The sequence below is a fragment of the Marinobacter sp. M-5 genome (assembly GCF_032911545.1).
Classification (GTDB): domain Bacteria; phylum Pseudomonadota; class Gammaproteobacteria; order Pseudomonadales; family Oleiphilaceae; genus Marinobacter; species Marinobacter goseongensis.
The window spans coordinates 1,497,610-1,555,280 of record NZ_JAWJEK010000001.1 but is presented as its reverse complement, the minus strand read 5'-3'; the positions used below and the strand labels follow the sequence as shown (position 1 = coordinate 1,555,280).

46 protein-coding genes and 2 pseudogenes (2 of these 48 only partly in view) are annotated in these 57,671 nt (G+C 58.4%); 6 read left to right on the top strand and 42 right to left on the bottom strand.

Annotated elements, in window-relative coordinates:
• From serS to leuC, 21 genes and pseudogenes are all read right to left on the bottom strand, one after another.
• Positions 1–394, bottom strand: partial view of a serine--tRNA ligase gene (serS, locus tag R0125_RS07090; RefSeq protein ID WP_248181130.1) — the start only. The gene continues 881 nt to the left of window position 1, outside the view; 394 of the gene's 1,275 nt are visible here — the first part of the coding sequence; it begins with the start codon at positions 392–394; the stop codon falls past the left edge of the window.
• 89 nt (positions 395–483) lie between these two features.
• A complete protein-coding gene (locus tag R0125_RS07085) occupies positions 484–1,821 on the bottom strand; it encodes a replication-associated recombination protein A (RefSeq protein WP_248181129.1) in 1,338 nt (445 codons plus the stop codon).
• Positions 1,821–2,441 (bottom strand): outer membrane lipoprotein chaperone LolA, encoded by a 621-nt coding sequence (gene lolA, locus R0125_RS07080; protein ID WP_317237970.1) that lies wholly within the window; start codon positions 2,439–2,441, stop codon positions 1,821–1,823. The genes R0125_RS07085 and lolA overlap by 1 nt, the downstream gene beginning before the upstream one ends.
• Positions 2,442–2,482: 41 nt before the next feature.
• Positions 2,483–4,060, bottom strand: a pseudogene (locus R0125_RS16610) (DNA translocase FtsK); the annotation flags it as partial.
• 297 nt (positions 4,061–4,357) lie between these two features.
• A pseudogene (locus tag R0125_RS16605) lies at positions 4,358–5,080 on the bottom strand (DNA translocase FtsK 4TM domain-containing protein); the annotation flags it as partial.
• Positions 5,081–5,105: 25 nt separating this feature from the next.
• Complete coding sequence (locus tag R0125_RS07070; protein WP_317237667.1) at positions 5,106–6,329, bottom strand: O-succinylhomoserine sulfhydrylase; 1,224 nt, start codon at positions 6,327–6,329, stop codon at positions 5,106–5,108.
• 30 nt (positions 6,330–6,359) lie between these two features.
• A complete protein-coding gene (gene purF, locus R0125_RS07065; protein WP_248181126.1) occupies positions 6,360–7,883 on the bottom strand; it encodes an amidophosphoribosyltransferase in 1,524 nt (507 codons plus the stop codon).
• A 35-nt stretch (positions 7,884–7,918) separates the two neighbouring features.
• A complete protein-coding gene (locus tag R0125_RS07060) occupies positions 7,919–8,488 on the bottom strand; it encodes a CvpA family protein (RefSeq protein WP_317237665.1) in 570 nt (189 codons plus the stop codon).
• A 93-nt stretch (positions 8,489–8,581) separates the two neighbouring features.
• A complete protein-coding gene (locus R0125_RS07055; protein WP_317237664.1) occupies positions 8,582–9,244 on the bottom strand; it encodes an SPOR domain-containing protein in 663 nt (220 codons plus the stop codon).
• A 112-nt stretch (positions 9,245–9,356) separates the two neighbouring features.
• On the bottom strand, positions 9,357–10,676 hold the full coding sequence (gene folC / locus R0125_RS07050; protein WP_317237663.1) for a bifunctional tetrahydrofolate synthase/dihydrofolate synthase: 1,320 nt from the start codon (positions 10,674–10,676) through the stop codon (positions 9,357–9,359).
• Positions 10,660–11,586 (bottom strand): acetyl-CoA carboxylase, carboxyltransferase subunit beta, encoded by a 927-nt coding sequence (gene accD, locus R0125_RS07045; RefSeq protein ID WP_248181122.1) that lies wholly within the window; start codon positions 11,584–11,586, stop codon positions 10,660–10,662. Before accD ends, folC begins: the two co-directional genes overlap by 17 nt.
• 47 nt (positions 11,587–11,633) lie before the next feature.
• Positions 11,634–12,446, bottom strand: coding sequence for a tryptophan synthase subunit alpha (gene trpA, locus R0125_RS07040; protein ID WP_248181121.1), 813 nt, complete (start codon positions 12,444–12,446; stop codon positions 11,634–11,636).
• 38 nt (positions 12,447–12,484) lie between these two features.
• Complete coding sequence (gene trpB / locus R0125_RS07035) at positions 12,485–13,699, bottom strand: tryptophan synthase subunit beta (protein ID WP_248181120.1); 1,215 nt, start codon at positions 13,697–13,699, stop codon at positions 12,485–12,487.
• Complete coding sequence (locus R0125_RS07030; RefSeq protein WP_248181119.1) at positions 13,686–14,315, bottom strand: phosphoribosylanthranilate isomerase; 630 nt, start codon at positions 14,313–14,315, stop codon at positions 13,686–13,688. The genes trpB and R0125_RS07030 overlap by 14 nt, the downstream gene beginning before the upstream one ends.
• A gap of 10 nt (positions 14,316–14,325) precedes the next feature.
• Positions 14,326–15,219, bottom strand: a complete 894-nt coding sequence (truA, locus tag R0125_RS07025) for a tRNA pseudouridine(38-40) synthase TruA (protein WP_248181118.1) — start codon at positions 15,217–15,219, stop codon at positions 14,326–14,328.
• A gap of 103 nt (positions 15,220–15,322) precedes the next feature.
• Positions 15,323–18,547 (bottom strand): FimV/HubP family polar landmark protein, encoded by a 3,225-nt coding sequence (locus R0125_RS07020; RefSeq protein WP_317237662.1) that lies wholly within the window; start codon positions 18,545–18,547, stop codon positions 15,323–15,325.
• 148 nt (positions 18,548–18,695) lie between these two features.
• Complete coding sequence (locus tag R0125_RS07015) at positions 18,696–18,836, bottom strand: hypothetical protein (protein WP_317237661.1); 141 nt, start codon at positions 18,834–18,836, stop codon at positions 18,696–18,698.
• A 23-nt stretch (positions 18,837–18,859) separates the two neighbouring features.
• Entirely contained in the window at positions 18,860–19,975 is a 1,116-nt protein-coding gene (asd, locus tag R0125_RS07010) for an aspartate-semialdehyde dehydrogenase (RefSeq protein WP_317237659.1), read from the bottom strand.
• A 128-nt stretch (positions 19,976–20,103) separates the two neighbouring features.
• Positions 20,104–21,177, bottom strand: a complete 1,074-nt coding sequence (leuB, locus tag R0125_RS07005; RefSeq protein ID WP_248181114.1) for a 3-isopropylmalate dehydrogenase — start codon at positions 21,175–21,177, stop codon at positions 20,104–20,106.
• A gap of 34 nt (positions 21,178–21,211) precedes the next feature.
• Positions 21,212–21,859: a 3-isopropylmalate dehydratase small subunit gene (leuD, locus tag R0125_RS07000; protein WP_248181113.1), complete on the bottom strand. Its 648-nt coding sequence runs from the start codon at positions 21,857–21,859 to the stop codon at positions 21,212–21,214.
• 16 nt (positions 21,860–21,875) lie between these two features.
• The gene (gene leuC, locus R0125_RS06995; protein WP_248181112.1) at positions 21,876–23,294 is read right to left on the bottom strand and encodes a 3-isopropylmalate dehydratase large subunit; all 1,419 of its coding nucleotides are present in this window, start codon (positions 23,292–23,294) and stop codon (positions 21,876–21,878) included.
• 177 nt (positions 23,295–23,471) lie between these two features.
• On the opposite strand from leuC, the gene R0125_RS06990 reads away from it, so the two are divergent.
• Positions 23,472–24,350, top strand: coding sequence for a LysR family transcriptional regulator (locus R0125_RS06990; protein ID WP_317237657.1), 879 nt, complete (start codon positions 23,472–23,474; stop codon positions 24,348–24,350).
• Between the two features lie 3 nt (positions 24,351–24,353).
• On the opposite strand, the gene R0125_RS06985 is transcribed toward R0125_RS06990, so the two are convergent.
• The 10 genes from R0125_RS06985 to R0125_RS06940 all read right to left on the bottom strand — a co-directional run bounded on the left by R0125_RS06985 (position 24,354) and on the right by R0125_RS06940 (position 35,358).
• Positions 24,354–25,517 carry an MFS transporter gene (locus tag R0125_RS06985; RefSeq protein WP_317237656.1) on the bottom strand — a complete coding sequence of 388 codons (1,164 nt, stop codon included), beginning with the start codon at positions 25,515–25,517 and terminating at the stop codon, positions 24,354–24,356.
• Between the two features lie 17 nt (positions 25,518–25,534).
• Positions 25,535–26,629 carry a chorismate synthase gene (aroC, locus tag R0125_RS06980; protein WP_248181109.1) on the bottom strand — a complete coding sequence of 365 codons (1,095 nt, stop codon included), beginning with the start codon at positions 26,627–26,629 and terminating at the stop codon, positions 25,535–25,537.
• Between the two features lie 36 nt (positions 26,630–26,665).
• The gene (gene prmB / locus R0125_RS06975; protein ID WP_317237655.1) at positions 26,666–27,568 is read right to left on the bottom strand and encodes a 50S ribosomal protein L3 N(5)-glutamine methyltransferase; all 903 of its coding nucleotides are present in this window, start codon (positions 27,566–27,568) and stop codon (positions 26,666–26,668) included.
• 90 nt (positions 27,569–27,658) lie between these two features.
• Complete coding sequence (locus R0125_RS06970) at positions 27,659–28,807, bottom strand: patatin-like phospholipase family protein (protein WP_317237969.1); 1,149 nt, start codon at positions 28,805–28,807, stop codon at positions 27,659–27,661.
• Between the two features lie 74 nt (positions 28,808–28,881).
• Positions 28,882–29,796: a DUF4892 domain-containing protein gene (locus tag R0125_RS06965; protein ID WP_317237654.1), complete on the bottom strand. Its 915-nt coding sequence runs from the start codon at positions 29,794–29,796 to the stop codon at positions 28,882–28,884.
• Positions 29,786–30,706 carry an alpha/beta hydrolase gene (locus R0125_RS06960; protein WP_317237653.1) on the bottom strand — a complete coding sequence of 307 codons (921 nt, stop codon included), beginning with the start codon at positions 30,704–30,706 and terminating at the stop codon, positions 29,786–29,788. Before R0125_RS06960 ends, R0125_RS06965 begins: the two co-directional genes overlap by 11 nt.
• Before the next feature lie 23 nt (positions 30,707–30,729).
• Complete coding sequence (locus R0125_RS06955; RefSeq protein ID WP_008171779.1) at positions 30,730–31,080, bottom strand: PilZ domain-containing protein; 351 nt, start codon at positions 31,078–31,080, stop codon at positions 30,730–30,732.
• Positions 31,081–31,202: 122 nt separating this feature from the next.
• Positions 31,203–32,216, bottom strand: a complete 1,014-nt coding sequence (holB, locus tag R0125_RS06950) for a DNA polymerase III subunit delta' (protein WP_317237650.1) — start codon at positions 32,214–32,216, stop codon at positions 31,203–31,205.
• 17 nt (positions 32,217–32,233) lie between these two features.
• Entirely contained in the window at positions 32,234–34,330 is a 2,097-nt protein-coding gene (locus tag R0125_RS06945; RefSeq protein WP_317237649.1) for a DUF3488 and transglutaminase-like domain-containing protein, read from the bottom strand.
• A complete protein-coding gene (locus R0125_RS06940; RefSeq protein ID WP_248181104.1) occupies positions 34,330–35,358 on the bottom strand; it encodes a DUF58 domain-containing protein in 1,029 nt (342 codons plus the stop codon). Before R0125_RS06940 ends, R0125_RS06945 begins: the two co-directional genes overlap by 1 nt.
• A gap of 203 nt (positions 35,359–35,561) precedes the next feature.
• Between R0125_RS06940 and R0125_RS06935 the strand changes: the two genes are divergently transcribed.
• The gene (locus R0125_RS06935) at positions 35,562–36,191 is read left to right on the top strand and encodes a hypothetical protein (protein WP_317237647.1); all 630 of its coding nucleotides are present in this window, start codon (positions 35,562–35,564) and stop codon (positions 36,189–36,191) included.
• A gap of 135 nt (positions 36,192–36,326) precedes the next feature.
• On the opposite strand, the gene R0125_RS06930 is transcribed toward R0125_RS06935, so the two are convergent.
• Entirely contained in the window at positions 36,327–37,205 is an 879-nt protein-coding gene (locus R0125_RS06930) for a DUF6160 family protein (protein WP_248181102.1), read from the bottom strand.
• 170 nt (positions 37,206–37,375) lie between these two features.
• Positions 37,376–37,984, bottom strand: a complete 609-nt coding sequence (locus R0125_RS06925) for a hypothetical protein (RefSeq protein ID WP_317237645.1) — start codon at positions 37,982–37,984, stop codon at positions 37,376–37,378.
• Between the two features lie 381 nt (positions 37,985–38,365).
• Here R0125_RS06925 and pabB point away from each other — a divergent pair, with 381 nt between their 5' ends.
• Complete coding sequence (gene pabB / locus R0125_RS06920) at positions 38,366–39,526, top strand: aminodeoxychorismate synthase component I (RefSeq protein ID WP_317237644.1); 1,161 nt, start codon at positions 38,366–38,368, stop codon at positions 39,524–39,526.
• A gap of 6 nt (positions 39,527–39,532) precedes the next feature.
• Here pabB and thrH read toward each other — a convergent pair whose 3' ends face one another.
• Positions 39,533–40,150 (bottom strand): bifunctional phosphoserine phosphatase/homoserine phosphotransferase ThrH, encoded by a 618-nt coding sequence (gene thrH / locus R0125_RS06915; protein ID WP_317237643.1) that lies wholly within the window; start codon positions 40,148–40,150, stop codon positions 39,533–39,535.
• A gap of 197 nt (positions 40,151–40,347) precedes the next feature.
• Here thrH and R0125_RS06910 point away from each other — a divergent pair, with 197 nt between their 5' ends.
• Entirely contained in the window at positions 40,348–41,076 is a 729-nt protein-coding gene (locus tag R0125_RS06910; RefSeq protein ID WP_248181098.1) for a phosphoadenylyl-sulfate reductase, read from the top strand.
• On the opposite strand, the gene cysB is transcribed toward R0125_RS06910, so the two are convergent.
• Entirely contained in the window at positions 41,070–42,047 is a 978-nt protein-coding gene (gene cysB / locus R0125_RS06905; RefSeq protein WP_248181097.1) for an HTH-type transcriptional regulator CysB, read from the bottom strand. The two genes, R0125_RS06910 and cysB, sit on opposite strands and share 7 nt — an antisense overlap.
• Positions 42,048–42,307: 260 nt before the next feature.
• On the opposite strand from cysB, the gene R0125_RS06900 reads away from it, so the two are divergent.
• A complete protein-coding gene (locus tag R0125_RS06900) occupies positions 42,308–45,034 on the top strand; it encodes a LuxR C-terminal-related transcriptional regulator (protein WP_317237642.1) in 2,727 nt (908 codons plus the stop codon).
• Positions 45,035–45,301: 267 nt separating this feature from the next.
• On the opposite strand, the gene dinG is transcribed toward R0125_RS06900, so the two are convergent.
• The 5 genes from dinG to R0125_RS06875 all read right to left on the bottom strand — a co-directional run bounded on the left by dinG (position 45,302) and on the right by R0125_RS06875 (position 52,311).
• On the bottom strand, positions 45,302–47,494 hold the full coding sequence (gene dinG / locus R0125_RS06895; RefSeq protein WP_317237641.1) for an ATP-dependent DNA helicase DinG: 2,193 nt from the start codon (positions 47,492–47,494) through the stop codon (positions 45,302–45,304).
• Entirely contained in the window at positions 47,494–48,165 is a 672-nt protein-coding gene (locus R0125_RS06890; protein ID WP_317237640.1) for a general secretion pathway protein GspB, read from the bottom strand. Before R0125_RS06890 ends, dinG begins: the two co-directional genes overlap by 1 nt.
• On the bottom strand, positions 48,165–49,928 hold the full coding sequence (locus R0125_RS06885) for an ExeA family protein (protein WP_317237639.1): 1,764 nt from the start codon (positions 49,926–49,928) through the stop codon (positions 48,165–48,167). The genes R0125_RS06890 and R0125_RS06885 overlap by 1 nt, the downstream gene beginning before the upstream one ends.
• A 104-nt stretch (positions 49,929–50,032) precedes the next feature.
• Complete coding sequence (locus tag R0125_RS06880; RefSeq protein ID WP_317237638.1) at positions 50,033–51,520, bottom strand: DUF3336 domain-containing protein; 1,488 nt, start codon at positions 51,518–51,520, stop codon at positions 50,033–50,035.
• Between the two features lie 5 nt (positions 51,521–51,525).
• Positions 51,526–52,311 carry a VacJ family lipoprotein gene (locus R0125_RS06875; protein ID WP_410797569.1) on the bottom strand — a complete coding sequence of 262 codons (786 nt, stop codon included), beginning with the start codon at positions 52,309–52,311 and terminating at the stop codon, positions 51,526–51,528.
• 92 nt (positions 52,312–52,403) lie between these two features.
• Here R0125_RS06875 and R0125_RS06870 point away from each other — a divergent pair, with 92 nt between their 5' ends.
• A complete protein-coding gene (locus R0125_RS06870) occupies positions 52,404–52,811 on the top strand; it encodes an acyl-CoA thioesterase (protein ID WP_248181091.1) in 408 nt (135 codons plus the stop codon).
• Between the two features lie 9 nt (positions 52,812–52,820).
• Here R0125_RS06870 and R0125_RS06865 read toward each other — a convergent pair whose 3' ends face one another.
• Positions 52,821–53,942, bottom strand: coding sequence for a beta-ketoacyl-ACP synthase III (locus R0125_RS06865; protein WP_248181090.1), 1,122 nt, complete (start codon positions 53,940–53,942; stop codon positions 52,821–52,823).
• Between the two features lie 101 nt (positions 53,943–54,043).
• Positions 54,044–57,671: the 3' portion of an ATP-dependent RNA helicase HrpA gene (hrpA, locus tag R0125_RS06860; protein ID WP_317237637.1), read on the bottom strand. It continues 299 nt past the right edge of the window; the window shows 3,628 of its 3,927 coding nt (coding positions 300–3,927); its start codon lies off the right edge, out of view; it ends in the stop codon at positions 54,044–54,046.

Genomic DNA, 57,671 nt, shown 5'->3' with positions numbered 1-57,671 from the left:
AGGTCTTCGGCGTGCCCCAGGTGCGCACCTCAACGTTGTCATCCTCACTTTCGCCGGCCGGAACATCCTCATCAGGCACGTTCGGAATTCCTGCGAGGAATCCGTTGAGTTCTTCCTGCAGAGTGCGCAGTTCCTCTTCCGCCTCGGATTTCTGTGCTTTCAGGCTCTCGACTTCGTCCCGCAGCGGCTGAATGTCTTCACCCGCCGCCTTGGCCTTACCAATCGATTTGGACCGCTTGTTCTGCTCGCTTTGCAGTGTTTCCGTACGAACCTGGAGGGCACGTCGACGCTCCTCAAGCTGTTCGAAGGTGGCAGTATCAAGAACATAATTCTTGATGGCCAGCCGACGGGCGATCTCTTCAGTCTGGGTACGGACACGTTTGGGATCGAGCATGATTATCCTGAATCTTCCGGTTAACGATGTGTGTGGAGTAACTGGCCATTATACCTGCGCTGACGCTGCTGGCTACCGTGCGGGCCGGCTCAGGAATAGCGTTTTCGGGGGCTTTGCGCGTTCAGAACATCCAGACGCTGGCGCTTTTCGGCCAGCTTGATTTCCAGCCCTCGATTAACCGGCTCATAGTAACGACGCCGGTGAACGGCCTCAGGCAGATAGGATTCCCCGGCGGCAAAGGCGTCCGGTTCATCGTGGGCGTAGCGGTACTCGTCACCGTGACCAAGACTTTTCATCAGCTTGGTCGGTGCGTTACGAAGGTGCACGGGCACCTCGTAGTCGGGATCGCTGCGGATATCCGCCATACATTGATTGAATGCGTTGTAGACGCCGTTGCTTTTCGGCGCGAGCGCCAGATAGGTCACCGCCTGTGCCAGGGCCAGTTCCCCTTCCGGGGAGCCCAGCCGCTCCTGGGCGGCCCAGGCGTCCATTGATAACTGCAGTGCCCGGGGGTCGGCGTTGCCAATATCCTCACTGGCAATTCTCACCAGGCGACGGGCGACATACAGCGGGTCGCAACCACCGTCGAGCATTCGGCACAGCCAGTACAGCGATCCATCTGGGTCCGAACCACGAACGGATTTATGCAGGGCGGAAATCTGGTCGTAAAAGACATCTCCGCCTTTGTCAAAACGTCGCAGGCTGGTTTGCAACACCTGCTCAAGGTGCCCGTTGGTGATCCGGAGTCGGCCCTGACCATCGTCTTCGGCCAGATCCGTTGCCACCTCAAGAATGTTCAGGGCCTTGCGGGCGTCACCGCCCGAGGCCGATGCCATCATCGTCAACACCGCGTCGTCAACGTCCACCGCCGCGTTCAGGCCCTCCGGCGCCTCGAGCGCCCGGCGCAGCAAACGCATCACATCCTGCGCTTCAAGGTTCTTGAGCACATAGACACGGGTTCGCGACAACAACGCGCTGTTCAGCTCAAAGGAAGGGTTTTCGGTGGTTGCGCCGACAAATATGAAGGTTCCGTCTTCAATGTGGGGCAGAAAGGCGTCTTGCTGACCTTTGTTGAAGCGATGGACCTCATCGACAAACAACAGCGTGTCCCGACCTTCCATGGTTTTGCGGTTCTTTGCCCGCTCAACGATCTCACGAATGTCTTTGACGCCACTGAGCACAGCGGAAACGGTTTCAAAACTCAGATCGCTGAGGTTGGCCAGCAGCTGCGCAAAGGTGGTTTTGCCGACACCGGGCGGCCCCCAAAGAATCATCGAATGCAGTTGCCCCTGCTCGACCGCCCTGCGGAGCGGTCTTCCCGCACCCACCAGGTGAGCCTGCCCGACGTAATCCTCCAGGGTTCGCGGTCGCATACGCGCCGCCAGAGGGCGAAAACCCTCCTTTTCCTGGAAGAGGCTGTCCTGCATCAGGCTCCGTCCCGGATCACATCCACCTCGTCCGGATAGTCGAGGGTGAACACCTTGTCGGCAATGGCACTGTTGAGCTGAATATCGTCGAAGCTCAGCACACTGATCTGAGAGAGGGAGTCCTGCATGCGCATTTCCTGCAATTCTCCCTTGTAAAAGGTTAGCCGCAGCGACACAAACAGCGAATCTGCATCGCGGGGCTCCAGGGTAAACTCCCGGGTATGCTCGCCCTTGACGCTGGCAGAGACCTTGTAGGTGTCATTCAGATTGCCCACTTCGCCGCTGAGCAACAGCGCGGGGGTGGTTTGGACCTGCTTATCCAGGTTGTGGACCGTGACCTGTTCAAGATCCGGATCATACACCTCTACGGTGGTGCCGTTGCTGACGATAAACTGTGAGTGGGGCTGGTTTGTCTCCCAGTAAAACAGACCTGGGCGCTTGGCCTTGAGTGCCCCGCGGGATTCCTGCACGCGGTTGCCATTTTCATTCACCACAATCTGGATAAAGTCGGCCTGATAGGACTCATAGCTTTCCAGCGTCCTGGCCAGTTCGGCTGCATCTTTCTCACTGTCAGCCTGAGCAGCAACGGGTGACAGCATGGCCACCAGCAGCAACGGCATCCAGAAAGCACGGGCAATGTGTTTCATCGTCATAACAACTCCTAATCTCTCGGTGGCGGCGGTGCCAGCACTTCCCGGGCGCCGTTGTGCCCCGCAGCGCTGACCACGCCTGATGCTTCCATGGCATCAACCAGGTTTGCCGCCCGGTTGTACCCGATCTTGAATTTTCGCTGAACAGAGGAAATGGAAACCCGACGACCTTCCGTCACGAAAGCGACGGCCTCATCGTAAAGCGCGTCTCCCTCATTGTCGCCGCCTTCCGACAGGCTTGGTACGCCGGGCAGACTTTCGCCCTCGGCACCGTTCAGCACGTCGTCGATGTACACTGGCTCGCCTCTGGCTTTCCAGGCGCTGACAACCCGGTGAACTTCGTCGTCATCCACAAAGGCGCCGTGCACCCGCACAGGGAGGCCGGAGCCCGGGGGCAAATACAGCATGTCGCCATGCCCCAGTAGCTGTTCCGCCCCACCCTGATCAAGCACGGTGCGGGAGTCAATCTTGGAAGACACCTGAAACGACATCCGCGTGGGGATGTTGGCCTTGATCAGACCGGTAATAACGTCCACCGAGGGTCGCTGAGTCGCCAGAATCAGATGGATACCCGCTGCCCGCGCTTTCTGCGCGATACGGGCGATAAGCTCCTCCACCTTCTTACCGACAATCATCATCATGTCGGCGAATTCGTCGATCACCACCACGATGAACGGCAGGGTATCCAGTTCCGGGCGCTCCTGCTCGTCATTGGCCAGGTATTCGTCAGGTTTCCAAAGCGGGTCGAGAATGGGCTCGCCCGCTGCAGCAGCATCCCGGATCTTGCGGTTGTAGCCGGCAATGTTTCTCACACCCAGATTGGCCATCAACCGATAGCGGCGCTCCATCTCCGCAACGCACCAACGCAGGGCGTTAGCGGCTTCTTTCATATCCGTTACCACCGGTGCCAGCAGGTGGGGAATGCCGTCATAGATGCTCAGCTCCAGCATCTTCGGGTCCACCATGATGAAGCGAACTTCTTCCGGCGTGGCCTTCAGCAGCATGCTGAGCAGCATCGCGTTGACACCCACGGACTTACCGGAACCGGTAGTGCCCGCCACCAGCAGGTGAGGCATCTTGGCAAGATTGGCCACCATCGGGTTACCGCCAATGTCGTTCCCCAGGGCGAGGGTCAACGGTGATGACGAATCCTCGAAAACCCGCGCGCTCAACACTTCACTGAGCCGAACGATTTCGCGCTCTTCATTGGGAATCTCGATACCCACGACGGATTTGCCTGGAATCACCTCCACAACGCGGACACTCAGCACCGCGAGTGAGCGGGCCAGATCCTTCGCCAGATTCGAGATCTTGCTGACCTTGACGCCCGGGGCCGGCTTGATTTCGAAACGGGTGATCACCGGGCCGGGGTTGACCTCGACCACTTCGACCGACACACCAAAGTCCGCCAGTTTTTCCTCAAGCAAGCGGGACATGTGCTCGAGGGCCTCCTCGGAGTAGCCTTTTTCCTTATGCTCTTCGGGCGGGTCCAGCAACGAAATAGGCGGAATCGGGCTCTCGACATCTTCCAGCAGAGACGGCTGGCTACCCTTCCCTTTCGAGTCGGCTTTGGCCTGTTCGTCTCGCTTGAACGGCGAAATCTTCAGTGCCCTGGATACCGCGCCACCCGTTACCGGCGCCGTCTTCGCCACGCCATTCATTGACGCCTTATCAGCGGCATCGGCATGGTCGTCACGGGAACTGAAGCTCTCCAGGCGCGCAGGCTCGACATCCTGGGTCTCGGCAAGGCCGTCGATGGCAGGTTCCCGCCGTTGCTGAGACGGTGCGGCTTCCTTGGCCGGTTTACTTTTCGGCTTTTTCGGGCCCAGGCCGGGTATTTTCTGCCACCAGCGCAGACCCGCAGCAGCACGCACTTTGGGTACTTCCACGCGATCCTTGACCACCGGCGGCTCCGGCGGTGTTCCTTTGGCGGCCACCTCAGGCTTTGCCGGCTTTTTGGCCCTGCCCTGGGCACTGAACACGCGCTTCAGCCAGGCACCGAACCGAAGGGTAACCAGGCCAAGCTGGTCCATCAGCCAAAACCATGAGAGCCCGGTGGTGACCGTCAGCGCGAACAGGAAAATAGCAATCAGTAGCAGCGTGGTAGCGGGCAGATTGAAAAAACGCACCATGGCTTCGGACACGGCCGATCCAAGCACACCGCCGGACGACACCCCGAGGCCGAACACCGAGTACAGCGACAGAAGACTGGTGGCAGACAGGAGAATAAGAAGAAACCCGCCAAAACGCATGGCCAGCAGCGGCCAATGCAGATCAATGGCGTCATTGCGGCGGCGGATGAGCATCAGCGCGTAACCGGCAATCATCACCGGAAACAGGAAGGCCACATGGCCGAAGAAATCCATCAACAGGCTCGCAATCCAGGCGCCGGTGCGGCCCGCGTGATTCTGCACGCTGGTATCGTGGCCAATGCTCGCCCACCCCGGATCAGACGGGCTGAAGGTGACCAGAGCCATTGCCAGGTAAATACACAGGGCAATCAGCGCAATCACGGCGCCCTCGCGGGTGCCCTGAGCCGCGAGGCGACGGAATCGCTGCTGCTTTTCGGTCAGTTGGGGTGCCTTTTGTGCTTTTGCCGACTCTGCCATGAATGCCCAGACGTTTCCGTGACGGTTATTTTTCCAGAGCGCTGAAACCGCGCTGAAGATCGATTTTCAGGTCTTCGACGGCTTCAATACCGACCGATATCCTGACCAGGTTTTCGGTGATACCGGCCTGAGCCTTGTCTTCCGGCGACAATCGGCCGTGGGTTGTGGTCGCCGGATGGGTGATGGTGGTCTTCACGTCGCCCAGGTTCGCGGTGATTGAAATCATTCGGGTGGCGTCAATGAATGCCCACGCCTCTTCCCGGCCCCCTTTGACCCTGAACGAGAGAACGCCGCCAAAGCCCGATTGTTGCTCCCGCGCCAACGCATGCTGAGGATGACTCTCGAGTCCCGCATAGAACACTTCCGCCACAGCAGGCTGCGCCTCCAGCCACTGCGCCAACTCTAACGCATTGTCGCAATGGGCTCGCATACGGATTGGTAAGGTTTCCAACCCCTTGAGAAACACCCAGGCATTGAAGGGGCTCATGGTCGGGCCTGCCGAGCGCAAAAACCCATAGACTTCATCCATCAGATTCGCTGGCCCCACAACAACGCCGCCCACACAGCGGCCCTGGCCATCCAGATACTTGGTTGCCGAATGAATGATGATGTCTGCTCCATGTTCAAGCGGGCGCTGCAATACCGGGGTGCAGAAGCAGTTATCCACCACAAAGAGGGCATCGTTGGCATGGGCCAGTGCAGCCAGCGCGGCCATGTCGGCCACTTCACACAGCGGATTCGAGGGTGTTTCGATGAACAGCATCCGGGTTTCCGGGCGGATCTCACGCTCCCACTGCGCCTGATCAGTCAGACTGACAAAGCTGGTTTCTACACCAAACTTGGCCATGTACCTCTGAAACAGCACGTTGGTGGTGCCGAACACGCCCCGGGAACACACCACATGGTCACCGGACTTCAACAGGGCCATGCAGGTACTGAGGATAGCGGCCATGCCCGAAGAGGTGGCCACGGCCTTTTCCCCTCCCTCCATAGCCGCAATACGGGCTTCGAACGCCTGCACAGTAGGATTTGTAAACCGCGAATAGATGTTGCCCGGCTCTTCACCGCCAAAGCGGGCCGCGGCCTGGGCGGCACTGCCGTAGACGAAACTTGACGTCGGAAAAATCGCGTCACTGTGCTCAAGCTGACCGGTCCGGATCTGACCGGCACGCACCGCCAGGGTGTCCACCGACATGCCCTCGAGGTCCGACTCCGGAATCCAGACATGCTCGTCGCGGCAAAAGGTCATGATACGCTCCTGAAACTGGCGGTCTGCCGGTTAATCTTCATCGTTATAAAGGTCAATGATGCCGTTGTCTGCGGAGTCCACGTTACCGCCTTCAAACCGGTTTTCATCGTTCCGCATGGCTTCGAGGCGGGTAAGATAGGCCTCGTCCACATCGCCGGTGATGTAGTTTCCGGTGAACACGGAACACTCCCAGCCCTCGATGTCCGGATTGACATCGCTGACGCAGGTCACCAGATCGTTCAGGTCCTGGTACAGCAGCCAGTCCGCGCCGATCAGGTCACGGATTTCCTCCACCGTGCGATCATGAGCAATCAACTCACTGGCTGACGGCATATCGATGCCGTAGACGTTCGGGAAGCGAACCGGGGGCGCGGCAGAGGCGAAATAGACCTTGCGGGCGCCCGCGTCACGGGCCATCTGCACAATCTCCTGACAGGTGGTGCCACGCACGATCGAGTCGTCTACGAGCATCACATTCTTGCCACGGAACTCCAGATCAATAGGGTTGAGCTTCTGGCGAACGGATTTCTTCCGCATTTTCTGACCCGGCATAATGAAGGTGCGGCCGATGTAGCGGTTCTTGATGAACCCCTCACGGAATTTCACCCCCAACAAGTGGGCCATCTGCATCGCCGACGTCCGGCTGGTGTCCGGAATCGGCATGACCACGTCAATGTCGTGGTCTGACCACTCCCTCAGTACTTTGTCAGCCAGGGTCTCGCCCATTCGCAACCGTGCCTTGTAAACAGACACTTTGTCTATGATGGAGTCCGGACGGGCAAAATACACGTGCTCAAAGATACACGGGTACAGGTGCGGTTCCTCGGAACATTGCTCGGTGTAGAGCGTGCCGTCGGTTTCGATGTACACCGCCTCACCCGGCGCTATATCACGCACCAGGGTAAACCCGGCGGCACTCAGGGCCACACTCTCAGAGGCAATCATGTACTCTTTGCCTTCGTCGGTTTCACGGACGCCGTAGCAGGCGGGGCGAATGCCGTTAGGATCACGGAACCCGACAATGCCGTAGCCGGTGATCATGGCGATGACCGCATAGGCACCGCGGCAGCGCTGGTGTACAGCACGCACCGCTGAGAAAATGTCGTCCTTGGTGGGATCCAGTTTGCCCAGTTTCTGCAGTTCGTGGGCGAACACGTTCAACAACACTTCGGAATCGGAATTGGTGTTGATGTGGCGCAGATCAGTGCGGAACAGGTCCTTGCTCAGATCATCGGCATTGGTCAGGTTGCCGTTGTGCGCCAGGGTGATGCCGTAGGGACTGTTGACGTAGAACGGCTGTGCCTCTGCCGAACTGGAACTGCCTGCAGTCGGATAACGCACGTGACCGATGCCCACATTGCCCACCAGACGACGCATGTGACGGGTACGAAAAACATCCCGCACCAGGCCGTTGTCCTTGCGCAGATAGAAACGGTCATCCTGAAAGGTAACAATGCCCGCCGCATCCTGGCCCCGGTGCTGTAAAACGGTCAGCGCATCGTAAAGCGACTGATTCACGTTGGAAGTACTGACTACGCCGACAATGCCACACATGGATACGGTTATCTCCGAAGCGTTAAAACTGAATGTTAGCGGGACACGGAATCGGGTTCCATGCCTTCTTCCTGCTGGGGATCCGACGACCCGGCAGCGTTGTCTGCCGCCGGTCCCAGAAACCGGGCGAACTCGTCCCCGAGCGTGCGTCTGGACCAGTCTTCGACGACGGCCAGCCGGTTGATCATCACCGAACTCTGCCACCAGGTATCCTGGGCAAGCGGCGTGTAACGGGTAAAGGCGATGCCTACGATCACGACCACCACCCCGCGTAGCAGACCGAAACCCATGCCCAGCACACGGTCCGTGGCAGAAAGGCCGGTAGCCCGGACAAGATGCCCGATCATATTATTGATGATGGCGCCCACAATCAGGGTGCCAAAGAACAGAATGGCAAACGCCGCGATCAGGCGCACCATGGGCGTTTCTACGGTGTTTTCCAGCAAAGCCTGCATCTGGGGGTGAAAGGTGCGCGCGATAATAAACGCACCAATCCAGGTGACCAGAGACAGGGCTTCCCTGACGAACCCCCGCTTGAGGCTGATAAGAGTGGATACGGTGATAAGGGCGATGATGACCCAGTCAATCCAGATCAGCGCTTCCATGAAAAACCCGGTGGCGAAATTGAAGCGCGAATTCTAACAGGAAACGCACCCGCACCAAACTGCCGGTTTGTACCAATCGGATTGGATGTCGAACTATTTGCCGCCAGTGGTCACCAGGCTATTGAGACCGAACTCCCGGTCCAGGGCTTTCTTGGCGCGCTCAGCCTCGGCCTTTTCGGCGAAAGGCCCGCTGAATACCCGCGTCAGGGTGGCATCGCCACGCTGAATTTTCTGAAGATGCGAGCTGTAGCCGACTTCGCGAACCTTGTTACGCAAGTTGAGGGCATTGTCGCCGCTGCCAAAACTGCCCAGCTGCACGACCCAAGCGCCGTCCAGTGATCCGGTGAATTCCGCCGGTTCGGCGGCAGACCCACTGGCTTCATCCGCCTGAGTGTCCAGCAGATCTTCCGCGGGGGCCCCGGAATCCGGCGAGTTGGCCACAGCCTGATCCAAGGGTTCAGGTTGTACGGGCTCCGCAGCCCTGCGATCAGAGGCCGTATTTTCCGGCTCAACCGGCTCCGGGCGGACCGGCTGGGTGCTCGCTTCGGTATCAGCGGGCTCCTCCAGACGGTACGCGGGCGCATCGGACATGACCGGGTCCGGTGCATCCACTTCCGGGAATGGCGGCTCTTCAGGGATCTTGATGGAGCTCGAGGTGCGTTCCGAATGAGGCTCATCAAACAGCATGGGCACAAAAATCACTGCGAGTGACACCAGCACCAGCGCACCGATGATTCTCTGCTTCAGTCCGTCCACGTTCTGATTTCCCCTGTTCTGTTCGCATGTGGCCATGGAAAGTGGCAAGCAAGGCAGATACTAACCGCCCGCTCCGGAGAACTCAAAGCTTCGTCGGGGGCATGACCAAACTTTAAGGCTGTCGGCCTCTTCCGGCGACACCCAGACATTGCCGCGCTTCAGCCACGGTGAAGAACGACCCGAACACTATCACCAGGTCTTGAGCCCCGGCATCCTCCAGGGCGGCGCTCAGCGCCAGGCTAACGGTACCAAACTCCCTCGACTTCAGGGGCACCGGTACCTCACGTATCCGCTGTACCAGTGCGTCACTGCCCAAGCCCCGGTGGCAGCTGAGCCCACCCAGATACCATTCGTCGACAACACCTGACATAGCCGCGACGACGCCCTCAACATCCTTGTCAGCGAGGGCCGCGTACACCGCCCTGACGCGGCCAATTTCCGGTTGGGCCAACCCAACGCGATCAGCCAGCCAGCGTGCCGCATGGGGGTTGTGCCCAACATCCACATACAGTGCAGGCGCCTGCCCCAGACGTTCGAAACGCCCCGGTACCCGAACCCTGGCGATGGACTGGGCAATGGTGTCCGGGCCGACCCCGGGCTCAAGCTCATGGAAAGCTACGGCGGCTGCGGCAACACTGTGCAGAGGCAGCGGCACACTGTCGGCGATTTGTAATGCTGCGCCGTCACTGAACTCCAGACGATGGCCATGCTCCTCAGGCACCAGTCGATAATTTTCTCCGAGCCGTTGCAGGCGCACCTTCTGCGCCGCGACCTGCTGGAGCACCGAGCGTGGCGGATCAATATCGGCGTACACTGCGGCGATACCCGGCCTGAGAATCCCGGCTTTCTCAAACCCGATCACTTCCCGGTTGTCACCGAGAAACGCAACATGATCAATGTCGACGGACGTGATGACAGCCAGATCAGCGTCAAGCACGTTGACCGCATCCAGACGACCACCCAACCCCACTTCCAGAATCCAGTCCTGTACGCCCGCTTTTGCCAGAATCAGAAAAGCGGCCAGGGTGCCGAATTCAAAATAGGTCAGAGTTACATTTTTGCGGGCGACTTCCACGTCGCAAAAAGCGTCAATCAGCTCAGCGTCGCTGACATCGGTGCCGTTGATGCGCACCCGTTCGCTGTAATGCTGGAGGTGTGGTGATGTGTAGGCCCCCACCGTGCGGCCCGCATCCAGCAACATTGCTTCAAGGCAGGCTACGGTGCTTCCCTTGCCGTTGGTACCACCCACGGTGACAACCCGCGCTGGCGGTTTGCGAGGAAACAGACGGCGTAACACCATCAGCACCCGCTCGAGGCCCATGTCTATTTCGGAAGGATGGATGGATTCAAGGTAGGACAGCCACTGATCCAGTGTGGCTCCGGCACCCGGCGCTTGCGGGTGCCGGTCAGAACCTTCAGCTTTGTGGGACATCGCTTTCCGGTCTTTCCGTCACTTCAAATTCGATCGGTGCTTCCGTGGCCGGCTTGTCTTGCCCGGTGAACTTGGCCAGCACATGAGCAATGCGCTCACGCATCTGGTGGCGATGCAGGATCATGTCGATGGCACCGTGTTCCAGCAAGAATTCACTGCGCTGGAAACCTTCCGGAAGTTTCTCGCGGACGGTCTGTTCAATAACTCTGGGGCCGGCGAAGCCGATGAGGGCATTGGGTTCAGCAATATTCAGGTCACCCAGCATGGCCAGGCTAGCAGAGACCCCACCAAAGACGGGATCCGTCATTACTGAAATATACGGGATACCCTCCTGCTTCATGCGCTCAAGCACCGCCGCCGTCTTGGACATCTGCATCAGCGACAGAATCGCTTCCTGCATCCGGGCGCCCCCGCTTGCAGCGAAGCACACCAGCGGGATTCGCTCCTCCAGACACACATTGGCGGCCTGCACGAATTTCTCACCGACCACCTGGCCCATCGACCCGCCAAGGAAATTAAACTCGAAGGCACAAGCCACCAAAGGCAAACCCAGGGTTGTCCCCCTCATAACGACCAATGCGTCTTTTTCACCGGTGGCCTTCTGGGCCTGTGACAGGCGGTCCTTGTAACGCTTGCTGTCTTTGAACTTCAATCGATCCCAGGGCTCAAGGTCCGCGGCGATTTCCTGTCGACCTTCCTCGTCAAGGAAAATAGCCAGGCGACGGCGGGCATCCACCCGCAGGTGGTGATTGCACTTTGGGCAGACATCAAGATTTTTTTCAAGCTCGGGTTTGTACAGAAACGCGCCGCACTTGGGGCATTTCTTCCACAAGCCTTCAGGTACACCAGTACGCTGTTTGGATTCCGAACGAATCTTGCTCGGCATGATTTTGTCCAGCCAGTTACTCATGATCTCATCCTATCCTTTGATGCCTGCCCGCCGGGCCATCCTGAGTCTCAGGAGGCCAGACCGTCCAGTGCTTCACGCATTGGGTGGAGCAAATCTGTCAGCGCCCGCTTGAGCTGATCAGAATCTGCCTGATTTCGGGCTATTGTATCGACCAGCACGCTGCCAACAATTACACCATCGGATACCCGGCCAATGGCCGCTGCGGTTTCGGCGTCTCGAATACCGAAACCTACACCTACCGGAAGTGCCGTGATCTCATGAATATGTGCAACTTTGGCAGCAACTTCATCCACGTTTATCTTGCCAGCTCCCGTAATGCCTTTAAATGAAACATAGTACACATAGCCGGAAGAGTGCTCGCTAATTGAGCGAATTCGTTCATCCGTTGTGGTCGGCGCCAGCAAAAAAATCGCATCGAGGTCGCGCGCGGTGAACAATGGCGCCACTTCGTCTGCTTCCTCAGGGGGCAGATCCACCGTAAGAATGCCGTCCACTCCGGCGTCTGCGGCCGCGTCAGCAAAGGTCTCGTAGCCCATGGCCTCCATCGGGTTCAGGTACCCCATCAGCACCACTGGCGTGGTGTCGTTGCTGGTTCTGAACTGCTTGATCATGGCAATCACCTGACGCAGCGACGTGCCGTGGACAAGCGCCCGCTCACACGCCTGCTGAATAATGGGTCCATCCGCCATGGGATCGGAGAACGGCACGCCCAACTCGATGATATCGGCACCGGCGTCCACCAGAGTGTGCATCAGCTCAACGGTCAGATCCGGGTGAGGATCACCTGCAGTGATGTAGGGAATCAGGGCCTTCCGGCCCTGCCCTTTCAGGGTTTTCAGAACGCCTTCAATTCGACTCATGCCTGCTCCTGTTTATTATGCTTCCTGATTGCCAATCATCAGGCTTCAATGCCATCGAGCTGCGCGATGGTGTGAATGTCCTTGTCACCGCGGCCAGAAATATTGATGACGATCATCTGGTCCTTATCCATGGTCGGCGCCAGCTTCATCGCGTAGGCCACCGCATGGGCGGTTTCCAGCGCCGGCATGATGCCCTCGACGCGGGTAAGCTTACGGAACCCGTCCAGAGCCTCATCATCGGTGACCGACACATAGTGCGCCCGCCCGATGTCTTTCAGCCAGCTGTGCTCCGGGCCAACCCCCGGGTAATCCAGGCCCGCGCTCACCGAATGGGTGCTGGCAATCTGGCCATTCTCGTCTTCCATCAGGTAGGTGCGGTTGCCATGGAGCACGCCCGGGCGACCGGCACACAACGGAGCCGCATGTTGGCCGGAATCGATACCCAGCCCGCCAGCCTCAACACCGTACATCTGCACAGATTCATCGGTGAGGAACGGATAGAACATTCCGATCGCGTTCGAGCCACCGCCAACACAAGCGACCAGGGCGTCTGGCAGCTTGCCTGCCTGCGCCATTGCCTGAGCCCGGGTCTCGCGCCCAATTACCGATTGGAAGTCACGGACCAGCAACGGATAGGGATGAGGCCCGGCCACCGTGCCGATGATATAGAAGGTCTCATCCACGTTCGAGACCCAGTCCCGCATGGCATCGTTCATCGCGTCCTTGAGGGTTTTAGTGCCACTCTGGACCGCGTGCACCTGGGCACCCAGAAGCTTCATGCGATAGACGTTCAGGGACTGACGCTTGACGTCCTCCGCGCCCATGAACACATGACACTCCAGACCGAGACGGGCACATACGGTGGCGGTTGCCACTCCGTGCTGGCCAGCCCCGGTTTCCGCAATCACCCGTTTCTTGCCAAGAAAGCTCGCCAACAGCGCCTGCCCGATGGTGTTGTTCACCTTGTGAGCGCCGGTGTGGTTGAGATCTTCCCGCTTGAGCCAGATCTGCGCCCCGCCGGTTTCGCGGGTAAGCCGCTCCGCGAAATACAGCGGGCTGGGACGACCAACATAATGGGCCAGATCTTCATCGAAGGCTTTCTGGAAATCCGGATCCTTTTTCAGGCGCAGGTATTCCTTTTCCAGCGTCATCAGCGAATCCATCAGGGTTTCCGATACAAACCGGCCGCCGTAGGCACCAAAGTGGCCCCGTGCATCCGGAAGTGCGCTCAGCATTTCTTCAGTCAGTTTCATCGACACGGTGAACCTCGTTTATAAAGTCGGAAATTTTTGCGCGGTCTTTCACGCCCTTGCTGCTTTCTACACCACCACTGACATCTACTGCCCAGGGCCTCACCTGCTCGACGGCGCTGGCAACGTTATCAGAAGCCAGGCCACCGGCCAATATCAGGGGCATTGGTCTGTTATCGGGTATCAGTGACCAGTTAAAACGTTTTCCGGTACCGCCGTATCGCTCGGGATCCCACGCATCCACGAGCAACCCGCCGGCACCCCTGAACTGCTCGAAAGCGGCCTCGATATCCGCCTGCTGCCGAACCCTCACCGCCTTGATCCAGCGCCGATCAAAACTGGCGCAGAATTCGGCCGTCTCGTCACCGTGAAACTGGAGCAAGTCCAGCGGGACCGTCGCCAGCACCTGCTCGACCAACGCCCGCGACGGGTTCACAAAAAGGCCGGTGGTGCCGACAAACGCCGGAGTGGCCGCCACCAAAGCCGCTGCCGTCGCCGGGCTGACGTTGCGGGGGCTCGGCTCATAAAACACAAAGCCCAGGGAATCGGCGCCAGCTTGTGCAGCCGCCTGCACGTCATCCCGGCGGGTGATTCCACAGATTTTGATTCGGGTTCTCATAAGCCTGGAGTCAGTTCGGTCGGTGAGTCCATGTTGGCAGCCTGGGTGCGTTCTCGTCATGCTGGAACCAGGGGCGAACGAACCCCGGGCCACACAGCGCGGACGGAATTGCAAAACGTTCGGGGTACCCCACATCCACCAGGTACAACCCGAAAGGGGGTGCCGTTACACCCGCCGCCTTTCGATCTCTGGTTTCAAGTATCTCACGAATCCAGGTCACAGGTCGCGCACCACTGCCAACGGCCATCAGGGCGCCGGCAATGTTCCTGACCATATGGTGCAGGAACGCGTTTGCCTGCACATCAATTACGACAAAATCCCCATTTCGGGTTACCGAGATCCGCTCCATGAAGCGGTTGGGAGAGCGGGATTGACAGCCGGCCGCACGAAACGAAGAAAAATCATGCTCACCACTGAGGGCCTGTGCGGCCTCATGCATGCGTTCCGAGTCCAGTGGCCTATAGGTCCAGCTCACCTGCCCACGCTGGATGCCCGGCCTCACAGGACTGTTGTAAATCACATATCGGTAGCGGCGATACGTTGCGGAAAAGCGCGCATGAAAATCTCCGACTCCATGCCCGGCCCAGTGCACCGCAATATCATCCGGCAACGCCGTGTTGATCCCCATCACCCACGAACGCAGATTGCGCACAGAGGGTGTGTCGAAATGCACGATCTGGTAGCTGGCATGAACGGCAGCATCGGTCCGGCCGGCACAAACCAGATCGACCGGATGGTCCGCCACACGAGCAACGGCACGATTCAGCTCGGCTTCAACGGAACGCACGCCCGACTTCTGGAGCTGCCAGCCATGAAACGACCGGCCATCGTATTCCAATGCCAGAGCAACGCGACCGTCGCCAATGGCATTGTCCGTGGTAAGCGCTTGGGGGTTCAGGAACAAGAGATAATCCGACTGACCATGGGTATAAAACAAAACGCCGGCTCTGGCCGGGAATGAACCCGGGAGCCGGCGCGATGAACACACTGAACCTGATTATAACGAATCAGGAGAGATTTTTAAGAAGATCCTGAGCTTCGGTCTTCTGCTCGTCATTACCTTCAAGTGCTACTTCCTCGAGAATGTCACGGGCGCCATCGACATCACCCATCTCGATGTAAGCCCTGGCAAGGTCCAGCTTGGTGGCTGCCTCATCCGTGCCCGCAAGGAAGTCGAAGTCGTCGTCATCGCCGAGTTCTGACTCGTCGATCTCATCCACAACACTGCGACGCGCGCTCTTGTCGACAGCATCGGATGCCAGCGGCGGCTCTGCGTCTTCCCCGGCCTCAGGGCCGTCGACGTCAAGGTCTGACAACTCTTCATCAAGGCCCTCGACACCCTCCAGGTTCTCGGCTTCCGCCGACAGCTCTTCTGGCGACTCGCTGCTTTTATCCACCAGGTTATCCTCCAGGTCCAGCTCTTCATCAAGAGAAACCCCCGGCTCGGACGTTTCCGGATTGGCCGAATCACTCGAGTCCGCAAACTCTTCCATCAGGGCGAGATCTTCTTCGGACACGTCGAGTTCAAGATCGTCCAATGAAGACTCCTCACTGCCGGAAGACTCAGTTTCCTCACCCGCGACTTTATCGAGTTCTGCGTCCAGCTCGTCCAGGAAAGATTCGTCCAGATCTCCCACGTCCTCGCCTGCATCAGACGGCGTTACCGCGTCTTCGGATTCTTCGGCACCGCGGTCATTGGTCAGATCGGATTCTGTATCCCGGCTGTCGGATTCGGTATCCAGACTTTCGAACTCGTCCAGATCCAGCTCTCCCGAATCATTATCCGCGTCGCTGGTGGCCGGCTCGGGTTTGGCGTCGAAATCCGACGAGTCAAAATCAAAGCTGAGGTCGTCCTCGTCCACTGCCTCACCGGTGGCATCGGCGGCGTGGTCACCCGCGATTCGAGTTTCCCCGGTCGTGAGCGCGTCATCCTCGACGGTCTCGTTCTCGTCACCAGATTCCAGGCTCGACAGATCGTATTCGATCATGTCACTGTCAGCCGCCTCTTCTCCGGGCCTGGAGTCTTCCAACGCCTCGTCGCTGAGATCAAAATCAGCGAAATCGGTATCGAGCTCCCCGAACTCCTCGGCCGAGGTCTCTTCAGGCCTGGTTTCAAACTGATCCGAAAGCGCCTCATCCATCAGATGGCCTTCCTGCTCAGCGGGTGCATCCGTAGATGGCTTGTCGTCACTGGGGAAGGAATCGGACCGAAGCTGGGATTCCAGGTCATCAATACTGGGCATCGCCTCGGCTTCTTCCAGACGATCGCGCAGCGCAGTCGCTTCTTCGGTAGCCTGTTCGTCGTTCAGGGCTTCGATTTCGCGGAACTGCTTTTCAAAAGACTCGCGATCCTGCGTGTCGGCGTAGACGCCCAGCAGTTTCAGCCGGAAATCAGTACGGCTTGGCTCTCGGGAAATGGCGGATTCCAGAGTTTCGGCCGCCTTGTCCATCTGCCCGTAGGCGATGTAGGTTTCAGCCTCGGCCATCGGCTCGTCTGCGCCAACGTCAACGGTATCTTCATCATCAAGTGTCAGGTCGAACGAGTCTGTGCTGTCGTCAACCTCACCGTTCAACTGCTCATAGAATGCCTTTTCCCGATTCGCGTTGCGGCGAGCCAGAAGCAGCAACAGCAGCAACAGGATTACCAGGCCGCCACCCAGAGCAAGCTGATACAGAGAATTGCCGGTGATCGCATCGATGATGTTGCCCGGGAACCCTTTTTCCGGCTGCTGAGCCGGAACCGCGGGCTGCTCTTCGGCCTCGGGCTGCTCGGCAGGTTCAGCGGCCTGTTCCGGCGCCTCGATGTCATCAGCAACCAGGGCGCTCTCTGCTTCGCTGACGGATTCGCTGCCTTCGACGGCAACAGGCGGCTCCTCGACATCGGTCTCGTTACCCTCACTGTCGGCCATGGCCTCATCAGCACTGGGCTGCTCTTCGCCAGTCGTCGCGCCGTCCTGGCCTGACTCGTCCGGTGATGCATCGGCTTCAGGTGCGATCGCATCCCCATCACCTTGAGGGGCCTGGTCGTCTTCCATAGCGGATTCGCCACCGGTCATCGCTGCTTCCGGCGAATCGTCACCCGCAGTGGGCATGTCTGCCTCGGGCGTTTCGTCGGCGCCCATCTGCTGCATCTCTGCGAGCTGGCTGTCTTTCAGCTCCAGCAGGCGCTGAAGAGTTTCCACCTGATCCTGCAGATCGTCGACACGGCTGTTCAACTCATCATTTTCACGCCGCGCACTCTCCAGTTCTTCCATCGCAACGGCAGAGCCGGCATCAACGCCACCGGCTGTCTGGCCATCGCCACCGGCGGAGCCGCCATCTTCGGACGAGCGAGAGCCGGAGTCGTCTTCAGCGATGAGACGCAACTCGTCACCGGAGGGAGCCTGCGCGGCTGCCTCTGCAGGAGCAGAAGCGGATTCGGTTGCGTCAACGGCGGGCCGGGGACTGGAGAAGGCTTCATTCTGAGCCGCCACCAGGCGGGTAGCCTCGGCAGCGCTGCGACTGCGCATCTGGTCCATGTCCGGAAGACGCAACACTTCGCCCCGTTTGAGGCGGTTGATGTTGCCATCGATGAACGCACCCGGATTCAGATCCTGGATGGCCAGCATGGCCTGTTGCATCGAGACACTGTCATCCGGACGCACATTGGCCGCAATTTTCCAGAGTGTGTCGGAAGAATTGGTGGGACCGAACGTTCTTGCAGCGGAACCGGACGAAGCACGGGTGTCGCCATCCCGGCCGGAGGCGCCAAAAGGCTCCTGACGCTGGGTTGTCGAGGTCTCGGTTCGCGTCGCAGGTGCAGACACTCGCTCTTCGATGCCGGACTCTTCCGCGTAGACGGGCGGATCAACCAATACCGAGTATTCGCGCATCAACCTGCCACTCGGCCAGGTCACCTCCAGCAGAAAATTGAGGTATGGCTCCCGCAAGGGTTCCCGCGACGTCACGTTGACGATCAGACCGCCATCACGGCTGGTCGTCACCTCGAATTGAAGCTTGGTAAGGAATGTGTTCCGGTCGATACCGACCCGTTGATAGTCGTTCTCAGAGGCGATATTGACGAACACATCGCCGGGATCGACCCCCTGGCTTTTACGCAGATTGATATCCGCGTCCAGAGGCTCATTGAGATAGGACTGCAATTCAATTTCACCCAGCCCCAGGGCCTGTGCGACTCCCGAACCGAGCCCTCCCGCCAGAGCCAGGGCAACCGCCAGCTTGCGTACCTTCATGCTTATTCCTTTCCAGTCTCCGTTATTCGTTACTGCTTTTTCAAACAGAATCGGACGAGGTTGGATGACTTCCGTCTGGATAATTCTCGTTATTATGTCAGCTTATTAAGCTTCAGTTGGGCAAGTATTGTTGATAAAACCCCTTTTATCAATCGATCAGCAGCAATCCTTGCACCATTTTTTTATCAATCGCGCGGAACTGCTTAGCGTTCTTGAAAATAACAGGGGCGGGGGCTGAAATCAGCCTCCGCCCCCTTGCCGGTTTGCCGAAACCGGACACAGTTGGCATTTAACGCCCCCGTGTAACAATTTTTAACGCTCCTGAAGGATCCGGAGCATGCGGCGCAGCGGTTCAGCAGCACCCCACAGTAGTTGATCGCCTACGGTGAACGCGGAAATGTATTCCGGCCCCATGGACAGCTTTCGAATACGGCCGATGGGCACGCTCAATGTACCGGTCACCTTCGCCGGGGTCAGCTCTTCAATGGTCGCATCGCGTTCATTGGGAATGACTTTGACCCAATCATTGGCTTTGGCGAGGATCGATTCGATCTCTGCGACCGGCAGATCCTTCTTCAGCTTGATGGTCAATGCCTGGCTGTGGGAGCGCATGGCGCCTATCCGCACGCAGATGCCGTCAATCGGGATCGGATGATCGGAGCGACCGAGGATCTTGTTGGTCTCGACCCCGGCTTTCCACTCTTCCTTGCTCATACCGTTATCGAGTTGTTTGTCGATAAACGGAATCAGGCTCCCCGCCAGGGGGACCTGGAAGTGCTCGGTCGGGAAATCCGCAGAACGCATGGTGTCGGTAACCTTGCGGTCGATTTCGAGGATGGCGGACGACGGATTATCCAGTTCGCTCTGGACACTCTTGTTGAGCTCACCCATCTGATTCAACAGTTCACGCATGTTCTGCGCGCCGGAACCGGAGGCCGCCTGATAGGTCATGGGAGATACCCACTCGATCAGATCCTGCTCCAGCAAACCGCCTAGCGCCAGCATCATCAGACTCACGGTGCAGTTGCCGCCGACATAATCCTTCACGCCTTTGTCCAGCGCGGCATCAATCACATTGCGATTGACCGGGTCCAGAACAATGACGGAGTGATCCACCATCCGCAGTGTGGAGGCGGCATCAATCCAGTAGCCTTGCCAATCTGCGTCGCGCAGCTTCTGGTAGACCTCGCCGGTGTAGTCGCCACCCTGACAGGTCACGATCACGTCCATGGTTTTGAGAATGTCGATGTCGAACGCGTTCTGGAGAGGCGGAACGCCTTCTTTGCCCACATCGGGAGCCGGCTTACCCGCCTGGGACGTGGTAAAAAAGACCGGTTCGATATCGGCAAAATCGTTTTCTTTACGCATGCGCTGCATGAGGACTGAGCCCACCATGCCACGCCAACCTACAAGTCCAACTCGCTTCATGTGCGACCTTTGAACCTCATTTTATGCCCGCCCTCTGCAGTTATCGCTGGCAGGGACAGGATGGATGATCCCGCGGTAACCGCATCCTGTTACCGTCGGGTCTCAGATTCGCATTACCGGAGCTGTTATCAGAGTGCCGCCAGAACCGCCTCACCCATTTCACGGGTGGACACTTTGCGGGCGCCCTCGGACATGATGTCCGCAGTGCGCAACCCCTGATCCAGTACCTTGCTGACGGCCGCTTCTATGGCATCTGCCGCTTTCTCTTCGCCGAGGCTGTACCTCAGCATCATCGCCGCACTGAGAATGGTCGCCAGCGGATTAGCGATACCCTGCCCGGCGATGTCCGGCGCGGAACCGTGACACGGCTCATACATGCCCTGTTTGTCCGAGTTCAGCGACGCAGACGGCAACATGCCAATCGAACCGGTGAGCATCGCCGCTTCGTCGGAAAGAATATCACCAAACATGTTGCCAGTCACAATCACATCGAACTGCTTGGGGGCGCGAACCAGCTGCATGGCGGCGTTGTCCACATACATATGGGACAGTTCCACGTCCGGGTACTCGCGGCGCAGATCGTTCATCACTTCCCGCCAGAGTACGGTCACTTCAAGCACATTCGCCTTGTCGACCGAGCAGAGTTTCTTGCCACGCTGCTGGGCCGCCTCGAAAGCCACCCGGCCAATCCGGCGGATCTCGGATTCGGTATAGGCATAGGTGTTGTAACCCTGGCGCTCACCACTCTCCAGTTCCCGCACGCCGCGCGGCTGGCCGAAGTAAATACCGCCGGTGAGCTCGCGCACAATCATAATATCCAGCCCTGACACCACCTCCGGTTTCAGCGAGGATGCTGACGCCAGTTGCGGGTACAGAATGGCCGGCCGCAGATTGGCAAACAACTCCAGATTTGAGCGCAGGCCCAGCAACCCCTTTTCCGGGCGCTTTGCCATGGGCAGACTGTCCCACTGGGGGCCGCCGACCGCGCCGAGGAGGATCGCGTCCGCCTTGCGGGCCTTTTCCAGCGTCTCATCCGGCAGGGGGCTGTCGGTTTCGTCAATGGCTGCACCACCTACAAGACCGCCCTCGAAGATCAGGCCAAGATCAAACGTTTCATTGATTTTGTGGAGCACTTTCTCGGCTTCAGCGACGATTTCAGGACCAATACCATCACCGGGCAGCATCAGAATTGTTCTGGACATAGCCGTTCCTTGCAGATTCAGTAAATTGTCAGATTCAGTGACCAGCGCCGAATAACCAGGGAGCGGTTTTGCGACGGCTGTCTTCATAGGATTTGATCAGGTCCGCATCCTCCAGCGTGACACCGATGTCGTCCAGCCCGTTCAGCAGGCAATGGCGACGAAAATCGTCCACGTCGAACCCGAAGGATTCACCGGAGGGCGTGGTTACCGTCTTTGCCTCAAGATCCACCGCCAGCTGATAACCCTCTTCGACTTCAGCTTCACGGAATAACTGATCAACCACTTTTACATCAAGAACAATGGGTAACAAGCCATTCTTGAAGCAATTATTGTAGAAGATGTCGGCAAAACTCGGCGCGATGATCACCCGAAAGCCGTAATCGTCCAGGGCCCAGGGGGCGTGCTCCCGGCTGGAACCACATCCGAAATTGCTACGGGCCAGCAGCACACTGGCGTTCTTGTAGCGGTCCTGATTCAGTACAAAATCCGGATTCACCGGACGCTGGGAGCAATCCTGATCAGGTTTGCCCTCATCCAGGTAGCGCAGCTCATCAAACAGGTTCGGGCCGAATCCGGTGCGCTTGATGGACTTCAGAAATTGCTTGGGAATGATCATGTCCGTGTCCACGTTGGAACGGTCCATGGGAGCAACGAGGCCCCGGTGTTGCGTAAAAGCGCGCATGGTTCTCTCCTGTGGCTCAGTGGGTCAGTTCACGAACATCAACAAAATGGCCGGATACCGCGGCGGCTGCCGCCATAGCGGGGCTGACCAGATGGGTGCGACCGCCAAAGCCCTGACGGCCTTCGAAGTTGCGATTTGAGGTGGACGCGCAATGCTCACCCTGCCCCAGCTTGTCGGCGTTCATGGCCAGACACATGGAACAGCCCGGGTCACGCCACTCCAGACCCGCTTCGATAAAGATCCTGTCGAGCCCTTCCTGTTCTGCCTGAGCCTTGACCAGCCCGGAACCCGGCACCACCATCGCCTGCTTCAGCGATGGGGACACTTTACGACCTTTCACCACGGCCGCTGCCTCACGGAGATCTTCGATACGGCTGTTGGTGCAGGATCCAATAAACACCCGATCCAGCTTGATATCGGTGATCGCCTGATTGGGCGCCAGGCCCATGTATTTCAGGGCACGAACGATGCCCTCGCGCTTGATCGGATCGGTTTCCTTCGCCGGGTCGGGCACATGGCCGTCAATGCCGGCGACCATTTCCGGAGACGTACCCCAGCTGACCTGTGGCTGGATATCGGCACCGTTCAGTTCGACCACTTTGTCGAACGCGGCGTCGTCATCGCTGTGCAGCGTGCGCCAGTAATCAACGGCGGCATCCCAGGCTTCCCCTGTGGGTGAGAACGGACGATCCCTGACATACGCGATGGTGGTGTCATCCACGGCCACCATGCCAACCCGCGCTCCCGCCTCAATGGACATGTTGCAGATAGTCATGCGGCCTTCCATGCTCAGGCCCTGGATGGCTTCACCACCAAACTCGATGGCATAGCCGGTTCCGCCAGCGGTACCGATTTTGCCGATAATGGCCAGCACCACGTCCTTGCCGGTGACGCCGGCGCCAAGCTTGCCGGACACTTTTACCAGCATGTTCTTCATTTTCTGCTGCACCAGACACTGGGTGGCCAGAACGTGTTCGACCTCGCTGGTGCCAATGCCGTGGGCCAGACACCCGAAGGCGCCGTGAGTCGAGGTGTGGGAGTCGCCGCAGACAATGCTCATACCCGGCAGTGTCGCGCCCTGCTCCGGCCCGATCACGTGAACGATGCCCTGGCGCTGATCCAGAATCTTGAATTCAAGAATGCCGAATTCGTCGCAGTTCCTGTCCAGTGTTTCCACCTGAATACGGGACACCGGGTCGACAATGCCGTCGATGCCCCGGGCGCGGTCAGTGGTGGGCACGTTGTGGTCCGGTGTGGCGAGATTGGCATCAAGACGCCACGGTTTACGACCCGCAATGCGCAAACCCTCGAAGGCCTGGGGCGACGTTACTTCGTGAAGCAGTTGCCGGTCGATGTAGATCAGCGCCGAGCCGTCATCACGCTGTTTGACGAGATGGTCGTTCCACAATTTGTCGTATAAGGTCTTGCCCGCCATGATTTTCTCTCACTCTCTGGGGGTTGCTGTGTACCGCGTATCTGGGAACAGTTTACCGCCTTTGCATGAATAACCTCAATTCATGTTTTTTATTCTTTGCATTCCTTTTTGGCATACCTTATTTTGGGATCACAGCACTGCCTGACCAACCACGCAGAACATCACCGGAGCGGAGCCATGGATGCCAACTTACTCAAAGCGTTCCTGACCATCGTCGATCAGGGTTCATTCTCCGAGGCTGCCGAGATCCTGCACCTGACCCAGCCTGCAATTTCCAAGCGCCTGGCAACCCTGGAAAACCAGTTGAGCTCGCCGCTGATAGACCGCAGCCACCGCCAGATCCGCCTGACAAGCGCGGGTGCCCGCTTGTTGCCCCACGCCCGCAAAATTCTGGACGAGATTCATAACGCCCGGGTGGCGCTGTCGCCAGACTCTGCAACGGTCGAGGGGGAACTGCACATCATCGCCAGTCACCATATCGGGCTTCACCACTTGCCTAACTGGTTACGGCGCTTCACCCGTGACTTTCCCGGGGTATCGCTAAGCCTGCAGTTCATGGAGTCCGACGCGGCCTACGAGCAGATGCGCAAGCGTAACGCGGAGCTTGCTTTTGTCACTCTGAGTGACAGCATGGCGGGCCATTACTCGGTGTATGAGCAGTGGTCGGATCCGATGGCGTTTGTTGCGGGTCCGGAGCATGCCCTGGCTGACCTTGACGCACCCACGCTCGCTGACCTGGCCAGGCATTCGGCGTTGCTGCCTGATACCACAACGGCCACTTACCGGGTGGTCAGCCGCTTGTTTCTGGAAGCCAACCTGCCTCTGCACCCGCAGATGCCCACCAATTACCTTGAGACCATCAAGATGATGACCAGCGTAGGCCTGGGCTGGAGCGTACTGCCACTGAGCATGGTGGACGAGAGCGTGCGACGGCTGGATCTCGGCTTTCCGGTCACGCGGGTGTTGGGCGCCGTCGGGTTGTCGGGACGCCAGCTTTCGGGTGCTGCGCGGGCTCTTATTGAGGTTGTGCGGGCACAGGAGCACCCGCTTCCATAGCCGTCACGGCGGGCTGGTGTCACCGTCTGACGGCGGTGGCCGCAACCCGCGCCAGGTGATCACAATTGCAACAAGCATGGCGGCCGCGCCGCCCCAGAAGGCTGCTGAGGTGCTGAACCCTTCCACCAGAAAGCCGGACATCCAGGCACCCAGCGCTCCGCCGGCGCCAAACGTTAACCCGCTGTACAGTGCCTGACCCTGGCCGTGGTGATGCTGGCCAAAAAACCCCTGCACATACTGAACCGAAATGGCATGCAACGCGCCGTAGGATGCCGCATGCAACAGCTGGGCAAACACCAGCACAGCAACCACATCGGTGAGCTCAGCGATCAGTACCCAGCGAATCATGGTCAATGTCAGGGCCCCTATGGCGATCTGACGGACCGATAGGCGGCGTGTCAGACGGTGCATGACCAGGAACAGCCCGATCTCCGCCAACACACCCAGCGACCACAGCAGGCCGATCGCCAGCTTGCCGTAGCCGTGCTGCTCAAGATGAATACTGAAGAAGGTGTAGTAGGCCCCGTGGGACACCTGAAGCAGAAAATTCATCAGGAAGAACGCCACCACCGCAGGATGCGTAAGAATGGCTTTCAGGCTTCCCCTCGGCGCCGGGGGTTTGCGCTCACCACGCTCGGACGGCACCAGAAATGCCGAGATCGCAATGCCCGCAAACACCGGCAGCAACAACCAGGGCAAACCCTCAATGGGCATCCATTCCAGAATGCCACCCACCAGTGCAACCGCTCCGATAAATCCGACAGAACCCCAAAGCCTTACCTTGCCATACCGGTCCTTTTGCTTCCCCAGCGCTCTGAGGGTAATCACCTCGTACAGCGGCAGGATGGCATTCCAGAAAAAGGTAAAGGCCAGCATGACCAGCAGCAGGCCATAAAAACCGGGCTCCAGAAACACCCCAGCGAAAAAAAGTGAACCGGTGATCGCTCCGAAACGCACCAATCGAACCCGTTGACCGGTGCGGTCACCAAGCCAGCCCCAGACGCTGGGCGCAACAATCTTGGTGAGCTGAATGGTGGCCATCAGGGTGGCAATCTGAAGGTAGGAAAAGCCCTGCCCTTCAAGATAGAGGGACCAGTAAGGAAGGAGCCCTCCGAGGAGGGCAAAGAACCAGAAATAGAGGTTGGAAAGCCGCCAGTGAATAGACAATGGTCTCTCTGCGCCCGTCAGAGCTGGCCGAGTACCGGCGTGGGTACCACGACATCACCGTTCTGACCACGATGCCGAAGGTAATGATCCATCAATACGATGGCCATCATCGCCTCGGCAATCGGCGTCGCCCGGATACCCACACACGGATCGTGGCGCCCGGTGGTGATCACCTCTACCGGATTGCCGTGCACATCAATGCTGCGACCAGGTATCCGCAGGCTCGACGTCGGCTTCAGCGCGATGCTGGCAACGATGGGCTGACCGGAGGAAATACCGCCCAGAACGCCACCCGCGCTGTTCGACAGAAAACCCTCGGGCGTCATCTCATCCCGGTGCTCGGTGCCTTTTTGCTCGATACAGTCGAACCCGGCCCCGATCTCCACACCCTTGACGGCGTTGATGCTCATCAGGGCGTGGGCGAGATCGGCATCAAGGCGATCAAAAATCGGTTCACCCAGGCCCGGCGGTACGCCTTCGGCAACCACATTGATGCGGGCTCCGATGGAATCGCCTTCCTTGCGGAGCGCATCCATGTAGGCTTCCATTTCCGGGACCTTGTCCGCGTCCGGGCAAAAGAACGGATTCTGATGCACCTGATCCCAATCAAACTTTTCGGCTTTGATCGGCCCAAGCTGTGACAGATAACCCCGAACCGTAATACCCAGGCGCTGCTCTAAAAACTTTCTGGCCACCGCGCCTGCGGCCACCCGCATTGCCGTTTCCCGGGCCGAGGAGCGGCCGCCACCCCGGTAGTCACGAACGCCATACTTGTGGGCGTAGGTGTAATCGGCGTGAGCCGGACGGAACTGCTCGGAGATTTTCGAATAGTCCTTGGAGCGTTGATCGGTATTCTCGATCACCAGGCCGATAGGCGTGCCCGTGGTTTTACCTTCGAACACCCCGGAAAGAATCCTGACCTCATCCGCCTCGCGGCGTTGCGTGGTGTGACGGGAGGTGCCGGGCTTGCGGCGGTCGAGATCCCGCTGCATATCGGCTTCGGAAAGCTCCAGGCCCGGAGGGCAGCCATCAATGATGCAACCCAGCGCGGCCCCGTGGCTCTCACCAAAAGAGGTAACCGTAAACAATTTTCCGAATGTGTTTCCCGACATGATTCAGTATCTTATCCAGGTTTTATAAAAAGATTCTCAGGAATTGCTCTGCCATTGACGCAGCTCATCCCCGTAGATCAGGAAGACCCCGTCACCACCGTTTTCAAATTCCAGCCAGGTAAACGGCAAATCCGGGTACGCCTGCTCAAAGGCTACCCAGCTATTGCCCACCTCAACGATCAACAGGCCGCCCGGGTTCAGATGGTCCGCGGCATGGGCAATGATCCGGTGAGCAATATCCAGACCGTCGCTGCCCGCTGCAAGACCCAGTTCCGGCTCATGACGGTACTCGGCCGGCATGCTGGCAAGATCCTCGGCGTCGACATAGGGCGGATTGCTCAAGATAACATCGTACCGACCTTCAACGCCGTCGAAGACGTCCGCTTTTACCGTGCGGACCCGATCCTGGAGACCATGAAACTCGATGTTGCTGGCGGCCACGTCCAGTGCATCCGCTGAAATATCCGCCAGGTCCACCTCCGCCTCGTCAAAAACGGTTGCCGCACCAATGCCGATACAGCCACTGCCAGTGCACAGATCCAGCACACGCTGCACCGGCGCCTCACCCAACCAGGGCTGCAAACCGCGCTCGATCAGCTCACCGATGGGAGACCGTGGCACCAGAACCCGTTCGTCCACGTGAAAGGGCATGCCCATGAACCAGGCCTCACCCAGCAGATAGGCCATGGGCACCCGCTCTTCGATACGCCGCTGCATACGACGGAGGATCAACTCCCGCTCTGCCAGTATCAGCCGGGCGTCCAGAAACAGCGTGTTGTTTTCCAGCGGCAGGTTCAGTGTGCGCATCACCAGCTGAACGGCTTCATCCCAGACGTTATCGGTGCCATGGCCGAAATACAGAGGCGATGCGGAAAACGTCGTGGAAACATACCGGAGGTAATCCCGCACGGTGTAAAGCTCGTCAATGGGGTTGGTCACAATGTTCGGGTTCCTGCCAAAGTGCGTGAGTGCAAAAGTGGCCGGTATTATACGCAGTTTGTTCGCCACACTGCAGCCCCACCGGCTGAGTCAGAGTGCCAACGGTCCCGAGCTGGTGCGGCTCTCCTCGTAACGATCCAGCGCTGCCGCCATGCGCTCGCGGCCGAGCTGAATCAGTTCCGGCGCTTTATGATAGTCGTAGGCACGGCAGGCGTTTTTCGGAACGTTAACCAGCAGATCCGGGGGATAACCCGCGATCTTGTATTGCACCAGGGCGCTCTGCATGGTTTCGATGGTGAGGTTCATCACATCAAACTTGCCAATGCCCAGCTTGTCCCAGTCAATCGTTTCATGGGCCTGCTCGGCCTCTTCCGCTGCCTTGCTGACGGCCACACTGTGTTTGTCATGCTGGCGTTTCTCGGACTGATTTTTCTCCACCGCCTTGCTGATTTTGTCCTCAGCGCTGTCGTCGCTGGGCAGGCCGCTCTTCTTGCCGGTGAGGGTCTTCAAGGCATCCCAGTCAAACCAGCGTGACGCCTTGTCTCGCAATACGTCGACCCATTCATCCGCGTCACCGGCGTCACCGAAGGCGGCATCCGGAATCCGTCTGCGTCGATCATCCTCACCGCTGAGGTTCACAGCAACGACCATATCGGCATGAGAAGAAATGGTGGGAATGATCGGCAATGGGTTCAGCAGCGCACCGTCTACCAGCACACGTCCGTTGAGGACCAGCGGCGTCACTACGCCGGGAATCGCCACTGATGCACGAATCGCCTGATCAAGCGGCCCTTCCTGAAACCAGATTTCCTTGTGCGCCAGCAGGTCGGTTGCCACCGCCGTAAAGGCGATGGGCAAATCCTCTATCCTGGTATCACCCAGCATGTCCCGCACCACGGAGAAAATCTTCTCGCCGCGGATAGCGCCCACTGAGTTGAAGGTCACATCCAGCAACCTCAACACATCGAACTGCCCGAGACCAGTGACCCAATCCTTGTAGTCTTTCATTTTCCCCGACGCGTACATGCCACCGATCAACGCACCCATCGAGCAACCGGAAATAGCAATGATGTCGTAACCCCGCTCCTGCAGGATTTCAATAGCGCCGATATGAGCATAGCCACGCGCCCCGCCGCTACCAAGCGTCAGCGCGACGGTTTTCCCTTTTCCGGGCAATGTGGGCTTGCGCGCCAAACTGGACGCCGCTTCCGCAGCAGACAGGTCCGAGCTCTCCACCATGGCTGAGGCGCCGTCGCTGACTCCGCCTTGCCCGGAATTGCGAGGCCCGGGCGATTGATTGTCGTTTGAGTTACTCACTGGTCTGGCCCCGTGATTACCACGATTTCAATGCGGTCGCCCTGCCGCTCAGGTAATGGAATGATGACCGCAGGTCCGACGTTGATCAGTGTTTGTCGCGCCCGGGACACGCCGGTTTTGTCGAGCACTTGCGACAGCGACTCCAACGCCTCTCCCGCACGCGCCAGGGCGTCATCCAGATCTTCATCAGCACCCAGGGTTGCATACCCGGTCAATGTCGCCCTGGCGCCTTTCTCGTCCATCCAGTTGCTCAGCATACGACGGTCGCTGGCGCTCCAGTCAAACCGATAGGTTATACCGCCCTGCCAAGGCACGATGATCGGGCCGCGCACTCGGGCATTGGCGGAATTCAGGCCGGGTATCGCAGCACCCTCACCCGCTTCCAGATGCTCAATCCAGACATATTCACGCTGGTTACCACGGGTAACGGTGTACACCAGGGTCAGCCAGGTCTTACCAGACGGGTCCGTCACTGCCGCAACCAGGTAATCCTGATCGGCGTCACGACCATACAGAGTCGCCTGGTCGAAGATCTGGTTTGCCCACACGTTGCTGCGCCCGCAACTGCGGCCGCTGCACTCAAACAATACCTGAGCCCCTCGGGCCTGAAGCACTCTCTGGTAATGCTCACGGGCCTCTCTCCGGCTGGAGTCCCGGGAGATCTCGTGAAGCTGGCCGACGCCGCGAACCGGAATTCGTGCCATTTTATCGGAACGAATCTGGTTGTTCACTTCTCGCACCGGACTGAACAGGACCAGGTGTCCCGATGACACGACCGGCACTTCCGCCTCAAGAGAAGATTGGGCAAAGGCCTCGGGGATACTTGCAGGATCGGGCTCGACCGCCAATGCAAGTAAAGGAAACAGAAGCAGCACGGCGCCGGCCAAACGGATAGCGATGTTACGAGTCATGGTTAATAAAAGCCCTGATTGCGTGATTGACCGGTTCAACGTCGCCATCAAGATGGCAATGGTGCCCACCGGCGACGGTGATGGTCTCAAGGTGGGGAATGGCGTCCAGGCGGGGTTGCCAGCCTTCACGCTGGGCCAGCAAACCGTGTTCTGCACGAATGAACAAGGCGCGAGTCGTCAGTTTGGCCAGAGAGGCCAGCACCTGGGTTTCTTCCAGCATGATCGGTGACGGATGACGCAGCCTTGGATCCGTGCCCCACACGTAACCACCGTCAACGGCTTTCATGTTTCTGGGGATCAGGGTCATGGCCGCCTCGGTGGAGAGCGGACTCAGACCGCCCTCCCTGGCCTTGCCGGCGGTGCGGGTGTCCGGGTAAACCACCGGTTTTCCGGAGCCGGCCAGCCGCTTTTTGATGGCTTTGCGCAGTTGGGGAATGGTGTCGGCGGATGGCCGGCTGATCGGCCCCAGGCTGTCGATCATCACCAGGCTCCGCACGTGTTCCGGGAATGCGGCGGCATAGAGGACGCAGACTATCCCACCCAGTGAGTGACCAACCAGATCGACCCGACCTTCAGGCCCTTCGGCAAAATGTTGCGCGATCAGCTCTGCGAGGTCGGCGACATAATCCATCAGCAGATAGCTCTGCCCGGACGGGCGATGCCCGGAATGACCATGACCCGCCATGTCGATACCAAATACATTCCGGGATTCAGCCAGGGAAGGTGCCAGTCGGTCAAAGGTCAGACAGTTGTCCAGCCAGCCATGAAGCATCAGCACGGGGCAGGCACCTGCCGTGGGGTATTTCGCTGGCCAATGCAGCCCCGCCAGCTCAATATCCTGCAGTGGCCAGGTCACCTCTTCACAAGGCGCAGTGTCAGTGTCTTCGGGATTCAGAGCAGTGTCAGTCATCAAGGATGGGTAGTGGCTTCCAGTTACATGGTGTGGGTAGGTCGGTCAGAACTCAGCGAACCGGCCAGATAGGATTCTATTTTGGTTCTGGCGGTTTCGTCATCACCATTGAACTGTACGCCAATACCGGCTGCCCGGTTTCCTTGGGCACCTTTCGGGGTGATCCAGATAACCTTGCCAGCCACCGGAATTTTTTCCGGCTCATCCATCAGGTTCAACAACAGGAACACCTCGTCACCGAGTTGATACTGTTTCTGCGTCGGTATAAACAGCCCGCCCTGCCGGATATAGGGCATATAAGCGGCGTAAAGCACCGCCTTGTCTTTGATAGTGAGGGTCAGAATGCCACTTCGTGCGCCGAAACCGGGCCCCATAATTCACACCTTCTGTCTGGCTATGTATCTGTTTGTTGTTGGGAATTTGTCGAATTCCGCAATATTTCCCAATGATAGCAGCAGTGACTGTAATACGCTCTTTCTGTTGTGCCTCCGCACGGTCAGGCGGGCACGCGCCTCTTGACGGGCATCAGCCCTTGCCAGGCAATCAGAAGGCGCCCGGCCTCCAGCTCAGGATTCACGTTATATACCGCCGCGGAACGGGCTTCATGAATCTGGTCCAGTAACTGATGGGCCCGCCATGGCGGATTGTTTCTGGCAAGGTATCCCAGCATGTCCGCCGCGTCCGAATCCAGGGCGTGTCCGCCGGCGCCCAGCCTCGCCAGATCGGCGGCCCAACGCTCAAAAAGCCATAGCGCCGCATCCAGGCCCAGCGTTTTGAAGGGTTTTGCGGCCTCACCAACGGTCATCTGGCCCTTCATGAATTGCCGGAAACACTCCAGAGCCTGGTCACGCTGCGCGAGAAAGTCGCTGTTGAGATATTCCAGTGCAAGTCTGGGCGCATTGGCGGCCATGGCCAGGGCTTTGACGCACTCTGCCGCAGCAGGGCGAGAATCTTCCTCCAGTTCCATGACCCGAGACGTCAGCCAGCGGGCCGCGTCGTCTTCCCCGGGAGTGGGAATCAGCATGGACTGACACCGGGAGCGGATGGTAGGCAGCACCGGGCGCCCGCTCTCCTGCAACAGGATCAGCACCACATCAGCCGAGGGCTCTTCCAGCGTTTTGAGCAGGGCGTTGGCCGAGTTGATGTTGAGTTGATCGGCGCGGTCAACAATGGCGATTTTACGGTGGCCGACCTGCGGTGAGGCTACGGCAAAGGACGACAAGGCCCGAATCTGGTCGATCTTGATCATCCGCGATTTTTCCGGTGTGTAAACCCGTATATCAGGATGGGTGCCCGCCGCCACCAGTTCGCATTGCTTGCAGCGACCACAGGGGCGGGCCAGGATGCCTCCACCTTTTTCCGGTTGATCGCAAATCAACAAAGACGCCAGGGCATCGGCGAACAGGCGCTTACCCACACCCCGCTCACCGTTGACCAACAGGGCGTGCGGCAGCCGATTCTCATCAAATCGCTTCTGCAGGCTGGCCCAGGCCCCGTTCAGCCAGGGCATTGATAAACTGTCTATATTCAACCTTCTGACCTTGCTGGCGTTTTTCGTGCTGTATTGGCTTGCCCGGAATCACGCTGAAGCTGCCGGCGCATCGTCGACAGCAAACGCCTCATGGCATTCCGGGAATCACGTTGGGCCACAGATTCGCTGCCATAGTAATGCTTGTTGACCAGCCGGGCAAAAGATCGCGCCGTGTTGCTGGCGGCGGGCCTTGCCGCGCCGATTCGTTGTGCCAGCTGAACGGGCGTCTCCCCCTGCCGCACCGGGATACCGCTGCGCTCGCACAACCGGTGCCACTGTCTGATCAGGCGGACCATGGGATCGCGCGACCCGCTGCCACGAACCTGCCAGGCGGACACCAGCCCGGCAATTAATAGCGCCAGCCCGACGATGCCGGCCGTGGCGTAACCAAGTTCCTTGAGCCCCATGCCGCCTGGCAGACGGGACATCAGATCCATCTGTGACTGCCCCTGATAACCTACCACCCAGCGCTGCCACTGGTAGTTGATCCGGTCAACCTGGAGGGAAGCCCACTGCAGGACGGCAATATCACCGTAGCGCTGAGGGGACGCCCATTCATTTTCCAGAAACGACCCTTCGTCGGCCACAGCATCCCGCAAGCCCAGCTCAATTCGGTCCGGAGCGATGGCGGCGGTAGGGTCGACCCGCACCCAACCCTGCCCCTGAAGCCATACCTCCACCCATGCATGGGCATCATACTGGCGCACGATCAGATACTCGTCATCGGCACCGGGATCTCCCCCCTGATAACCGACAACCACCCGTGACGGAATTCCGGCGGCACGGAACACGAAGGTGGCGGCGCCGGCATAATGAGCACAGAACCCGCGCTTCTCGTCGAACAGTAAGGTATCGACGCCATCGTTCGGCATGGCCGGCGGGCGCAAGGTGTAAAAGTATTCCTGCTCACGGAACTTTGACATCAGCGCATTGACCACCTCGCGATCACTCGCCGCGGTCGCTCGCAGATCCTCCGCCAAATCGCGGGCGCGGGGGTTCCCCTCTGACGGTAGTTGCAGATAACGCCTGACGTTGTCAGGTTCGGCCGTGTCCGTCCGTGTGACCTCGGCGGCCGCTAATTCCATCCGATAACGGACCGATGAATCTGCCGGCCGGCGGAAGCGGAACAACGAGTCATCAGCGCTGAGCACGTTGTCAGAAACGGCAACAGAGTTTTCCAGTGCGAACGCCCAGGTCTGGTCCGTGGGTTCCAGCAGCACATCGTATTGACCACGCTCCAGCTCACCCGCACCGCCGTCAACAGCAACGCGGCCGGGTCGGCGGAACGGCTCTTCACGGCCCTGGCGCCAGGTTTCTCCATCCAGGTAATCCAGGATCAAGCCGCGCCAGTAACGATCACGGTAGGCCGGGAGCTCCTCCCCGAAGGTGGCGCGAAAGGCACGCTCACTGCTTTGCGCCAGATTCGATATGTCCCCGGGGCGCATGGTGTCGCTGATGCCCGTGCGCGCCTGTCCAGACACCATCGGGACGCTCCACAGCGGCGCCATGCGTGGAAAGAACACAAACAGGAGAATCACAATGGGCAGGGTTTTCAGGAGCATCATGCCCAAACGGCGCCAACCGGACGCCATGGTGTCAGGGAGATCCGGCGCATTGAGTACCTGCAGGCCTACCAGCAGCAGGCCGACGGCAAAGAGATTAAGCACCGCCCAGTAGATTTGCTGGTGAAACAGGAAATTCACTGTTGCGAGGTACACAAGAATGAAGAACAGAACGTAAAAGTCGCGCCTGGAACGGGTCTCGAGCCACTTGAGTCCGACCGCCAGCACAAAGAACGAGGCCGCCGTATCAACGGTAAAGCGACCCTGGACGGTGCCGACGTAAACCGTGATAACCACCAGCATGATCCCCGTTTTCAACCATTTACCGGGGAGTCGGACACGACCGCTCTGTGCCATATAGCGCCAGCCCGCAAGCACAACACAGGTGACCACCAGCCAGATGGGTAACCGATCCCATTGAGGCACCAGTAACACCGCAAAGCTGGCTATCAACCAGAGCAGCGCCCGCGTCGGCAATGCCGGCGCATTGCCGTGAATTCCGCTGGTGGCAGCCAAGCCTGACAAAGCCATTATCCGGATTCTCCCACTGCAAATTCCTGCGTGGTTCCGGTTTGCCGGGTGCCGAAGGGCGCGGAGGAATCATCCCGCGGCTTTTCAATGCCGAGCACCGCCAGACTTTTCAGGCACCGGGCGACATGCGCCGGTCCGGTATCCGGCTCGATCATCTGTCCTGGCAGGTTCAGGCCAAACGGCGCTCCGCTCCGCCCCCGCTCCAGCACCTGAGCCGTGAGATAACTCAGGCGCAAATCCATGTCCACGCCCGGAAAAGCATGAAAATCCAGCCAATGGGGACTGCCCTGCTCACCTTCCCAATCTGCGATCACCATCTGCCCGGAACGGGCGTAACGTTTCCAGAGCACACGCTGACTCGGGTCGCCTTCGCGCCACGGGCGCATGTCCGCATGATCGTTACCCTCTACCGAGCGCGCGCTGGACTGGTCGTCACCGTCAGTTACCGTGCTGGGCGCTTCCGGCGCCGGCACCGGCCGCGGGTAGACAATGGCGCAGGACACCGGCCTGACCCAAGACCAGGCTTTGAGAAGTCCGAACGGAAACCGGGTCTCGACACGAATACGATCCGGCCGGAAATAACCACGCTGATGACAGGCCAGTGCGATCGTCATGTCGGCGGCCTGCCGGGCGGGGACGTGTTGCTGGTCCAGTGTGTGACCGTCGGAACACAGAGAAATGGCGACCGCATCGTGTTTCCCGGAAACAGCCCGGAAATGAAAAGGTAAAGAATCACCGGCGAACCCCTCCCCGGTCTTCACCAGTGTCAGCTCGAGGCCAGCGAGATTGCGGTGGGTCTGATGCATGGCGGCCACCATGATGGCACCCAGCAGGAACGTCAGCAGATAAATCAGGCTGTTCTGGTAGTTAATGCCGGTAATGAGCATGATCAGCAACAACACACCAAACACCACGCCGGCACCGGTTGGCAGAATAAAAATATTGCGCTGGCTGAATACCTGTTTATCGGTACGGGGAATCCTGCGGTTCACCCACCGCTGCCACCGAACTCGTAATGCCTGAAACATAGAGCATCCTTGAATCGTGTTACCCCTCGCTGACAGGGTTTTCATAACAATACTGACAATACACAGGATGTGATCACATTACCGCCACAAAGCCCTTGAATTTGTGTCGGGCAATCCGAATACTGATTATTAAGGGAGCAGACTGATCGAAGTATCCTCAGAAGCGCCTCATTTTCGTGGATCACAAGCCAAGAGGCTACACCATGACACGCCGAACTTCCCTCTCAATCGCCATCATCAGCACAGCCGGTGCCGCGCTGTTCAGCAGCAGTCTGCTGGCCGGTGTTCAGACCATGACCTCTGACGAAATGGTCGAGACCTACGTCAAGGATTCTGCCGTGATCGTGGTGCCCAAGGATCAGCGTAAAAGCGAGGCTGATCGCCAGCGCATCATTCGGTCGTTGACCATCTCACCCGGCGAGCCGGTCCTGACGGAAGCCGAGGAGGAAGCCTACCGGGAGGCAATGCAACGTTACCAGCACGAGGGCACGTCGGATGCGCTGGAAAGCGCAGAGGAAGAATTCCTGCGCCGTGCACTGCTGCTACCCCAGGAAGAATTGGCCCGGGCGCGCCCACCGGCAGACTTCACACCCCCGATTCAGCCGATCATTTTTGGCCAGCAGGCGCAGATCCCCGACGAGCCGTTCACCCAAACATTCCTGAACGATCAACTCGGTGTCGGGTTTGATGGCCAGAATCTGAACTTTTCCATAGGTAACCCTCCTGGGATTGACCGGATCGAAGTCCCGCAGGCCATTAACGAAGGGCCCGTGACCCTGACGCCGCGGCCCGGCGGCGGATTTGATCTGTCCATTGCGGTCCCGGATCGTTAACTGGGCACTTTACTTTAACGGGACGCAAAAAAACGGCACTGGAAAGTGCCGTTTTTTTTGCCTGGACGGTACTCATCCAGAAACAAAAACGCCCCGCCTAAGCGGGGCGTTCAACACCATAGGTGTCAGGTCAGCTTAGTGACCGTAAACAGCCAGCTTGGTGTCGGTGATCGCCAGGTTGTCGATGGCGAACGAACCGATGGAAGTTCCACCGATTTCAACAGCACCGATGGACATGTCCATGTAGACGTTGTTCACGTCGATACGCAGCACGTCGGTGGCAGTTGATGCGCCCAGACCAGCACCCTTGTAGACGTCCAAGTTCACGTTAGCGAAACCAGCTAGAACCTGTGCTTCCTTGGAAGTCGGATCCAAACCGAATTCGCCGTCAGCATCAGCTGTCATTACCGAGCCATCACCATCGTAGTCGAAGTTACCGCCTGCACCGGAGATGGTCATGTCACGCACGCCGATACCCAGGAATTCAACGTCGAAATCCATATCCTGCACGTCAAATGCAGCTACGATGTTAAGGTGGTCAGTAGCGGTATCCACACGGATATCCAGTTGAGCAAGGTTACCGTAGCCGCTCATGTTAGAGATCAGCGTGGTGCTGTCTGAACCGGTAGTACCAGCCAGAAGCTCCATGGACCCAACCTTCAAACCCCAGTCGATCGGATTACCATCGAGAGTCGCTACGTGAATTACAGCGTCGCCGTCGTCTGCAACATCGATGTCAATTTTCAGCTGGTCCAGCAGGTCATTGTAACCCGCAGCTGCACCGTCAGTAGTTACACCGGCACCACCAAGGATGATGTCGTTGACCGCGAACGAGCCTTCATCAGTGTACTTGAACTGTCCGATGCTGACTTTGGTTTCGAGCTCAATGGTCACACCGGCCTGACCGGTAATGTTGCCCATTGCGCTGTCATCCATGGCTTTCAGGTCAGCGTGAGCTGCAAAAGGAGCAGCGGCTACAGCCGTTGCGAGTGCGATTTTCTTCAGGCCTTTCATATTTATCTCCTTATAAACTCATGTTGTTATTATCTGAGTTTGTATTTTTCGTGGAGTCCCTTACCCCACGAGGCCATTTAAGATTGTTTTACAGTCCTAGTCCGTGACTGCATTCACACTTCTTAACGCATTGCTTACAACCTGAAACAAACGGGATTCACATCTCATCTTCAGATTTGATTCGTGGGCGCCTGCCCTCGATCGTCATAGAACATCTCAAAGGGCTTTTCTTTTGTAACAGATTGAGAATAAAAAACTTTTCCATCTTCGATGGTGTAGGGGATGATCTTGTTCCCGGCAATACCGAGCCGGTGCTCATGTTCGATAACCAAAGCCTCAGCTTTCTCGCCCTCTTTAACCTTGCCGGTGTACAGAATGACGGCAGCATTGATCTTACCTCGTCGGGCGATCGACTTCAGCGCGGCCCGATACATCAGAATTCGCACACTTGCGGGCGTCTGGCCGGTCTGGCCGTCAATGTTGATCCGCTTGATGGTCTCGCCATCGTTCAGCAGCATCCAGGCGGCTGGCATAGTGCTATCGTTTTCCTGCAATCCTACTGTGTACTCTTGCGTCGCCTTTTCCGTCAACCTGACCAGCTGTTCCTGCCCGACAATTGCGTATCGTGCCAATTCCTCACTGGAAAGCTTGCCATCTGACAGAACACTGTTTTCAGGTATTTGCACTTCGATCTGTTCCTCCTCAGCGGCAACTGATAGGGGCAGAAAATTCACAGCGGCGAGTGCAACACCGAAAATGAAACGATTCATCTTTTGCATGACAGGTGTCCTTTTTATTTTGATCTGATTTCCACATTTGAAACCTATAACTCGGGTAAAATACCTTGGCGTATCAACCCACCGATCTGAGCAGAACATACTGCTTTATTATTAGATCAGTGCGGCTTTACGCCTCACAATGCCCGTTTTGTGGCCTGTGTATCATCTTCTATATTTCACGGGGAAATTTTGAGCCTATCTGTTTCCAGACTACTTACCCGAGAGGAGTACCAGAGACTTCAGGCGCAAGCGTCTGGGGCACCGGATTTCGCCTACATAGGCAGTACCGGTGAGGGAAATGCACGGGGTCTGCTTTGTGGCTTCTCCGCCCTTGCCTGCGAATCCATAACGGTCAACAGCAAATCGTCGGACCGGGCCAGATTGTCCGGACTCGCCGACGAGATGGAACAGGTGGTCGAAAAATACGCACTCGACTCGTCAATAGCGGCGGACTTTCTGAGCGGTGGCTGGATCGGTTTCCTGAGCTACGAACTCGGTTATGTCAGAGAAAAACGCCTGGCGCCCCTGTGCCCGAATGTCGATACTCCCCTCTTGCATGCGGGCTTCTATCTCTGGACTGCCAGCCACAACCGCACAAGTGGGACGTATTATCTGTGGATTCACCCGGCATGTGAGCAACGTACCCTTGAAACGCTGGCTCGCTGGTTGCAGTCCGATCTTGCCCCCGGGCCCGCCGACTGGACAATGATCCGGCCTTTTGCCCCGCGGCAATCCGCACGGGACTACCGCGATAGCGTCAGCGCCATTCGAGACTACATCAGCGCAGGTGACTGCTATCAGGTGAACCTGTCCCAGGAATTCAGCGGAGAGTTCCGCGGCAATCCCTGGCACGCGTTCCAGGCGCTGGCCGCTGAAAACCCGACACCCTACAGCGCGTTTATCCGGGCCGGCGGGCAGAGCATTCTGTCGGTGTCTCCGGAGCGGTTTCTGGAAATTCGCGGCAAAACGATCCTGACCAGCCCCATCAAGGGCACCCGACCACGCGGCGATACGTCCGCACAGGATGTGGCCTACTCGAACGAACTGCAGGCATCGGAGAAAGACCGCGCCGAGAATCTGATGATTGTGGATCTGTTGCGGAATGATCTGGGCGTCAGCGCCGAGGCAGGCAGCGTGTCCGTGGACGCCTTGTTTTCACTGGAGTCTTACCGCAACGTTCATCACCTGGTGAGTCACATCCGTGCCACGCTTCGGGAAGACGTGTCGCCGATGCAAGCATTGATCGATGCGTTTCCCGGAGGGTCGATCACCGGTGCCCCGAAGATCCGCGCGATGGAGATCATCCGTGAGCTGGAGCCGCACTGGCGCGGGCCGTACTGCGGATCGGTATTTTACCGGGGATTGAACGGCATACTGGACAGCAACATCGCCATTCGTACGCTGCTGTGTGACGACGCGGGTACCATCCGATGCTGGGGAGGCGGAGGGGTGGTCGCGGATTCCGATCCGCAGGCTGAGTATGAGGAGACGCTGACCAAAGTGCGTCCCCTCATGGCTTTTCTGGAGCAGTTCAACACTTGAGACCGATCAGGTCTCGCTGTGCACCGCACTTGCTTTCAGAAACTCCTGCCTGAGTTCCTCAAACGTATGCACCGCCGGAAACTGCGGGAATTCATCGATCACGTTCTGCGGTGCGTGGAACAGAATGCCCGCTTCAGCCTGACCCAGCATGGTGGTGTCGTTGTAGGAATCACCGGCCGCAATGACCCGGTAATTGAGCAGCTGGAACGCCCGCACCGACTGGCGCTTCGGGTCCCGCTGACGCAAGAGGTAATTGGTGATCTGCCCATTCTCCGCCACTTCCAGCTTATGGCACAGCAGCGCCGGATAGCCCAGCTTCTTCATCAGCGGCATGGCAAACTCGTAGAAGGTGTCTGACAGAATGACCACCTGAAACCGCTCTCGCAGCCAGTCGAGGAATTCCCTGGCACCGGGCAGCGGGTCCAGCTCTCCGATCACTTCCTGAATCTGTGGCAGGCCATAACCATGCTCGTCCAACAGGCGAAGACGCTGTTTCATCAGCACGTCGTAGTCGGGAATGTCGCGGGTGGTTGCCCTCAGTTCCTCAATGCCGGTTTTTTCTGCAAACGCGATCCAGATTTCCGGGATCAGTACGCCTTCGAGGTCAAGACACGCGAGTTCCACAGTGTTCTCCTGCTAATCAAGTCAGTAGTTACAGCGCCGATGAGCAGCGCGGCGGGTAGTCGGCACGTATGATAAGAAAATACGCCGCCGAATGCATCGTGCATCTTGCCCGCTATAAGGTTATACAACCAGATTCCTTCAGGCCAGCAGCGGTTAATGGTAGATTTATCACACATTTATCACGGACAACCCTTCTCATGACTGATATTGCATCGTTACAACAGGAACTGGACGGCCAAAGCCCGCGCGCCATCCTGAAAGCGGCCCTGGCCAGATTCGATAACATTGCGATCTCGTTCAGTGGTGCCGAGGACGTAGCACTGATTGAAATGGCCCACAAGCTGACAGACAACCTGCAGGTTTTCACTCTCGACACCGGTCGGCTGCACCCGGAAACCTACGAGTTTGTCGAGAAAGTGCGTCAGCATTACGGCATTGAGATAGAGGTGCTGTTTCCGGATGCCACGGAGGTACAGGAGCTGGTGAACGGTAAGGGGCTGTTCAGCTTCTATAAAGATGGCCACGGTGAGTGCTGTGGCATCCGCAAGGTCAATCCGCTGAGGCGCAAGCTGGCCACGGTGGATGCCTGGATCACTGGCCAGCGCAAGGACCAGAGCCCGGGTACCCGCAACGAGGTGCCGGTGGCGCAGATCGACAGCGCCTTTTCCAGCGATACCCATCAGTTGATCAAATTCAACCCACTCGCTGACTGGACCTCAAAAGAAGTCTGGGATTACATCCGGATGTCTGAGGTTCCCTACAATGCCCTGCACGAAAAGGGGTTTGTCAGCATTGGTTGCCAGCCCTGCACCCGGCCAATCTTGCCGGGCCAGCATGAGCGGGAAGGACGCTGGTGGTGGGAAGAGGCCACACAGAAAGAGTGTGGCCTGCACGCAGGTAACCTGATCGCGAGTGACAATCAGTAAGTCGGCAGATTCACGTCCTTGAACAGCTCTTCGATTTCTGAGCGACTGCCCTGATGCGCGACCGCCTCATCGACACTGTCCTTGGTGAGATGAGGCGCGAAGCGCTGAATAAAGTCGTACATATAACCCCGCAGGAAGGTGCCCTTGCGGAATCCGATGCGGGTTACACTGGGACGGAACAGCTTGCGGGCATCCAGCGCGACCAGATCGGTATCCACTTTTTCATCAAAGGCCATGCTGGCGATGATGCCAACACCCAGGCCCAGGCGGACGTAAGTTTTGATGACATCGGCGTCCGCCGCCGTAAACACCACTTTCGGGGTCAGTCCCTGTGACTGAAACGCCTCATCCAGCTTTGAGCGGCCGGTAAACCCGAACACATAGGTCACCAACGGGTATTTGGCGAGTTCCGGCAGCGTCAACTCGGAGAGCGCTGCCAGCGGGTGATTCCGCGGCACGATAACGCTGCGATTCCACCGGTAGCACGGCATCATGATCAGGTCGTTGAACAGCTCCATGGCTTCTGTGGCAATGGCAAAATCTACTGCGCCATTAGCCGCCATCTCCGAAATCTGCATGGGTGTGCCCTGGTGCATGTGCAGAGATACGTCAGGGTAGGCTTCGATGAACCCGCTGATCACCGGTGGCAGCGCATAGCGGGCCTGGGTGTGCGTGGTGGCAATACTCAGATCGCCCTTCCGCTGATTGCTGAATTCCTGAGCAATCTTCTTGATACCCTCGACCCGTCGGAGAATCTCTCCGGCCTCTCGAATGATGATCTCACCCCCGGGCGTAATGCGGGTGAGGTGCTTGCCGCTGCGCGCAAATACCTCAAGACCCAGTTCGTCCTCGAGCAAACGGATCTGTTTGGAGATCCCCGGCTGTGAAGTGAAAAGGCTCTGGGCGGTTGCCGATACATTGAGATCGTGGTGTGCCACTTCCCAGATATAGCGCAACTGTTGTAATTTCATCGACCCTGTCGCTCCCCTGAACGCCCGCAAATGTCGGGCCGCTTGTGCTCTGTTCCTGCGGCCCTGCCGTAAGGAACAGAATACGTATAACAATAATATTTTTCATTCTTTTTGAGTATACAAAACCTGTCTCAGTCAGTTTAGACCAAAAATCGAATAACGCCGCATCGCTAATGACGTTTTTGCAGCTCTCTCCCTTGACTTCAGTGTGACAAAGCACACAATCCGGTATCGACACTTCAAGCGCATTCAGGGAAAAGATGCTTCTCACCACCAAGTTCCTCAGACCCACCTCAGACCCCCGTGCCGTAAGGCGCGAGCGGTTATACGGTCTGTTGCAACCGGGGGCTCCCAAGCGTCTCAACCTTGTGGTCGCGCCGGCCGGTTTTGGCAAAACCACCCTGGCCAGCCAGTGGTGCGCTCAACTCGGGTCTTCTACCGCCTGGCTGTCCCTCGATGAGCATGACAACGAACCCAGGCGTTTTTGGCAATACATGACCGGTGCCTTCGAACACAGCGGACTGGCAGGCATGGACACCTGTCGTCAACAACTCAGTCACTGCTCGCTTCAAGAACTTGAGGGCCCGATCACGGCCCTGATCAACGCCCTGTCCAGCGACGGTGCCAACTGGTCACTGGTTCTGGATGACTTCCATTTCATCCGAAACCCGGAAATCCAGCGCCAGCTGGCGTATTTCGTGGATTACCTCCCGCCCGGGGTCACCCTGACTCTCACCTCGCGAACCGAAGCCTCCCTGCCGCTCGCGCGTTGGCGGGTCCGACGCTGGATTGAAGACGTGCACCCTGCTCTGCTCGCCTTCTCCGAGGACGAGTGCCGACGTTTCTTCCGGGAGACGATGGAGATGGAGGTGTCCGAACATGACATCCGTCATATTCTTCAAAAGACCGAGGGCTGGGTGGCTGCCATGCAGCTCTCCGCGCTGACAGGCGCGACGGATGCCAGCGGCTCGCCCACCGCCTCCGCCATCTCTGTGGATGTCGACGAGCGCAGCATTAACGATTACGTGCTTACCGAGGTGCTGGAGCAGCAGCCACAGGCAATCCGGGATTTTCTGACCAGCACCGCCTGCTGTCCGCGCTTGTGCGCATCGCTGTGTGATCGCGTACGCGACACATCAAACAGTCAGACGATGCTTGAGCAGTTGCTGCGCCAGAACCTATTCCTGATCCCTCTGGACACCCGAAATCACTGGTTCCGATACCATGACCTGTTCCGGGATGCCCTGTTGAAAAGGGCGTGGGCGCGCGATCCGGAATCGGCCCGCCTACATTGGCAGCGGGCCGTGCAGTGGCTGATGACCCACGATCACGTTCAGGAGGGCATAGCCCAGATCGTTCGGCAACAGGACTGGACCTGGCTGGCACAGGTTCTTGCTGAACACGGCAACAACCTGATTCATGGCGGGTATCACCTGCCCGTGCTGCAATGGCTGGATGCCTTACCCGTGGCTACCGTGGACGACAGCCCCCAATTGCAGATGCTGCGAATCTGGTCGCTGTTCTTTGCCAACCGGGTGGACGTGTTGGAACCCTTGTTGTCAGACCTGGAAGACATGCTCGACCGCCGGGTGGCGGACTCCCACCCGGATGCGGAGGGTGCGCTGGGCCTGCAGAGTGAAATCTCACTGATTCGCTCCTACCTGGCGCGCACCCGTAGTGACGAAAAAAGCGCGTCAGATCTTACCCAACAGGTGCTTCGGGATATCGACCACACCCGTATTCCGCTGAAATCGGTAACCTACTACGGTGTGGGTCTCGATTATTACGGCAAGGGGGATCTGGCATCGGCCCAGGAAGCGCTTCGTTCAGCGGTAAGATACGGCGAGCTCGAACGCAAACCCAGCACAGTCCTCTCCAGTGGCGGATTGCTGGCGTGGATCCAGTACAACCGCGGAGATATCGATGAGGCGCTGGAAACCTGCACATCGGTTCGCCGCTGGGTCGACCAGCATTATTCTGATCCGTCCCAGCCCAGGCTGATATCCTGCTGGCAGAACAGCGCACTGACCGAGATCTACCGGGAACGCAACGAACCCGAGCTGGCGGCATCGCACCTTGCGCCGCTGCTGGACCACGTCACCAACGGCACCGAGCCTGGCCAGCATGTCATCATTCAGTATGTTCGCGGCCACCTGGCATTCAGCGAGGGGCGCCATGAGGACGCCATATCGGCCCTCGAGGATGCAGTATCGGTAGCTCGGCGACGCCGCGATCACATCGTGTTCGAGCCACCGGCGTGTTCGGCCCTCTTGTCTCGCTGTTACCTTGCCTCGGGGCACCCTGAACAGGCCATGCAATGGGTTGATTCGGTGAAAGGCGAGGCATTTTCCAACCCCCTTAATTTCGAGCAGAACCAGATCAGCACCGCCCGAGTTCTCGTGGCGTCACATCGCGCTGACGAGGCAATTGCACTGCTCACCCCGATGCGCGCAGGCGCAGAGAGGGATCAGCATTTCCGTCATCTGGTGGAAATCCTTACCGTGCATGCGGAGGCCCTGTACTGCGCAAACAGGACAGAGGAAGCGGATGAGATACTGACACTGGCTGTAAAGAAAGGGGCGGAGGCGGGCTTCATGCGGATCTTTGCCGAGGAAAGTGCGGCCATTCGCCAGCGATTGCTGGACCTCCCGGCGCTGCATGCGCCGTCAAGTTGGAACGGCCGTGTGCTCGACATGCTCCGGAATCTGGACCCGGTTGCCCCTGAACGGGCCGAAGTCGCAGAACAACGCCCGCACGTAAAGCCGCCCGAATCAGGCAATGACGCCCTTGCCGAACCCCTGAGCCAACGGGAATTGGAAGTTCTCGAATTGATTAACCAAGGGCTTGCCAACAAGGAGATTGCCACGCGGATGACTGTCGCCCCGGCGACGGTAAAGGCTCACATCCGCAATCTGTACGGCAAACTTGGGGTCAGTCGCCGCACGGAGGCACTGGCAAGAGCGCGGGAACTGGGATTGCTGGATTGACGCCGTCATCTGGCGGCATCACGTTGTGATGCACGTCACAGTTTTCCCGGAGTAATCCGCCCCACTACGCCCTTTGGACGATCCGGGTACGCCCCGCCTTCTTCTATGATGATCCCCATGGTGAGGCGAGCCCTCACCGGGAATTCTGAAACTTCAGGCCTTCAGACTTCTTGTTCCGCGTTGTTTCGACGCCCGGGTTCTAAACGAACCCCCTTTGACAAGAGCCGCTCCTCATCGAGTGGCTCTTTTTTTATGGGCAGGGAACGGTCAGTGCTCGATGATCCTGCGGAACGGCGGTAGCGCGTCCAACAGCAGTTGGCCGTACCGGCGTGCAATAATGCGGCGGTCAAGAATGGTCACCCGTCCGGTGTCCTGCTCGGTGCGCAGCAGTCGGCCCACGGCCTGCACCAGCTTGATGGAGGCGTCCGGTACGGTGATTTCCATGAACGGATTGCCACCCCGCTGAGTCACCCACTCGGCGAGGCTGGCCTCAATGGGATCATCCGGCACCGAAAATGGCAGGCGTGTGATTACCACGTGGCCGAGGTACTTGCCGGGCAAGTCGATTCCCTCGGCAAAACTCGCGACGCCAAACAACACGCTGGGTCGCCCCTCATCGACGCGGGCACAGTGCTGGCGCAGCACTTCGCCTTTGGCCATGTCGTCCTGGGTGACAATCAGGTCCGGGTATTCCGGCGCCAGCGCATCCCGCACAAGTTGCATTTGCCGGCGGGAGGTGAATAGCACCAGCGTGGCCTTCTCCCCGGCCCACAAGTCCGGCAATCGTGACACCAACGCGTCCGTGAACGCATCATCGGTGGGCATGGCGGTCATCGCCGGCACTTCCACCGTGGCCATTTCGGCATAGCGGAAAGAACTGGGCACCACCAGGAAGCGGCTGGCCTCCGGTAGACCCGCCCTCGCCTGAAGGCGGTCGAATCGTCCCAGCGCTGTCAGAGTGGCGCTGGTCAACACCGCGCCGTAGGCCCGCGACCACAAACGGGAATACAACAGGTTGTCTGCCAGTACCGGGCTGCTATAGAGGGTGATATCTTCAGCATGATCCCAGCGCTGGCGCACAGCCCAGCGGGCCGCTGGTGGGCTTTTCAGCTTTGGCCTGGGCTTTGACGGCGCCTCCTCGCCAGACGCGCCCTCCTCGGCTTTCACTGCCGTGGGCTCACACCAGGCTGCCCAGAGTCTCAGTTGCTCTTCCGAACGCGCGTGAAAGGATCCGATCACCGGGTACCAGGACTCCGCCGTCTCCCGATCCACCTCATGCTCTTTACGCTCATCAAAGGCTTTCTGCAGCTCGTCCGCCAACACGCCCAGCTGACGAACCAGGTTGGCGGTTACCAGGCGCGCGTTTGCGGCCAAATCCGCCAGTGCTTCCGGCAACTCACCTTCCGGATAGCGCCACTGGGCAGAACGACGTTCCTCACTGAATTCCCAGCCGGTATTCTGCTCGGCTTCGTCGTAGGCCTCTGTCAGCGCCACGTCCACCTCCCGGGAGGCATGGCTGACACGATCAATGGTCTTGGCCGCCAGCGTCGTCGGCGACAGGTAGGGTTGCATCTTACCCAGGGCCTGCGAAAGCTGCTTGAGCCACTGGCGCGTGGCATTCAGCGGAACCGACGCGGCGAAGTGGTTGAGGGCCTTGTCGGGCAAATGATGGGCTTCGTCAAAAATGAACAGGGCATTCTCCGGCTCCGGCAGAATGGCGCCGCCGCCCAATGCCAGATCCGCCAGCACCAGATCGTGATTGGCCACCACGATATCAGCATCGTCCAGGTCTTTACGGGCGTCGAAGAACGCACAGCTGTCAAAGTAGCTGCAATGCCGGTTGGTGCATTGGCGGTGATCGGTTGTGACCTGGCGCCAGACGTCATCGGGAATCTGGTCAGGCCAGTGGTCCCGATCACCATCCCAGGTGCGGGACCCGTAGCTGGCCAGCATTTCCTCAAAGAAGGCACGGGTGCCCGGCTCTTCATGCCCAGGGCCGTCCAGCAGAAACAGCGGCATGGTATCGCTGTCGCCGTTACCCTCATCGTGCAGTCTTGCCTCCAGCCGCGACATGCAAAGGTAGCGTCCGCGGCCCTTCGCCAGGGTCCAGGAGAAGTCCATTTTACTGTGTTTCTTGAGATCCGGCAGATCCTTATGAACGATCTGGTCCTGCAACGCGACCGTGGCGGTCGAGATGACCAGGGTCTTACCCAGCGCCTTGGCAACCGGAATGGCCGCAATCAGGTAAGCGAGGGTCTTCCCGGTACCGGTACCGGCCTCCACCACACAGGCCGACGGCGGAGAGGTTCGCTGGCCATCATTTTCCGTGATATCGCCCATATACCGCGCGATTTCCGCAATCATCAGGCGTTGACCGTAACGGGCACGAATATCCTTGCCTGCCAGCACGTCCCGGTAACTTTGCTGAATCTGCTGCTTTGTGTCGTCAGCGAGGGCCATCAGCGGGGGCTCATCCAGTCACGTACCACACCCACGCGAAAACGGCGGCCTTCCTTGCTGAGTTCCACCCCCTCTTCGGTGATGCGCTCAACGCGAATGCCGGAAAAGCTGTCGCCTACCCGCATGTACTGGTTGTTGATCATTACCCGTCTCGCCGACGGCTCTGAGGCGTAGATGTGACTGTTGAACTTCAAATCGGGAATGCTTCTCTGAAAGGGCACGGGTAGTTCAACAAGATGCGGTACACGGCCCTCCGGGATTTGCTCGGATTCAGCGGGGAACGCCACCGGCAACCTGCGGTCCGGTACAATAATCGTAGGCGCCAGCCGCGGCTCCGGCTCCCCGGTCTCAGCGAGTTCAGGCTCACCCACCGGGGGCACATCGGGCAGGTTAACCGCAGACATTTCCTGAGTTTCCGTGGTTTCCTGAGTTTCTGGCACATCCCGTATCTCCGGCGCAGCAGACGTGCGAATCTTCTCCGCCATCACTGGCCAGAAAATGAAGGCCAGAACCACGGCATTGATGATCAGGGCAATCGTGATCCAGACAGCAGGCGGGACCGATTTCTTTCGCGGTTTATGAATGATCTGAACCTGCTGGCCCAGGTCAGGGACCTTGCCCTGACGACGCTCGCTTTCGGATTTTCTGAGGGCGTCGAGAATGTAGGACATCAGTTCCCTCCACCCGATGCGCCGTCGCTGAGCCGCGGGAGGTCTGCGTCCAGATCATTATTAATCTGAATGAGGGTCATGGGCCCGGCAATGCCATCCACCGTCAAGCCTTTCTTGCTCTGAAACCACCTTATCTGCTCGGTAAGGTCCATCCGATTGATCCGGTCGTTCTCTGTGGGGTCAGTGCTGTGAAGCTCGGCCAATTCCATCATTCTGGCGGCCATGCCGGCACGGGCAGCCGGGGTCTCATCGCGCTCACCCAGCATATAGGACGGCAACTGCCAGAGCACGGTGAACTTTCCGGTCCAGAGGCGCTCAAGGGAACCGACACTCACCGTCTGCGAACCGTCCGCGGTGATCAGCACCCCCTCCTCACCGTTGATGCTGCGCAGTACGGCATAACCGGTTGCCCCCCTCCGACCTGCTTGGGAATCCTCTCCCGTAACCTCTTCAGTATTGCGCAGCTCCAATATGGCGGGTCTGTCCAGGAACGAAAGGCTCCGCCAGGTGCCCTGACGCTCGAGGCATCGTAAATTGTTTGTCACGGCAAACAGGCACTCGGCAGGGTTTTCCGAGGGCGAATACTCCAGATCCCAGATTGAGAACAGCAAACGGTAGGCTCCGGTTCGCGAGCTGGTCTGGCGGGCGAAATCCAACGCTGGAAACGTCGGGAGGTCGGCCTGCGCGGGGTCTTCTTTCTGGTTCTGGTTCTGGTTCTGGTTCTGGTTCTGGTTCTGGTTCTGGGTCTGGGTCTCGCTCTCGATCGCGTCCTCGAGGCGTTCGATGGCACCTGCCAGTGGTTGTATGGTTTCGCTGGCTTGCGGACTCGGCGACACTGCATCGGAATTCCAGCGATCGAGCAGCAGTACAGTGGCAAAAAGCGCCAGCAAAACAGATGCCGATATCATCAGCCAGTGACGCTTGTTCCCCCCGCTTCGAGAGGTAACTCTGGCAGACAAACCACCGTTGACCTCGTGTGCGGCCGTGCGGATGTGCCTGCGGGTAATGACGTGTTCGCCTTCCGCATAGGCCCCCAGCAAGGCTCGGTCACTGATCAGGTTGACCAATCTCGGAATGCCGTCACTGACGCGGAACAATGTCTTGATTGCCCCGGCGCTGAAAATATCGGCCCGCAGCCCCGCAACACCGAGCCGGTAGCGCAGGTAGCCCGGCAGCTCGTCCGCAGCCAGCGCATCCAGGTGATAGCGGGCAGTCACTCGCTGGTTCAACTGACGAAGCTCCGGTCGCGCCAGCAACGCCTGAAGTTCCGGCTGCCCCAGCAGCACAATCTGAAGCAGTTTTTTTTCAGCGGTCTCCAGATTGGTCAGCAGCCTCAGCTGTTCCAGCACGTCTGCGGAGAGGTTCTGTGCCTCGTCAATCACCAACACTTTGTGGCGGCCCGCCGCATGGGCTTTCAGCAGGTCGGCGTTAATCAGATCAACCAGCTGTTTGATGCTGGCACCCAGGGGGTGAGAAATTTCAAGCTCATCGCAAACCGACGACAGCAACTCGCGCGCGGACAGCCTGGGGTTGAGGATCAGGGCGATGTCGACGTGGTCGGGTACATTTTCAATAAAGCAGCGGCTGACGGTGGTTTTCCCTGTGCCCACCTCACCAGTAATGACAATAAATCCGCCCTGCCCCTGGACGCCATACATGAGATGCGCCAAGGCTTCTTTGTGGCGCTCACTCAGATACAGGTAGCGGGGATCCGGAGCAATCGAAAACGGGGGTTCCCGAAAACCGAAGAAATCGTAGTACATGAGTGTCCAGTCAGATGCTCAGGCGGAGAAAGAAAAAGTCGCAGGGACAGACGTCGCCCCCGATGACGCGATCATCATACCGCCCGGCTCCCTGGCGTGTCATCTCAAGAGCTCCCGGATTCGGCATTGCTGACCAGCCTCAATTCACCGGTGGCCCGTTTTTGCTGGTTTTTCAGACGACGGACGCAGCGCTCAAGGGTCTTGGATATCCGGGCGTGTGAACGAATCATTGAGATCTTGGGCCAGGTCGCGCGCTCACCAGCGAGGATCATTTCCCGCACATACGCCGGCTCCGGGTTACTCAGCATACGGCGAAAATCTCGCAAACGGTAATTCGGCGCTATGGTGACATCGCCGGAATAACGTTGCGCCATGATCGTGTACATCTGTCCGGAAATCTGTCGAAGGATTTCCGGGCGAACCCGCTTACGGAGGTAGTCGAACAACCCCTGGCCATGAAACTGGATTTCCGACTTGATCAGGTGCACCGGCAACTTGGCAAGACTGAGTTTTTCGTCCCGCCCGCCCCGGGCGAGAAACGGAACCACATGGGGATTGGTCTGGCTGACAATGGTGTAGTTGACGTCGTACAGGTGCATCAGACGCTCGATGGGTAGATCGCTCACCACCGAGCCATCCACAAACTTCAGCTTCGGCATGTAGGGCAGCAAGTGCCCGTGCATGTCCTTTTTCATCAGAGTGACCGGCGGGAAAATACCCGGGACCGCCGCACTGGCCAGTGCGGCACTCCAGACCAGCAGGTACGGGGAGGTGTATCCACTCAGTAACCGTGCCTTCTGATGGGCCTGTACCGGTGAGACGCTAACGTTGATGGAACGCCCGGTACGCTGATACGCCTCTTCGAACGTCAGCTCACCCATGTTGGCCCGCAGGCAGGACTTTAGCTGATCCTGATCCATCAGGCCGTCACCCCGCATGGCGCTGAGCAGCCCCCGCCATTTCCAGGCTTTCAGGTGGTGGTTTTCCGGCACCAGCATTTCCGGGATTTCCGCGTCCGTATGCACACCCAGTATGCCTGCAATGATGGCACCAATACTTGAACCGGCAATCACCTGCGGCAATAGCCCCTTCTCCCAGAGCGCCTTGATTACGCCGAAATGAAACATGCCCAGAGTCGCGCCGCCGCTGAGCAGGAGTGTCGGGCGACCATAGCTGTTCAGGGTGTCGCGGAAGAACTGGAGCTTTTCAGAAACCGGAAAACCCGGCACGGGGTGATCGCAGAGGAAATCCAGCGCCTCACACACCTGAACGATATACTCTTCAATCAGATGTTTGGTGCCCACCCGTGACTGGGTATAGAGCGCTGGGTTCCCCATGTTCCCCAGGTCGTGATGCAGCCCCTCCCGGAGCGCGCGCTTCAGGCGCTCGACATCGTTCTGTTGACGGTACTGCTGGAGATTGCTGAGCCGATCGTAAATCAGCTCGTAATGGTAAAGATCAGAAACAAAATCCTCTTTCCACTCCGCGCTGCCCTCGAGGAAATCGAGTTCCAGGGCAGCGGCTTTCCAAACTTCGTAATTGGGGGCCTCCGCCAGCATTTTGCGAAACTTGCGAATGCGGTCGTCGGTCATTGGCGTCAGAAATCTTCCAGCATCAGGTCTTCGTCTTCTTCAGCAAACGGATCGGAAGTGGTTTTACCATCATTGATCAGGAACTCCCGCCGCTGCAGATAGGCATTTCTCACGAAAGTATAGCCGTCTCCGGACATAAAGCCTTCAGCGGGGATCAGATCAGCGCGCTTATCGACAACCTGCAAGCCACGGGCGTAATACACGTCCGGGGTTTCGGCATAATCCCACGCAGACGGCAGTAACACCATATCCGTGCCGAAACCGGTCAGATCACGGGGGTTGGACGGGCCCAGAAAGGGTAACATCAGGTAAGGGCCGGAGTTCATTCCCCAATAACCCAGTGTCTGACCGAAATCTTCCGGACGTTCCGGCAGCTCGAAGGCGGTGGCGACGTCAATCAGCCCCCCAAGGCCAAATACGGTGTTGTAAGTAAAGCGACCCGCCGCAACCACCGCAGACTCGCCCTTGAGCTGGAACAGGCTGTTCGCGAAATTTCGAACTTCGGTGAGGTTATTGAAAAAGTTGGTGACGGCCCGATCCGCAAAACCGGGCATGACCGTCCTGTACCCAGTGGCGATGGGGCGCAGGAACCAATCGTCGATGGCCTCATTGAAGCCATATACCTTACGGTTCCAATTCTCGTAGGGATCCGATTCTTTCACCGGCTGCGATTGCTCCGGCGCCGGCTCCTGCATGTTCTGGGCGGCCACGTTCGACACACCGGCAAACAGGGCAAGCACCGCGAATAAAACCAGCGTCGGCGACGGGCGCCGGAAATAAAAATGTGTCATCTAAGAGCCTGAGGTTGTTAATTCCGTTTCTGTTCGTCGAGAATACCGGCTCTGTTATTCTTTTTATTCGTTCTCAGGTTCGGAGGAACCCGATGTCAGTACCGGGAAATCTAGTCAACACCTTGTCCACGCCCCTGCGTTGGGGTGATATGGATGCTTACGGCCACGCCAACAACACGGTTTATTTCCGCTTTTTCGAAGAAGCCCGGATTGTGTGGCTGAACTCCATGAACCTCGGCGGCTCCGAGGCCGCGGACGGTCCGATCATTATAAAGACCAGCGCGACTTTTCTGAAGGAGTTGAACCACCCGGCAACAATTGTGGTCAAAACATACGCTGACAAGGCGGGTAATACCAGCCTTGACACCTATCACACCCTGACAGACGCCGAAACCGGGGAATTGTACGCCGAGGGCTATGCGAAGATCGTTTGGTTTGACCGTGTCAACCGCTCATCGACCCGGTTGCCGGACTCCCTGCGAGCCCTGGCAACCCATTGATCAAAGGGGCTATCGGCGGCGCACGACAACGCTGCCGATGGAATACCCGGCACCGAACGAGCAAATTACCCCGAGATCTCCGGTCTGTAAATCGTCCTTGTTCTTGTGGAAGGCAATGATCGAACCGGCGGAACTGGTGTTGGCGTATTCGTCAAGAATCACCGGGGCCTCATCGGTGGTGGCGTCGCGCCCGAGCACCTTCCGGGCAATCAGCTGGTTCATGTTGAGATTGGCCTGATGCAGCCACATGCGCCGCAGATTGTCAGGTACCAGGGTCAACTGCTGCAGCTGAGACAGTATGGTCTCTGCCACCAGCGGCGACACTTCCTTGAACACTTTCCGGCCCTGCTGGACAAACAGCTTGTCCGGCTTGCCCAAACCGGATTCATCGGCACGGTTCAGGAACCCGAAATTGTTGCGGATGTTGTTCGAGAATCTGGTTTTGAGGCTGGTGCCGAGAATCTCGAAGCCCTGACCGGCGGCAACATCGGATTCCCGCTCAACCAGGATCGCGGTGCAGGCATCACCAAAAATGAAATGGCTGTCGCGATCGCGAAAATTAAGGTGGCCTGAGCAGATTTCCGGACTCACCACCAGCACCGCGCGAGCGCTGCCATTTTCCACGGAATTCACCGCCGCCTGCAAACCGAAAGTTGCCGAACTGCAGGCGACGTTCATGTCATAGGCAAAGCCATCAATACCCAGGGCCTCCTGGACCTCGATGGAAATGGCCGGATACGCCCGCTGCAGGTTGGAACAGGCGACAATCACCGCGTCCACGTCAGCTGCGGTTTTGCCGGCCTGCCGTAACGCCTCGTGACAGGCCGCAACGGCCATGTCGCACTGCACTGACGGTTCATCATTGCTGCGGTCCGGAATCGACGGAGCCATCCGCTCCGGATCCAGAATACCTTGCTTGTCAATCACATGGCGGCGTTTGATCCCGGATGCTTTCTCGATAAAGGCAGAGGACGAGGGTTGCAAGGGTTCCCTTTCGCCACGGGAGATTTCGTCTGCGTTTCGGGCATTCTCAAGCTCCACGAAGGCGTTGAATGCCTCCACCAGCTCATCGTTATCAATGGTTGCAGGCGGTGTGTACAGACCGGTTCCGCTAATGACGGCTTTAATCACGCTAACTCCACGTCAACTGTCTTAAAAAGAGTGAAAGATAATTCCGACAATGCACCAAATAGTAACACAGTCCCGGCGATTTGCCCGCGACGACCAAAGTATCACACCCGTGTCTGCTCCCACTGGCGGTCAAGGCGCTTGACCGACACCGGCATGACCGTGCCCAGTTGCTGTGCGAAGAATGACACACGGAACTCTTCCAGCATCCAGCGGTACTGGGTAAGCTCCGGATCCCGAACCCCCTGGCGCTGCTGCTGCTCGAATTTACTGGCGTAACGGGACCACAGAGGTTCGATGGTATGGAGAAATTCTCGCTCGCGACCGGTCTCTCGGGGCATTTTCTCCAGCCGCAAAGCCGCGGCCTCGAAATAGCGGCCGAACTGCTGAAGCCAGGCCGCCGGTGTCGCCACCAGAAACCCGGGGTAGACAAGGTGTCGCAGCTGAAACTTCAGATCCGCCATGCTGTTGGCAAGGGACAGGCTGATTTTCCCTTTCAACTGTTTGGCGACCCGGTGATAACCCTTCATGGCGTCGTGCAAGTGGTGGTCTGCCTGTTCCAGTGCAGGGATGAATTCACCACGACCCTGGTTGAAGATGGCGTCAAAATGCCCCTGGTCACGGGGTAATTCATCGGACAGAAAATGCATCATGGCTGTCGCGAGCAGCAGGTCATCCAGTAACACCCGGGCCTGACCGACTGGGGCGAACATCAGCGCCGAGGCCTTGAAATGGGGCAATTTACGCTCAAGCTCGTCCAGGGTATTGCCAAAACGGTTCAGCATTAGCCTGGCGACAGCCTTGCGAGTGGCATCCTCGGCGGTCAAGCGGTCAAGATATCGCGCAACCCTGACCCCTTTACCCAGGTCATCCAGCGCCGGGTAGACCGTTACCTGCATTCCGCCCCGTTCGGTCTGGACCGATTCAGGCAAGGCTCCGAAATCCCACGTCTCGTGAACCTGATCCGTGAGCTTGTCGTCGCTGGCTTGTGCCGCCGATGCAAGAGCCTCCTCGGCCTTGCCCTCAAGCTGCTCCTGAAGGACCGATGCCTCGCGGCCCTCAGCCATGACCTTGCCGCCATCACCGAGCACCCGGACGTTCATCCTGAGATGCCGCGGTAACTCATCCTCTGACCACACCTGGGGATCAATCTGCACACCGGTCATTCGCCGCAGCTGCTCTCCCAGCTGCAGGGCCAGCGGTTCATTGGTGGGCTGCAGGTTCTCCAGGGCTGCGTCCACAAAATCCGGCACCGGTACAAAATTGCGTCGCAAGGATTTGGGCAGGCCTTTCACCAATGCGATGCATTTCTCCCTCAACAGGCCCGGAACCAGCCATTCCAGCCGCCGGGCCGGAATCTGTTTCAATGCCATCAACGGCACCTGGAGCGTGACGCCGTCGCGCTCACTGGTCGGTTCAAACTCGTAACTGAGGGGATATTGAACGCCCTCCCACGCCAGAAAATCCGGGTACAGGTTGCCGGCCTGCGCATCCACAGGTCGCTGCAGAATATCCTGTTCCGTCAATTCCATATTTTTCAGGTCCGGCGCACTCAGCCCCTTCCACCAGGTTTCAAAATGCCGGCCGCTGACGATGTCCTCTGGCAGGCGCTGGTCGTAGAACGCCACCAGTGCCTCGTCGTCCACCAGCAAATCCCGCCGACGCGTTTTCTTCTCCAGGTTTTCCACCGTGTCCAACAACGCCCGGTTGCGTTCGATGAACGGCGCGCGGGACCGGTAGTCTCCTTCGACCAGGGCGCGGCGGATAAACAGATCCCGACAGACCCCGGGGTCCACCTTGCTGTAGGGAATACGGCGCCGCGTCACGACATCCAGACCGTACAACGTGACTTTTTCATAGCCCATCACCTGGGCGCGTTTCTGCTCCCAATGCGGCTCGAAATAGTGGCGTTTCACCACGTGACCGGCCAGTGGTTCAATCCATTCGGGCTGGATCGCGGCCACCGTTCGTGCAAACACCCGGCTGGTTTCAACGATTTCAGCGGCAACAATCCACTTGGGTGCGCTCTTTGAGACTTTCGAACCCGGAAACAGCGTCACCTTCCGGTTTCGGGTAGCGAGGTACTCACGCTTTTCCACCTTCAGCGCCACCTGCCCCAGCAGTCCTGCGAGGATCGCTTTGTGCAGCGAATCGTAGTTGGCAGGCTCGGTATTGATCGCCAGTTTCTGCTCGCGACAGATCAGCGTCAGCTGACGGTGGATATCACGCCACTCCCGCATGCGCATCCACGACAGAAAGGTTTTCTGACACACTTTCTTCAACTGATTCTGAGACAGCTCCTGCCGTTGATCCTCGTAAAAACGCCAGAGATTGAGCAGGCTGGCGAAATCGGATTCCTTGTCATTAAACGGTGCATGGGCCTGGTCGGCTGCCTGCTGTTTATCCTGTGGGCGCTCCCTCGGGTCCTGAATACTCAGGCCGGAAATGATCACCAGCGTTTCCGACAGGCTGCCAAGCTCTGCCGAGGTCACCAGCATACGCGCCAGACGAGGGTCCAGCGGGAGCCGCGACATGGTCTGGCCGAGACGGGTCACCCGGCGCTTGTCATCGACCGCGCCCAGCTCTTCCAACAGTTTATAGCCATCATTGATCAGGCGGCTGTCCGGCGCTTCCAGAAACGGAAAATGGCGAATGTCGCCCAGACCGGTGGTCGCCATCTGCAAGATAACGGAGGCCAGATTGGTGCGCAGAATTTCCGGATCGGTGTATTCTGATCTGTTGATAAAATCCGTTTCATCGTAAAGTCGAAAACAGATGCCCGGTGCCACCCGACCGCAGCGCCCTGCCCGCTGGTTGGCACTGGCCTGGGATACCGCCTCAATCGGCAACCGCTGAATCTTAGAGCGCACACTGTAACGACTGATGCGGGCGACGCCGGTGTCGATAACGTAGCGGATGCCCGGTACGGTCAGCGAGGTTTCGGCCACGTTGGTGGAAAGCACCAGACGCCGGCCCCGATGGCCCTGGAACACTCGGTTCTGCTCCTGATTGCTCAGGCGGGAGTAAAGCGGCAACACCTCAGTGTGCTTCAGATCCACATGCCGCAGCACCTTGCTGAGATTGCGAATCTCCCGCTCCCCGGGCAGGAACACTAGTACATCGCCCGGAGGCTTTTTCTGCTGACGCTCGTGTTGCTCGATCTCCTCAAGGGCCTGAAGCACACCGTCGGTCCAGCCCTGGTCACGATCATCCTCGTCGCCCGTCAAGGGGCGGTAACGGATATCCACCGGGTAGGTCCGACCACTGACCTCGATCACCGGCGCATCGTTGAAAAAATCGCTGAACCGGTCCACCTCAATGGTGGCAGAGGTAATGATCACCTTCAGGTCCGGCCGCTTCGGCAGCAGCTGGCGCAGGTAACCCAGCAAGAAATCGATATTGAGACTGCGCTCATGGGCTTCGTCAATGATCAGCGTATCGTAGCGGTCCAGAAACCGGTCATGCTGGATTTCCGCCAGCAGGATACCGTCAGTCATGACCTTGACGCGGGACTGCTCCGAAGTCGTGTCGGTAAAGCGTACCTGGTAGCCCACCTGTTGGCCGGTCTGCTCGCCCAGCTCTTCAGCAATCCGGGCCGCGACACTGCGAGCCGCAATCCGGCGGGGCTGGGTGTGGCCGATCAGACCGCGAATGCCTCGCCCACTGTTCATGCAGATCTTGGGAATCTGGGTGGTTTTACCAGAGCCCGTCTCACCAGCAATGATAACCACC

Bases quoted from the DNA above. Each gene is read 5' to 3' on its own strand.
- R0125_RS07085 (WP_248181129.1), bottom strand. From the start codon at position 1,821: ATGCAGGACAGCCTCTTCCAGGAAAAGGAGGGTTTTCGCCCTCTGGCG.
- lolA (WP_317237970.1), bottom strand. From the start codon at position 2,441: ATGCCGTTGCTGCTGGTGGCCATGCTGTCACCCGTTGCTGCTCAGGCT.
- R0125_RS07070 (WP_317237667.1), bottom strand. From the start codon at position 6,329: ATGACCTTTTGCCGCGACGAGCATGTCTGGATTCCGGAGTCGGACCTC.
- purF (WP_248181126.1), bottom strand. From the start codon at position 7,883: ATGTGTGGCATTGTCGGCGTAGTCAGTACTTCCAACGTGAATCAGTCG.
- R0125_RS07060 (WP_317237665.1), bottom strand. From the start codon at position 8,488: ATGGAAGCGCTGATCTGGATTGACTGGGTCATCATCGCCCTTATCACC.
- folC (WP_317237663.1), bottom strand. From the start codon at position 10,676: ATGTCCCACAAAGCTGAAGGTTCTGACCGGCACCCGCAAGCGCCGGGT.
- accD (WP_248181122.1), bottom strand. From the start codon at position 11,586: ATGAGTAACTGGCTGGACAAAATCATGCCGAGCAAGATTCGTTCGGAA.
- trpA (WP_248181121.1), bottom strand. From the start codon at position 12,446: ATGAGTCGAATTGAAGGCGTTCTGAAAACCCTGAAAGGGCAGGGCCGG.
- trpB (WP_248181120.1), bottom strand. From the start codon at position 13,699: ATGAAACTGACTGAAGAAATGCTGAGCGCACTTCCGGATGCACGGGGC.
- R0125_RS07030 (WP_248181119.1), bottom strand. From the start codon at position 14,315: ATGAGAACCCGAATCAAAATCTGTGGAATCACCCGCCGGGATGACGTG.
- R0125_RS07020 (WP_317237662.1), bottom strand. From the start codon at position 18,547: ATGAAGGTACGCAAGCTGGCGGTTGCCCTGGCTCTGGCGGGAGGGCTC.
- R0125_RS07015 (WP_317237661.1), bottom strand. From the start codon at position 18,836: ATGCCAACTGTGTCCGGTTTCGGCAAACCGGCAAGGGGGCGGAGGCTG.
- asd (WP_317237659.1), bottom strand. From the start codon at position 19,975: ATGAAGCGAGTTGGACTTGTAGGTTGGCGTGGCATGGTGGGCTCAGTC.
- leuB (WP_248181114.1), bottom strand. From the start codon at position 21,177: ATGTCCAGAACAATTCTGATGCTGCCCGGTGATGGTATTGGTCCTGAA.
- leuD (WP_248181113.1), bottom strand. From the start codon at position 21,859: ATGCGCGCTTTTACGCAACACCGGGGCCTCGTTGCTCCCATGGACCGT.
- leuC (WP_248181112.1), bottom strand. From the start codon at position 23,294: ATGGCGGGCAAGACCTTATACGACAAATTGTGGAACGACCATCTCGTC.
- R0125_RS06990 (WP_317237657.1), top strand. From the start codon at position 23,472: ATGGATGCCAACTTACTCAAAGCGTTCCTGACCATCGTCGATCAGGGT.
- aroC (WP_248181109.1), bottom strand. From the start codon at position 26,629: ATGTCGGGAAACACATTCGGAAAATTGTTTACGGTTACCTCTTTTGGT.
- R0125_RS06970 (WP_317237969.1), bottom strand. From the start codon at position 28,807: ATGGTGGAGAGCTCGGACCTGTCTGCTGCGGAAGCGGCGTCCAGTTTG.
- R0125_RS06965 (WP_317237654.1), bottom strand. From the start codon at position 29,796: ATGACTCGTAACATCGCTATCCGTTTGGCCGGCGCCGTGCTGCTTCTG.
- R0125_RS06960 (WP_317237653.1), bottom strand. From the start codon at position 30,706: ATGACTGACACTGCTCTGAATCCCGAAGACACTGACACTGCGCCTTGT.
- R0125_RS06955 (WP_008171779.1), bottom strand. From the start codon at position 31,080: ATGGGGCCCGGTTTCGGCGCACGAAGTGGCATTCTGACCCTCACTATC.
- holB (WP_317237650.1), bottom strand. From the start codon at position 32,216: ATGCCCTGGCTGAACGGGGCCTGGGCCAGCCTGCAGAAGCGATTTGAT.
- R0125_RS06945 (WP_317237649.1), bottom strand. From the start codon at position 34,330: ATGGCTTTGTCAGGCTTGGCTGCCACCAGCGGAATTCACGGCAATGCG.
- R0125_RS06940 (WP_248181104.1), bottom strand. From the start codon at position 35,358: ATGTTTCAGGCATTACGAGTTCGGTGGCAGCGGTGGGTGAACCGCAGG.
- R0125_RS06935 (WP_317237647.1), top strand. From the start codon at position 35,562: ATGACACGCCGAACTTCCCTCTCAATCGCCATCATCAGCACAGCCGGT.
- R0125_RS06930 (WP_248181102.1), bottom strand. From the start codon at position 37,205: ATGAAAGGCCTGAAGAAAATCGCACTCGCAACGGCTGTAGCCGCTGCT.
- R0125_RS06925 (WP_317237645.1), bottom strand. From the start codon at position 37,984: ATGCAAAAGATGAATCGTTTCATTTTCGGTGTTGCACTCGCCGCTGTG.
- R0125_RS06910 (WP_248181098.1), top strand. From the start codon at position 40,348: ATGACTGATATTGCATCGTTACAACAGGAACTGGACGGCCAAAGCCCG.
- cysB (WP_248181097.1), bottom strand. From the start codon at position 42,047: ATGAAATTACAACAGTTGCGCTATATCTGGGAAGTGGCACACCACGAT.
- R0125_RS06900 (WP_317237642.1), top strand. From the start codon at position 42,308: ATGCTTCTCACCACCAAGTTCCTCAGACCCACCTCAGACCCCCGTGCC.
- dinG (WP_317237641.1), bottom strand. From the start codon at position 47,494: ATGGCCCTCGCTGACGACACAAAGCAGCAGATTCAGCAAAGTTACCGG.
- R0125_RS06890 (WP_317237640.1), bottom strand. From the start codon at position 48,165: ATGTCCTACATTCTCGACGCCCTCAGAAAATCCGAAAGCGAGCGTCGT.
- R0125_RS06885 (WP_317237639.1), bottom strand. From the start codon at position 49,928: ATGTACTACGATTTCTTCGGTTTTCGGGAACCCCCGTTTTCGATTGCT.
- R0125_RS06880 (WP_317237638.1), bottom strand. From the start codon at position 51,520: ATGACCGACGACCGCATTCGCAAGTTTCGCAAAATGCTGGCGGAGGCC.
- R0125_RS06875 (WP_410797569.1), bottom strand. From the start codon at position 52,311: ATGACACATTTTTATTTCCGGCGCCCGTCGCCGACGCTGGTTTTATTC.
- R0125_RS06870 (WP_248181091.1), top strand. From the start codon at position 52,404: ATGTCAGTACCGGGAAATCTAGTCAACACCTTGTCCACGCCCCTGCGT.